The organism is Mycobacterium sp. NGS29 (assembly GCF_059812965.1).
In genome coordinates, this window is the sequence record NZ_JCALDR010000009.1 from 114788 (window position 1) to 170118 (window position 55331).

Below are 55331 nucleotides of genomic sequence, written 5' to 3' on the forward strand. Positions count from 1 at the left end.
CGACCTGCAGCGGTGGCTGAGCACGCTGGCCGCCGAGTTGGGCGTCACCGTCGTTCTGGTCACTCACGACGTCGACGAAGCGTTGTTGCTCGCCAGCCGTGTCGTGCTGCTCGGTCCCGACGGGCGGATCCGGCGCGAATGGCAGCCCGGCAGCCAGCAGTTGCGACAGGAGATCCTCGACCACTACCGCCTGGTGGGGCAGTGACGGGCCTGGTGTCGCGGCGGTCCTTGCTGACCGGCGCGGCGGCCCTCGCCGCGGCGGGCGGAGTGGCCGGCGTAGCTGATCTGGCGCACGCCGCCAGTGTCGACCGGACGAACACCAGCGGACACCTACGGGTGGGCTACCTGCCGATCACCGACGCGGCGCCGCTGTTGATCGCACACGCCGCCGGTCTCTACCAGCCGGGTGTGGTGAGCTCAGCCAAACCGGTCTTGTTCCGCAGTTGGGCCTCCCTGGCCGAGGCGTTCGTCACCCGCCAGGTCGACGCCGTGCACATGCTGATGCCGACGGCGATCCAGTTGCGATTCCTCCTGCGTAGTCCGGTGCGGGTGTTGAGCTGGAACCACACCAACGGATCAGCACTCACCGTAGCGCCGCACATCACCGACTACGGCCAGTTGGCCGGAACCCAAGTGGCGATACCGTTTTGGTGGTCGATCCACAACATCATTCTTCAGCAACTGCTGCGCGCGCATAACCTGGTGCCGGTGGTGCGCCGCAGCGCCTCACGCACCGCCCGCACGGTCGAACTGATCGTGATGAGTCCGTCGGACATGGTGCCGGCGTTGGCCAACCGCTCGATCAGCGGCTACGTGGTGGCAGATCCGTTCAACGCCATGGCCCAGGTCCGCAAGATCGGCCGCATCCATGCGTTCCTCGGCGACGTGTGGCGTGACCATGCCTGCTGTGTGGTGCTCGCGCACGACGACCTGATCGAACACCGGCCGCAGGCGGCCGCCGCCTTGGTGGATTCGATTGTCGCTGCACAGCAACGCATTAACGCGGACCGGGCTGCAGCAGCGGCGGCGTTGTCGAACGGCGCGTACCTGCCGCAACCCCTGCCCGCGATCAAGACCGCGCTCAACTACCGCGCGCAGGATTATCGGATCGTCCACCCCGACTGGCAACCACAGCGGCTGGGATATCAACCCTTTCCATTTCCCAGCTTCACCCGCCGCCTGGTCGAAGCCATGCACGACACCGTCGTGGACGGCGATCGCGGGTTCCTCGACCGGCTGGATCCCGCGACCGTGCATTCGGAGTTGGTCGACGACTCCTTCGTGCGTGGTGCGCTGGGCGCCCGCGGTGGGCTCGAATCCTTCGGCATCCCTTCCGATTTCAGTCGAACTGAACAGGTGCAACCGCGATGACTCTGGATACAGCGACCCTCTCGGCACCCGTAGATTCCCCGTCAGGTGCACTCGTCCGGCGCTGGTGGCCGCCCACGCTGGCGATCGGGACGGCGATCGGGTTGTGGTGGTTGGCGACCGCCGTCCTGGCGCCCGCGCAGTCGCTGCTGCGTGAGACGACACCGTTACGAGTCGCCACATCGCTGGTCGATCTGTACCACCGCGGAGTGTTGCTGCCCGACACCGGTGTCAGCCTGTGGCGGCTGCTGGTCGGGTTACTGGTGGGCGCGGTCATCGGCATGCCCACCGGGCTGCTGATCGGGCTGAACGACACGGTCGATCGCGCGACCCGACCCGTGGTGCAGTTCCTGCGCATGATCTCACCGCTGTCGTGGGCCCCGATCTCGGTGGCACTGTTCGGAATCGGCAACGAGCCGGTGATCTTCCTGATCGCTGCGGCGTCGGTGTGGCCCATCCTGATCAACACCGCCGCCGGCGTGCACGCCATCGATCCCGGGTACCTGCAGGTGGCCAGATCGTTCGGTGCCACCCGGGCCGAACAACTCACCGTGGTGGTGCTGCCCGCCATCCGCGACCATCTGCAGACCGGTCTGCGCGTGGCCCTGGGCATCGCCTGGGTCGTGTTGGTGCCAGCCGAAATGCTGGGCGTGCGTTCGGGTCTGGGCTATCAGATCCTCAACGCGCGCGATCAACTGGCGTACGGACAAGTGGTTGCGGTGATCGTGGTCATCGGGTTGATCGGCTACGGGCTGGATCTCGCTGCGCGACGAGCGCTGTCAGGATCGCGGGCTGCCCGATGATCCTGTCGCGTAGCGACAACCAAAAATTGAGTAGTCGTCTACGCGTTGCATCTCGCCCGATCCACCCCAGGCCTTCACTCCTCGCTCGGTAGCCCGCCTGGACACCGTCATCACCGACATCATCACCGAACTGACCGACCCTCTGATGGCCGCGGGCCGCAGCGAGATCGTCTCGGATGTCGCCCGGCCCTATCCGGTACCGGTCATCAGCGCGTACTGGGCGCCCCCCGCGACGGCTGGCGCCGATTCTCGGCCTGGGCCGACGACTTCTTCACGCTGTTCACCTGGAATGTCAGAGAGTACGAACGCGACATCCTGACCGCCTGGGCCGAACTCGACGCCTACATCGATGCCATGGTGGCTGACCGGCGCCACTCACTGACCGATGACCTGATTTCGGACTCGATCCGCGCCGAGGACGACGGCGACCGGCTGAGCATCGAGGAGCTGCGGATGCTCGCGACCGGCATTCTGATGGCGGGCACCGACACCACCCGCAACCAACTGGCCGCGGCGGTGGAGGTCTTCTGCGACCATCCCGGGCAGTGGCAGCTCCTCGCCGAGCAGCCCAACCTGGCGGTGACTGCTCGAACCTCGCCCGGTGCGAACTCGCCGAGGCGCTGCGGGTGATGGCCGCCCGGATGCGCAATCTTCGTCGCTACGGACTGGTTACGTGGCAGCCGATCGTCGGAATCACCGGTCCGGCAACGCTTCCGGTCGAGTTCGACAGCGCTGAGTAGTCGCTTCAGGCCGCCGTGGCTGCCCGTGTCCACGCCAGCGGGTTCAGCTCCCGGAACGGGTCACCGGTACGGATCTCCAACAGCCGGTCCAGTATCGCTTCCAGGGACTGCTGGGTGTCCGCCCGCACCGACTCAACCCACTTCTCGGTAGACATGCGCGCTGGTTTCGTCGTGCAGATCGGCTCACCGAATTGCAGATACATCCGTTGCGGACGAGGGATGAAGGTGGGCCCAACGCCGCGCAGCAGCGGCATCGCCATATCGGCATCGCCGGACATCCTGGTGCTGACCGCCCGGCTGAGCCGACCCAACAGGCTGTCGCGGGTGACCAGGCTCTTGTAGACGTCGTCACCGCCGACCAACCCGACCGGAACGATCGGATAGTCGTTCTCTACCGCGATGCGGGCGAAGCCGGCCCGGCCACGCCAATTCAGTTGGTATTCCTCGCCTTTGAATTTGGCGATCTCGCGTCCGCCGCCGGGGAACACCAGGATGGTCTCGTTGTGGCGCATCAGTTCCCGTGCGGTCTCCGGGTCGCCGACCACTCCGCCGTAGGCGGTCATCACGTCGTGGCCGAACCCGGGCTGCTGGGCGAAACGGCGGTCGGCCAGCGGCCGGACCCGGGTGCCGATCGCGCGTCGCACGAAGTGCGGAATCAGCAACACCTCGCCACCGATGAACTGAGTATGATTGCCCACCAACAGGAATCGACCGTCGGCCGGCAACGTGTTCAGACCGCTCACGTACGGCCGGGTCGCGTCGATCACCGGTGCGATGCCGTCGTGCACGCGCTCCAATGCACCACGCAGAATCTCTACGCGGCGCGGATGGTTCATCACCGCATCGATGTCGATCGGCCGGCTGTCGACGTCTTTTGTTCGCGGCGGGGGGAAGGGTGCCATGCCGACCACTATACCGAACGAACTAGTTCGTATGGGATATCATCGGATCGTGCGCACCCGGTCCGAGCTTCGCGACACGATTCTCGGTGCCGCGCGCTCCGAGTTCGCCCAGTACGGCCTGGCCGGCGCCCGCATCGACCGGATCGCCCGAGCGGCGACCGCCAGTAAGGAGCGGCTGTACGCGCACTTCCGGGACAAGGAAACGTTGTTTCGCAGCGTGGTCGCCGCCGACAGCGAGGAATTCTTCGCCGCCACCACGCTGAATCCGGAGGCGGTGCCCGAATTCGTGGGCGAAATCTACGATTTGGCTTGTCAGCGGCCCGAGCATCTGCGCATGATCACCTGGGCGAACCTGGAAGGGCTGGCGCTCGACCCGCCCCCCGCCGACGAGTGGGACTCCATGCCGGCCCGTCACATCCGCGCCATCGAAGCAGCCCAAGCCGCCGGCTACGTGGACGCATGCTGGCAGCCGATGGAATTGCTGGTGCTGTTGTTCGGGGTGGGCCTGGCCTGGGCGCAGTCGCCGCACCCCGATGCGCGAACGGTCGATTCCGAAGTGATTGCGGCCCGACGGGCCGCCGTGGTGGAGGCCGCCCGGCGGATTGTGAGTCCCGCCGGCTGAAGCGCGGTCAGTTCGGAGGTGGACCCGCCCCAAACCCGTTCGCGGGGAGTTCGGCACTTTCTCGACTTCCGCCCGCCGTCGGTCGCGGTGTCGCAATCTCGCCAATCAACACAGGGATGGTGTTGAGACGACAGTTCGTATGCTCGTTGCTGCGGTGGCCGCAACTGTTGGTGTCCTGGGTTACGGGACGGCTATCGCACCTGCTGCACAGCCCGATGCGCCGTATGCCAACTGCCAGGCGGCTGTCGCCGATGGCCGCTACAACATCCCGAGGGGCGATCCCGCCTACCGGCCCCCGTTGGACCGCGATAACGACGGCTTCGCCTGCGAGTCGAAGTAACCCCCGCGCACACCGCGAAGGTGGCAGCGGTCAGCCGGTGTTGGCGCCGATGGCCTGCAGAATCGCCTCGCCGGTGCGACGACCGCTGACCAGCGCACCCTGAATCGAAGCGGTATCACGGTGATCGCCGCATAGCCACGTCCCTGCCGGAGTGCGGATCGGCCGTCGCACCCGCAGCGGCGGGTGCTGTGCAGGCAGTGCGCCAGGAATGACGTGCCGGGTCACCGGCACCCAATCGCGATGGTCGGTCTGCAGGATGTCTGCGGCATGTTGACGCATCGTATGTTCGTCGGGGACGGTGCCATCGCGCACCAACGCAGAGGCCGCGATCAGGTGCTGACCCGGTGGCGCGTAAGTCGGTGCGGCGGCACTGATCACCGCCGTGTTCAGCACCGGTCCGCGCCCTCGGCGGGCATCCACCCGCAGCATCGGGGGACCCGGTACCGACTGGTCGCTCGCCCACCAATCGGTCACCACCCCGTGCATCTGGGGTGCCGCTTCGCCGGTCAGGGGCGTTGCCGCGACAGCGTCGGTGGCGACTACCACGTGCTGGGCGCGGACGCTGCCCGCGTCGCCCTGGACGTGAGACCCGTGGGTGTCCGACACCACCCGAATGGCCCGGTGCTGCAGCGCAATTCGTTTGCAAAGTCGATCGGCGAGCTGACTCGGCAAAGCCTGCATACCGTCGGCCGGCAACGCCGGCAAGCCCAGCGCGAACATGCGGGCCAACAACAGTGTGAACGCATTCGAACTGGCCCCGGACTCTTCGAGCAACACCCCGGCCAGAAAACGATCCACCACCCGGCGCACGTCGCCGCTCACACCGGCCCGATCCAGCGCTTCGCTCACATTGACATCCCAATGCTGCGGTGCCGTCAGCTTTTTCGGTCGTAGCGCTGGGGACGCCCACCGCGCCAGCGCGATCACATCGCGTGCCCTTACCCCACCCGAGGACAGCATTGTCAACACCCGCTTCGGGTGACGGATCGGGTGTACCCAGACCGCGGAGCCCTCATCGCGGCGCGCGATCACGCCGGCCCCGAAAGGTTGCAGTCGCAGCTGCGCCAAATCCACGGTGTGACGCAACTCGGGGTAGGCGGGGTTGAGGACCTGAAAGCCTCGGTCACAACGGAACCCGTTGATGACATCGGTCCGGATGCGACCGCCGACGGCGTCCGACGCTTCCCAGACCAGCACCTCGCGACCGGCCGCGGCGAGCACATCGGCACAGCGCAAACCGGCCAAACCAGCGCCGATGACGAGTATTTCGGCTTCTTCCATGTCACCAATCCGATCGCTCGACGGTCAACGGCTCCCGATCGACGACCATGCCACGATGCATCACGCGGCCGCCGATCACTCCGCGGTGGTCGGCACGGTGCAGTACACATCGGTTGTCCCACATCACGACGTCGCCTTGTGACCACTCGTGGCGGTAGACGTTGTCGTCCCGCGTCGAGTGGCAGAACAGGAAGTCGACCGTTTCGGCTCCCTGCCGCGGCGACATCCCACTGACCGCGGCGCAGCGCTGCGGCGCCGAGAGATACAGCGCGGTCCGCCCGGACAGCGGGTGCCGCAGGAATACCGGATGCTCCGCCTGCGTCTCTTGCTCCGGGCCTGGCTCCAGACCCGTCACGACGTGGGTGATGGTGCACCCGGTGAGTCGGTGGCGCACCTCCGGTGGCAGCGTCGCGTACGCCGCGTACTGATCGGTGAACAAGGTGTGCCCACCGTGTTCCGGCACGCGCACCGCCCGTAAGGCGGTGTAGGACGGGGGATTTCGCACGTAGCTGGTGTCGGTGTGAAACGTCGAGCGTGGTGGCCTGCTGCGACCCACATTGCTCACGATATTCAGGTCTGGGAATCCCGGCACCGGAGTCTCGCCGACCGTGAACATGGTCTCACCGAAGCTGCGCAAGAACCGCAGGAAAGCCGCGTCACCGATGACCTGCCCGGGGAGGACGAGCACCCCGTGCCGGGCCAGCAACCGGCGGAGCTGGCGAACGTCGCGGCCACCCAAACCGTCGACCCGCATGTCGGGCACCCGCGCCCCCAGCGGCGTCAGTGCGGTGTGCGCGAGCATGGCCCCCCTTCGAGGCCGAGTTCGCGAAGCTGGTCGGCGAACAGTTCGGTGACGTCCACCCCTGATGCTGCAGCCATCACCGCAAGTACGCTGGACGGGGCGAACGAGCAATACGGACCGGCTTCGAGGAACCAGGGCTTACCGGTGGGGTCGATGCGAAAGTCGAACAGGCTGTAGTGGCGACAGCCCAAAGCCCGGTGGCACTGCCGGGCTGCCTCCCATACGACCTCGGTGATCGGATCATCGCGGGCGACGATCCAGGCCCGGCTGGGTTCCTTCGCGGCGAGGTACAGTTCGCCGGCGTTGGTGCGGCGCAGTTTGTCATCGCGGTGCCGGATCGGTTTGGTCGTGGCGTCCACGGCGTACTCTTCCAGCGGCAGGCACACGAGCTTGCCGCGGCGAACGACGATGCCGCACCGTACTTCTCGTCCCGGCTCGATATAAGACTCGACGAGGGCGGCTGCGCTGTGCCCGAGCGCCGCGTCGATCGCCGCGCCAAGATCCATCGGCCTGCGCACCAGCGATACGCCCACCGAGTTGTCTGCGTTCACCGGCTTGACGACGACCGGCGGCCGCAGCCTCAATCGACGATCACCATCTCGCACCACCTGGCCCGCCGGGACAGCGACGCCTGCCGCGGCCACGATGTCGCGTGCCATGGTTTTGTCGGCAGCAACCGCCATCACTTCCGGTCGGTTGCCGATGTACGGGATGCCCAGCACACCCAGCAGGCGGCGGTAGGAGGTCATCCCGCAGATGCAGAACATCTGCGGCACGGCGACATCCACCTTCAGGCAGCGCAGGTGCTCGACTGCATCCCATACCGTCATCGGCGCAGCTGATTTCAGTGCTTCGATGCTGAGGTCTTTCGGGAATCGCCACGTCCCACCCGGTGACACGTACGCCACATGCATGTCGTAGCGGTCCGGATCGGCGAGCGCACCCAGACAAGCGCGCGCATACAGGCAGGACAACTCGGCATGGAAGTCGTCAAGGGCCGACCCGACGAGGTGCAACACCGACACGCGTGCTGAGACGGCCATTCAGTCGCCGCCGTCCTCGACGAGCTTGCCGATATTGAAATCGATGCGGCTCCAGCCTTTTCGGCTGCGCAGGTTGTCCCACAGCAGTGCCGGAATCTGCAGGTGGTGCACCATGAGGTACGGCAACGGATCCCACCGGGTGAAGATCGCGTCCTTACCGCCCAGCATGGTCCGGAGTCTGCGGCACCGTCCGGGTTGGGTGAGTAGACGCCAGAACTCGTGGTAGATCCAGTAGGTGGGGCGAGCACCGCGGTCCGGCGTGATCAGCGGGTGTTCGTCGTCGAGATAGGCGGCGGCCAATGCCGGGTGATCGTGGAACATGGTGATCGCGGAATGGGTCCGTGGATTGCACTCGATGGCGTAGGTGTGCCCGTCCCGACCTTCGATGAAGTCGAAGGCCACCTGCCCGGTCAGGCCGAGACTCCCCACGAATGTCTCTACCCAGTACTGTATTTCGGGCTTGTCCACATGCCGGTAGTTCAGTTGGGCCGCCGAGGATTCGCAGCACCCGTAGACTTGCAGCCAGCCGTCGTGCACGGTGCCGTGGGTGCAGTATTCGCGCCCGTCGACGAACTCCTGCAAGATCCAGGGGTCGTCCGCCGAGATCGGGAGGGACCGCGCCAAGGCGGCGTTGCGCTCAGGTGTGCGGGCCGACAGGCGGGCGAGGTTGATGCGGCCTACCGGGTCGTAGGCAATTCGCTTCAGGATGTAGTCGCGGTCGGGTGGAAATTCGAAGTCCGCGACCTGCGCAGCGCTGGTGATCCGGTGGGAGTCGGGTACGCGAAGGCCCAGTGATGCTGCAGCAGCCGCGAATTCGGCCTTGTCATCGAGCAGTCGAACCGTTCCGGGATCGACATGAAGAGTGTTGCAGGTGCCGTCGAGCAGTGCTCCCACCCAGGCATCGGGGACGCTGCCCGCCGGGCTGGACACCGGGACGAACACGTCGACGTTCTCATACTGGGCGATACGCAGCAGTGCCGAGGCGTAGTCGGGAGCCGTCGGCTCGGGCACGCAGTAGAACTCGTCGACGGCGCGGGAGAACCGGTGTCCGGTCAGGCGGTACTTGGCAGATTCGACCAGGATCACCCGGTGCCCGGCCAGGTGAAAGGACCTGGCCAACTGCAGGGCCTTGGTCATTTTGCCGCCGTTGAGCAAGATGGTGCGACGGGCTTGGGGGGCGACCGGCGTTTGGGGTGGCCGCCGCCGGCTCAGCAGTGTCAGCGCTACCACGGCGAGGTCGATCGGCAGCGTGACCAACAGGGCGAGCAACGTGGCAACAGTTCGGCCGACGTTGGCGTCCCTGCGTGCCGGCTCGCGAACCGCTGCCGGCCGCTCGATCTCCAACGTTGCCGTCACTGCCCCACCACCTCCGGTGCGGCGAAGACATTTACGCCGTCACCAGCGCGGGGAAATTCCAGGCAGATCTTCTTGTGCAGCAACAACGTATCGGCCAGTTCGGTGGCACTGACATCGTTGAGGAACGTGCATCGACCTAGCGGGTCGGGTACCGCCGCACGAAGCAGGCCGTCGCGGGTTCGAAGGATGGCTGCCGTCGCCTCGGCAAGCAGTTGTTCGGTCAAATGTTCACTGTCCAAAGCCAGTCCCAGTGCGCTCATCACCCCCAGCACGCGATCGCGGTCGGCGACTGAGAGATAACCCCGCTGCTCGGCCAGCGTGGTTGACAACGCCATGTCGATGTTGATCGCGTGACCGTGGAAGAACGGGATGGGCGGGGTGAGCTCCAGTGTCGGACTCCACGTGTGCCCGAACGCAATCACCCGATCCAAGTCGATCTCGTGCAGGTTGGGCGCTTCCAGGTCGAGCATGGTGGCGATCGCGAGGTAGGTGAGATGGTCACCCACGGAACGCAACTCCGAGTTGCCGTGCAGATGGCCGAATCTCGTGCGCAGGAGATCGGCGCCGTGCGCTTCGAGCAGTTCGAAGATCTCGGCGTTGCCGACGACGGCGATCTTGATCAGTTCGGCCATCCCGTTGCGCACCTGATCCTCAGGAAGCGTCTTCAAAAACGAGAAGTCCAACAGGACCTGCTGCGAAGCGTGGTAGGCACCCAAGCGGTTCTTGTGTTTGCCGTGATTCACCGCGACCTTGATGGACACGCTCGCGTCGATCAGGCCGATCAGGGTGGTTGGAATCCGGATGTACGGGGTGTTGCGCCGGTAACTCGCGCAGGCGAACCCCGCCACGTCGGTGGTCAATCCGCCGCCCACGACGAGCACAGGTTCGGTGCGGACCAGCCCGAAAGCATTGAACTCGCTCACAATCCGCTCGTAAGTCTCCAGTGACTTGGCCGTCTCCCGAATCTGGACCGGGACCACGGTCAGCTCGATCTCGTGCTGCTCGAAATAGTCGTGTATCGAGTCGGCGTAGAGCTGATACACGGTCTCGTCGATCACCATCAGCGTCCGGCCGTACGGACGGTAACTGTCCGCCAGCAGTGTGTTGTCGCGGCCGAAGACGCCGTCGACGTATAGCAGGTCGTACTCGATCTTTTCGTACCCTTCGACGTGAAACGCCCTGTCACTCGTGGTCACTCGGGCCTGAAGATTGCTCATTGCGTGTTCCTCGGATAGGTCAGGGCTGGACTCAGCGGGTCACCAGGCCGAGAACGGCTGCGGCGTCCAGAGATTCGACGGTCTCCATGGCGGCGCTGAAGTCGCCACCGCTGGTGTTCCGGTTCGGGAAGGCGACGCAGGTGATGCCGGCGGCAGTCGCGGCGGCGACTCCTCCGACGTTGTCTTCAATCGCCGCCACGCTGGCAGCGTGCTCGCCGAGTCGTTCGAGGGCGAATTCGTACGCCGCGGCATCGGGTTTCGGTGCTGTCACGGACTCCTTGTCCACGATGAGATCGAAAGTGTCCGCACTGATCTGCGGCTGTAGAGCTGTCAACAGCGCGGCGACGTTGTCCGGTGAGGTGGTGGTGATGAAGCCAAGTTTGTGATGGTGTTCCTTGGCCTCGGCAACGACGGCAGCCACACCGGGACGCAGCGGCACAGTCGAGTCGCCGAGAAGCCGTTGGAAAATGCCGGACTTGCGCGCGTGTACCGCCGCGGCGTCGACGTCCTCACCGCGGGACTCTGCGTAATCCTGAATCCGTTGTGCCCCACCGTTGGAAGCCAACATCGAGATGTAGTCCTCGCGTGACCACTCCCAGTCGAGTCCGGAGGCTGCAAACGCCTCGTTGAAGGCTTGCCGCTGTAATTCCGACGTGTCGGCGAGAGTGCTGATGGACCCGAACAAGACAGCTGACATGGGTTTCCCTCCATTGCGTGGATGTCAGTGTGATGGATCACCCGTTCAATACTGATCTAAACGTACAATAGTGAACAGAAAAGTGTCTACTGATAGATAAGTTCACTACTGAGTCGGGACTTACAGAGGGTCGGCGAGCCGCCCAGTAGACTTCTGGGCCGAACGAGTTCTCTCTGGCGGCGCCCGCAAAGGAAGGGCCGATGCAAACTAGGTGGCGCGGCGAATATGACCCCCGTCTCGGCTAACGACGAGTCCGGCGTTGAAGACGCGCGGGTGGCCCGCACCCGCGCGGACGTCGCCCGTGCCACCCTGAAAATTCTCACCGGGGACGGGTCCGAGGCGATCACCCATGCGCGGGTCGCCGAGATCGCCGGCTACTCCAAGACCACCGTGTACACCCACTGGCCCACCCGCATCGACCTGATCATCACGGCGATCGAATCGCTCGGCGAGATGCCCCATCACGAACGCACCGGTGACCTGCGCGCGGATGTCGTCGAGGAACTCAAGGTATTTCGTTCCGGGATTCTCGAACTGCGGCTCGACCGGGTGCTCGCCAGCATGGCGCAATGGGCCTCTGAGGAGCAGATGAGGCGGGTCCGGGACAAGGTCAACACCGACGGCCAGCACCAGATGTACGCCATGCTCGGAGAGGTTTTCTCCGGAGCGGCGCTGGACGCTGCCGTGTCGATGCTCACCGGGGTCGTCGCGTGCCCGTCGCTGATGTACGGCACAGTGCCCAACGACGAGATCATCGAAGCCGCCGTCGACATCATCTTCAAGAGCGCCGCCCAACAGTCAGCTCGTACGGTGAAGAGATGACTCTGTCGTCAGCGGTCAGCGCGGTCAGGCGCGACCTGGAAAGCAGATTGTTCGCCATGGTGGCCGGACCGCAGGGGCCGACCAACCGTGAGCGCATCCACCACACCCCGGGCGAACGGTGGTTCGGCGAGGACCGGCCCATCCGGCGCGTCCACGCGGACGCGTCGATGTTCGTCGGCGGGTTGCGGGCCCTGCTACTGCAGTCGCTGCATCCGCTGGCAATGGCCGGCGTTGCCGACCACTCCGACTATCGAGGTGACCCCTGGGGGCGGTTGCAGCGCACCAGCACCTTCCTGGCGACGACGACGTTCGGTTGCGCTGCCGACGCCCAGCATGCCGTCGACCAGGTCCGGCGCATCCACACTTACGTGCGTGGTGTCACCGTTGATGGACGGCCGTATCACGCGTCGGACCCGCACCTACTGGAGTGGGTGCACATCGCCGAGGTGGATAGCTTCCTGCTCGCCCATCAACTGTATGGCGCAGCGCCGCTCGACCAATCCGGCCGGGACGGGTACGTCGCCGATATGGCCGTGGTGGCAAGGGCACTGGGCGTGCCGACGCCGCCGGAGACCGAACGCGAGTTGCATGAGCGCATTGAGGCTTACCGACCCGAATTGCGCGCCACGCCAGCGGCCCGGGATGCCGCGCGCTTTTTGCTGCTGACTCCACCGCTGGCCCTGCCGGCCCGACCGGTGTACGGCGTGCTGGCCGCGGTGGCGGTCGCGATGCTGCCGACGTGGGCGCGGCGCCCGTTGTGGTTGCCGTACGCCCCGGTGCTGGAATCCACCGTGACGCGCATGTCCGGGCACGTCCTGGTTGGGAGCCTTCGCTGGGTGATGACTGCGGGCAGGGTTCCGGTCGAGCCGGAGTTGGTGCTGCCGGGCGTTGGGTAAGCCGGTAGACAAACACGCTTGTGGTGGTGCGCCGTCAGGGTTTCGAACCCCGGACCCGCTGATTGAGAGCGCCTTCCCCGCTTGCCGTCGTCCGGTGCATGATCGCTTTCGACAAAGCGAGCCGGACCGTATTGCCCAAGATCTGCACTCCGTATTTATCGCTTACATTGCCAAAGAAGATGCGGCAGGAATGCGTTACTGCGTCGGTCGACCGCTGGCGACTCCCGATGGTTCCGATGCGCAAACCGGGTTGGGTGTCGCTGTCGAAGATCGACGACGCCCTGAAAGACGTACTGTGCTCGCGGCGGCAGGCCTCGGCCAAGTGGATACATACCATCCGTCACATCGCCACCACGCTGCTCTAAGAACTCGGTGACCCCAAAGATGAGAGCATGCAAATCACCTGCTCTTATTTGCCGCCGGGCACTGCGGCTACATCCACGTCGACCAACCCAAACCCGCGCCGAGCGCGGAAACTCGAATAAATCCTGCTCAGCTGAGTTTGACCTTTACCCCGCCGCTGAACGCCGAATCGTGAAGTTCGATAACAGTGGCCTTGGTGCCCGGGGGGACGTCGAAGGGCACCTGGGCGGTGATTGTGAATCCGGGATTCATGTTGACCAGCATCGACGTGCTCTCTCCGTTCGCGCCGCTGTTCAACTCGATTGCCGCCATCGAGTCGGCCGCGAACTGCTTGCCGTCGCCATCGAACAGCTTCTGGTTCTCCACGAAGAAAAACTGTGGTTCGTTCCCGGTGCTTTTTAACGTCATGGTGTCGCTGCGCCGTGGCGGATTGCCTGAGAGGGAAGGTCAATGGGCAAAGCGCGACTGGCTCGATTCGGTGCCCGATGTCCCCGCAGTGCCGCCGTGGGTTCCCGAACTACATGGTACGGATGCGGATTCGGTTCGCTACACCAAGTCCTGGTACAACGCTGACGAACAACGGCTTTTCCTTCTCAATACTGGTGGGTCGGCGGTACCTGAGTCGGCTGCTCGTCCGGGGGACGTCGCTTACTTTAACTACGCTGACTGCGCTTTTCACCAAGGTGAGCTAAGTCATCACGCGGCGATAGTGTCCGCTGTACTGCCTAATGGTGACGTGCTTTACACCCAGCACACGCCCGGCGCTGTTGACTACAGTCTTCAGGACCGGATGCCGATGCGGCTACAGGAGCAAGGAAACCAGAGTGTGACGATAGTTCGGCCGCAGGGGACCCGGTGATGACCCTCATCGGCACGCTATGGGTCCGGAAGTCTCGGTGGTTGTTCGTCGTATCTGCAATCTTGTTCTGCGTTGCCGCAGTGCCGTTGGGTATTGGTTCGTGGCGCAATCACGTGTGGGAACGCGAGGTCTTGCGACGAAACTGCATGCCACCACTGCCGTCGCACCCCGACACGGACATGCTCGGGCAGGCAGGCTTCAGCCTCGTCGTCATCGCGATGGTTTTCTTACTCATCGGCCTAATACTTGTACTGATCGGTCGTCATCGATGGTGGACCAAAGTCATTGCCGCAGTTGTCATCGCAGTCGTCTTGATATTGGGACTTTGGCTTGTCGTGCTGCTCATCTTCGTGAACGACTCGACCGGAGACACGTTGCCGTGCCAATATCTGGTTGGTTGATGCCGAGAGGATTTACAAGTGAGCGGTGACTTCGTTCAAATTGCACCCACCGAGGTCAAGAACGCTGGAAGCACCATCGAGACCGAGGCAGCCACGGCACGCGCCGCGCTGGTTCCGCTGTTCGACTCGGCGCAACCTGCGGCCAGCGGGAATCCGGGCTTCGTCACTGGGCCTAAATTGGTCGCTTTGGCGGACTCGCTGAAGCGCGAGATGGAGTCCACGATCACCAGGTTGGCCGGAACTGGCAACGCCATAGTTTCCTCGGCGCAAGCCATGTACAACGCCGACAACACTTTCGGGATGAACATCGACGCCGACAACGCGACCGGCCTCAGCCGTGTCGCCACCGCATTGAACGGACTCGGAAAGCCACCGCCGCAATGATATTCGAGCTTTGATTGCGCCACGGATAGTGCGGCGTTCTCCTAGGTCAAGTAAGCCCTCGGCACTCGCCGATGACTACGGGGTTCGAGCAGACGCTTACGTCAGTCTGAGTGAGACAACAGGCCGCGCAGTTGCGGAAACGGTGAGACGGTCAACATCTCCGGCAATGTATCCATCGTAAAGACGCGTCCGTCCGTGTCACGCAGCACGGGGCCGAGCGTGTCGTTGACGCGATTCCAACCGATGCCGCTTAACACTGACCTGTGTGGTCTCAGGACATGGGTGACGCATCGTTGTCGGGACATGGTTACCGTTTCCGGGGGCGGTGAGCGTTGAAGTTGCGGATGGGTGTGGTGGATGTCCGCGCGTGTAGTGAGAGCTCTTTGATGCCGTCGAGCACGCGGAAGTGATGGTCTTCGGCCACGATGGTGACAATGGTTCCGGCGTGTGTTCGTCCGACTCCAGTCGCTGGCCGGCAACCATCACGACGCCGTCTTTGGGAACTCGCCGCTGCACGCTCTGGGGTCCTGCTGGTGGCGGTGGCGGCAGTGCCGACGTCGCGGGTCGGGCATCCTTCATCAGCTCAATCTCGTTGAACGGTAACGGGTTCGGCAGAGTGTTCAGCAGCATGTTGCCGGCCGTGGCGTGGATGAGGCCGACGTCGAGTCGCAATGTGACCCTGGTTCCGGCGATGCCCGCGCCGAGTGCGAGTTGGTGGCCTCCGACAACGACGATGCCGTCGCGGCTGGCGGTGCGCTCTATCTCGATCGGTCTCGGTCCTGCAGCGGTCCCGACGGTGGTCGGTGCTTGGCCTGCGGGGTCAGGGCGCCCGGTCCGGACTCCACGCTGCGAGAGGCGTTCGAGATCGGCGTTCGTCACTCGCGACGGCACGGTCTTGATGACGTCTCCGGCGAGCAGGATGTGGATGCTGGACAGGTGGATCCACAGTGTCACCGTTAATCCGGCGTAGTTCTTGCCCACCCAGAGCTGTTGTAAGCCCGCGAGCACGATCACCCCCGACGGTGGTACGCGAGCTTCCATTTCGATGGGCTGGGTCCCACTGCCGTTGTTCGATGCTGACCTCAGCGGAAGGGAAGCGGTGGGCTCGTCGGGGCGGGCGGTGTCGGCACCAGGGTGCGCAACGGGTTCGGTGGCTCGGCTGCGGAACAGGCTCGCCGGGGTGGCCATGTCCAGCGATTGGTGAGGGCGCACCGTGTTGTAGGCGTGTACCCATTCGTCGATCGCTGCCTGGGCGGCCTGCATAGACTCGAATGCCCCTGTCTCGTCGAGCAGTTCGCGTCGCAAGGTTCGATGGAACCGCTCCACCTTGCCGGTCGTGGTCGGGGAGCGGCGTTTGGTCAGTCGGGCGGTGATGCCGTTCTCGCGGCAGATCCGCTCGAAGAGGACCTCCACGGGTAGTGGCCGGGTGAACTTGCCAGTGAACTGTTTGCCGTTGTCGGTGAGCACCTCAAACGGCACACCCCAGCGGGCCATCGCGGCCAGGAACGCATCGCACACCGCAGGACCTGACGGGACCGGCAACACCGTGGCGGCGACAACGAAGCGGGAATGATCGTCGATGGCGGTGAGCATCTTGTGTTCGCGCCCGTTGGCCAGGAACACCCCGCCAACGATATCGAGTTGCCACAGGTGCATTGGCGCTTCCCGTGCCCATCGTTTGTAGACTCGTTTATGTTGTTGCTCTTGGCTATTCACTAAACCGTTGCGCACCAGTACGCGGTGGGTCGTGGAGCGAGACGGAGCCTGGCCACCAATTTCGAGTGTCAGTTCGTAGGCGATTCGACGGGCGCCCCAGCGTCGGTGGTGGCGGCGCATCTCGCAGATCAACGCTTCGACATCAGCAGCGATACGGCCGGGGCTGGAATGCGGGCGACGCGACTGATCGGCCAGGGCGTCTAGACCTCCGGTCACGTAGCGCTTGCGCCACGCTGTGACCGTCTGCCGGGTGACGCCGTAGCGTTCGGCGACCTCGCTGACAGGTGCGCCGTCGTTGACCTCGCTGACAGCGCGTAGACGGATCTCGACCGTGACACGTGCCGCAACGTCGGAATCCGATTCAGGAACCTCTGGATCGACCACCGCGAGACCGTCGCAGGCCTAGGTTGCACGTCAACCATGTCCCGATGACGAACAGTCAAAAATGTCCTGACCCATACAGTTGCTGTGAGCAGTGTTCTTCTGGTACTCGGCGGTGTCTCCGAGGGCGAGGCGCAGGCAGCACCCATGGGATATGAAGTGCCCGCCAGTCCGGTAGGTCAGCTACCTCAGAGTCCGATGGGTCAGCAAAACGCTCTACGCGCAGCGCAGCAGTATCTCAATGTCGCCCCATTCTCGCGAACCGGACTCATCGACCAGCTCGTAAGCATTGACGGCTATTCAACGGAAGATGCCTCATACGCGGTAAACAGCCTCTCTGTCGACTGGAATCAACAAGCCGCGAAAGCGGCGAAGCAGTACCTCAGCGTCACCTCCTTTTCCCGCAGCGGACTTATCGATCAGTTGGTGAGCATCGACGGGTATACCAGTGCGCAGGCGCAGTACGGAGTTGCTGCTGTCGGATACTGACACCACTTGGCAGTCTGCGCGCATCACCGAATTTCGCAGTACGTCAGGACCGCCACGTGTTCCGGTTTTCGCCCGCATGAAGCTTGTCTACTCTTCGACAGGCTTCCGTACTCTACAAATGTCAGTGACACCGGGGGAGCCAAAATGGTAGGGGTTAGCGACGACTCTGCCGACCTCGACGACTTGGCCAATTTGCTGGACGGCGTGGTTGGTGAGGCCAAGTCAGAGGGCGGTCTGGTGGAGGTCAGGGTCGATACCCGGGGCCGCGTCGCCGAGGTGTGGCTAGACGACCGATTGTCTCGTGTCCCGGCGGACGAACTCGCAGATGCGATCTCTGAAGTGTGCGGTGCGGCGTTCAACGACCGGCTCGACCGCCTGGCCGACGCGATCTCCGACTACGACCGTGCACACGGCCTCAACGATGGCGTGCTGGACCATCTGCACGCCACCATCGACCGACTGAGGTAGATCGCAACTTGGTCAGTCAAGTGCGCATCCCCTTCGCGCAACTCTTCACGGCTCAGCCCGGCACCCACATATCCTGTTACCGTTCCGGCCGGACCAATCGACGTGGGGGAGGGTCGTGGTCACCTTCGCGCAGGTGCGCGACGCGCAGCCCGGGCTGTGGCAAACAGCCGCCGATGACCTCCTGGCAGTGGCCAAGCAGTCCGAGCGTACCGCGAGCAACATCCACGCCAACGGTGCCAAGCCGCTTGAAGAACACTGGCCCGACCACACCGGCACCCTGGCACGCAACGTGCTGGTCCAGCTCGCCGGACGAACAGCCAACATGGGCATCCTGGCGCGCGGAGCGACCACCCCGCTCGACACCTTGCAGGACGCGGTGGAAATCGCCCAGCGCGAGCTGAATGCTGCAGTCGCCGAAGCCACAGGCAAGGGTTTCTCGGTGAGTGACGACGGTAGAGTCGGTACACCTAAAGCCAGTGTCGACCCGGTCAGCGATCTCATGACGCGCTGAGATATCAGCAACGGATTGCCGACGCAGTGGAAGCCGCCACACAGGCGGACCAGCTGTGCCGATGCCTTGAGCGCGGTGAGCCTCAACCCCGACGACATCACCGTGGAGCAAGCGCAGAACGCGCAGAGCACGGCTGTGCGCAACGCTGTTGAAGAGATGCGCGATCAGCTCCCAGATGGCCTCCCCCCGGAGGAGGTCGGGAAGTGGTGGGCGGCTCTAACCCCGCAACAGCAGCAACAACTTCGTCTTGCCGCTCCCGTGGAGTTGTTCGATCTGCCCGGCATACCGGCCGACGTCAAAGCTCAGCTGACCAACCACGGCACGGGATACAACCCTATTGAGGCCTTAAGGTGGGCGTACGCCAACGCCCCGAACGAGGGTCTCGACCGTTTTCCTAACAACTGCGCATTCTTCGTGTCGGAATCGCTGCGGGTAGGTGGTCTACGACAAGTGGAAGGCGTTTGGAGTAAAGAGGATTGGGCCAACCCGATACCCAATGTGCCCAGTGTCCATATCCCCTTCACCGATCGGAATTTCGATGCTGATCAGTACCGGTATACGAAGTCCTGGTACAACGCCGACGAACAACGGAGCTTTCTGGTGAATAGCGGTGGGGCTCCGGTTCCTGTCTCGCAGGCGCGTCCCGGCGATGTCATCTATTTCAACTGGAGTGACCCCGCCGCGCACAACGGTGAAGTCAGCCACCATGCAGCAATAGTGTCGAGCGTCCTTGCGAACGGCGACGTCCTCTACACCCAGCACACTCCGGGCGCGGTCAACTACAGCCTGGAAGACCGGTTGCCAATCAGGCTCCAGGAACAGGACCCTCAAACCGTGGTCGTCGTTCGCCCGCCGGGAGCGCGATGAGAATTTCGCTGTTGTGAAACGGGCTAGGTGGTGGTTCGTTGCTGCCGCGACACTGCTTGCCGGTTCATTGGTGGCTCTGTATGTGGGTGCATGGCGAGTTGACGCCTGGGTGCATCAGCTGGAGAGCAATCACTGCGCCATGCCCTGGCCACCTGCGCCAAACCTCACCGCGACGGGTTGGGCAACGATCGGATTTGTTATCCCCACCATGGTCTGCCTGGTTGCCGCGTCAGTGCTAGTCCTAATCGGAGCGCACCGCTGGTGGCTGAAAGTTCTTGCGACGCTTGGTGTATTAGGTGTTCTGCTGGTGACGTTATTCATCCTGCTCGTCGGGTACAGCGACGCAACCTCCGAACTTGATCGTTATACGGTGAGTGGCAGCGACGGAGGACCGTTGTGTCCGGCTTCGGGGTAGGCGCAGAGGGGATGTCGAATGAGCGGTGACTTAATTCAAATCGCACCCGCCGAAGTCAAGAACGCTGGAAGCACCATCGAGACCGAGGCAGCCACCGCACGCGCCGCACTCGTCCCGCTGTTCGACTCGGCGCAGCCTGCGGCCAGCGGGAATCCTGGCTTCGTGACGGGGCCGAAGTTGGTGGCTTTGGCAGATTCGCTGAAGCGCGAGATGGAGTCCACGATCACCAGGTTGGCCGGAACGGGCAACGCCATAGTCTCTTCGGCTCAAGCCATGTACAACGCCGACAACACCCACGGCATGGACATCGACGCCGACAACGCGACAGGCCTCGGCCGTATTGCCACCGCACTCAACGGACTCGGACAGCCGCCGCCGCAATGATGAATTGGAACGCGCTTCCTGACACCACCGACCTGGCGCAAATGCTGACGCCGAGCAGATCGACAGCCGGAGCCGTCGCCCGGGAGAGTTAGGTGTCGTGCAGTGGCGGCCACCGAGTGAGCATTGACTATGTCAGAACCGGCGGTGCCGAAGGCGCTCGCGGCCCCGGCGCATTCCCGTGCTGGGTTGGGCGGCGGCCGGTGCTCCGCCCAGAGATGCGTTCGCATTGGTGCCGGTGAGTTGTGGGACTCCTGGGCCGCCGAGCTAGTGGGCGGGGGGCGCGCTCGAAAGCTCGGAAGGAGCGCGGATGTGTACACCGATGGGTACAGTCGCGGTATGGAAAACCCGTTGACCAGTGCGCCGTCAGGGTTTCGAACCCCGGACCCGCTGATTAAGAGTCAGCTGCTCTACCAACTGAGCTAACGGCGCTTGCTCGGTCTGAGACCGGCTCTCGACAATAACAGGCATTGCGTCGCAGAGCGAAATCCCTCACAGTGAGCTACAGCACCAGCAAAGGTAATCCTCCGGACGGCCTCGGTGGGTGGCGGGGAGGCACTACAATACTGGAAACAATCCAAGAAGATGCTGGGGACCGAACCCAGGCAAATGCGGCGGGAATCCGAGGTCAGCGGCGACCATCGTGAGCGAGCAGAAGTTGAAAGGTCACTTGATGGCGCCTTTGCGCAGACGTCGACCGTGGCTGGTTCTGGCCATGGTCTTGGTTGCTGTGTGTGGTGTCGCCTGCGGCAGCGGCGGCAACGGGCCGGTCGCCGCCAAGGTGATCGAGAACAAGGGCACACCGTTTGCCGATCTGCTGGTCCCCAAGCTCACCGCGTCGGTCACCGACGGGGCCGTAGGGGTGACCGTGGACGCGCCGGTGACTGTCGCCGTCGCCGACGGGGTGCTGGCTTCGGTCACGCTGATCAATGAAAACGGCCGGCAGATCGCCGGACAGCTCAGCCCGGATGGGCTGCACTGGCAAACCAGCGAACACCTCGGCTACAACCGGCGCTACACGCTCAATGCCAAAGCGACCGGACTTGGTGGCGTCGCCGACCGGAAAATGACTTTCCAGACCAGTTCCCCGGCGCACCTGACCATGCCCTACGTGGTCCCCAGTGACGGTGAGACAGTGGGCGTCGGCCAGCCGGTGGCGATCCGGTTCGACGAGAACATCGCTGACCGGGCCGCCGCCGAGAAAGCCATCAAAATCACCACCAACCCGCCCGTCGAGGGTGCCTTCTACTGGCTGAACAGACGCGAGGTGCGTTGGCGCCCAGAGCATTTCTGGAAGCCAGGCACCAACGTCGACGTCGCTGTCAACACCTACGGGGTCGACCTCGGCGAGGGAATGTTCGGTGAGGACAACGTCAAGATGCACTTCACCATCGGCGACGAGATGATCGCGACCGCCGATGACAGCACCAAGACCATCACGGTGAAGATCAACGGTGAAGTGGTCAAGACGATGCCGACCTCGATGGGCAAGGACAGCACGCCGACGAACAACGGCATCTACACCGTCGGCGCCCGGTTCAAGCACATCATCATGGACTCGTCGACCTACGGCGTTCCGGTGAACTCGCCCAACGGATATCGCACCGACGTGGACTGGGCCACCCAGATTTCGTACAGCGGAATCTTCGTGCACTCCGCGCCGTGGTCGGTGGGCGCCCAGGGCCACTCCAACACCAGTCACGGCTGCCTGAATGTGAGCCCCAGCAACGCGGTGTGGTTCTACGACCACAGCAAGCGTGGGGACATCGTCGAGGTCATCAACACCGTGGGCGGCATCTTGCCGGGTACCGAGGGCCTGGGCGACTGGAACATCCCGTGGGACCAGTGGCGCGCCGGCAACGCCAACGCCTAGCGACCGATTGCCACCCTCAGGCCCGCAATACGCCGCCCAGCGCGGCCAGCGGAATGTGCGCCTCGACCGTGCCGCCATCCATGTACCACTGCGGCAGTCCGGGTAAGTAGTTGATGGGCTCGTCATGGCCGACGGGATAGTCGGGCATGTAGAGAATCAATTCATCAGGGGTCAACGCCCAGGCGCGGTAGCTACCGGAGTACACCTTGTCCGGGGTCCACCGGTCGACGGTGAACGGGTAGGTTCCCGGATCATGCGGCGGCGCAGCCTGATTGAGCGCGGTCTCAATGAACGGCTGGGCCGGCCCCGCAATTGCGCCGAGTGAACCGTTGGTCAGGTCCGCCAGCTGCACGCGCCGACCGCCGGCCATGTCGAAGGTGAAAGTGCGATAGGCGTTGTTCGGCTGGGGCCCGTCGGCGTGATAGTCCTCGTGGAACACCGTGCTGAGCAGATTGCCGTGTTGGAAGACCTGAAAGTTCTCCTCGCCATAACTGTCGGCGGCCATGGCTGTGTTGGCGCGTCGCCAATTCCCGACCAGGGTGCGCAGGTAGTCGCGGATCACCGGACCGGTCGTCTGATTGTCGACGAGGTCGACGGGCACCGCGACCTTGATGTCGCGTACGGCGTTGCGCTCCGAGGTGACCGCGGTGTGACAGTACTGCCCGTCCCAACCGCCGCCGAGCTCGCCGCAGAACGACTCCGCCGATGCATTCGCGGATGCCACGTGCAGGGCGGAACAGCTGCCGGCGGTCGCGAGCAGCATCGCTGCGGCGACGATTCTTCTGATCACAGCTTGTCACTCCGATTCGGCTACAGCAGTTGAACTTTGGCGGCGCGCCAGCGACCGTCGACTTTTTCCATCGTCATCTTGATGCGGCTGCGGTCGATGCGCGGGTCGGGCACCGCCATGTTCGCCACGGTCTGGTCGATGAAGACCAACACCACGACTTTATCCGCGGATCGGGACGCGATCGCCGAGTCCACCACCACCCCGTGCGCGGTGGCTTTGTTGTCGATCAGCAGTTGCCGCAGCTGCACGCTGGACTGGGTGTACATGTCCTTGAATTCCCCGGTCGAGCCGTCGAGCACCTGCCGGAAGTTCTCGTCGACGTTGTTGGAGTCGATGCTGGTGAGCACTCCGGCATACTTGATCGCCGCCTGCTGGGCCTGCTCACCGGCCACCTGCGCCTGATGCTGTTGCCACTGCTGCCACCCCAGGAAGCCCGAAACTGCAAGGGAGGCAACAAGCAACACCGGCATGATGCCGCGGCGCAGATAGCTGCCCCACGGCCGGCGGGTCTTATCCCTCTTCTTCTTGGACTTCTTGCTCAGCAGCGCACTGTCGTCATCTTCGTCCTCGGCTACCTCGTCTGCCTGGTCTGCGTCTTCCGCCTCCGCGGCGATGTCTTCGAACTCGGTGTCTTCGGTCCCGGAATCGTCGATGTCGGTATCCTCGCCTGTTTCCGTTGCAGCAGCGATCTTTTCGAGAGTGATGGTCTTCTCAGTAATTGCGGTCATCGGTGTCTCCTCGTGCTGTCGGGATTAGTGCGGGGGTTCGATCGGTAGGGCCGGGCCGCCGTAGGGGGTGGGAATCGTGTAGCGGCCCCGCGGCGTCGGGTCGGTTCGCCGGCCCAGGTCTGCACCGGGCGGGGGGCCGGCGGTGTCGTCGCCGGCCGGCCGCGGCGCATTCTTGGCTCCCCGGATACCGACCCCGGGGTCGTCGTCGCGGCAGTAGGTGTACATGAATGGTTCGAAATAGTCTGCGGCCGAAGGTGAATGCGTCGGGTTGCCGTAGTTGCACGCGTACCGCGGATACAGCTCGGCCGTCGCGAACACGCCATGGTCGTGGAAGGCACTGGCCACCGCGTCGAGCACGGATCCGCGGTAATCGGGAAACAGCGCGTTCAGCGCAGGCACCCGCAGGTAGAGCAACTGCGCGGCGGTGGCCAGGCTGCCCAGCAACTGCACCATGGTCTCGGAGTTGTCGGTGAACAGGCTGTCGATGGCCGACAGCGTCCGCGGTGTCTGCTCGGTCAGCCGCCGGTACCCGCCCTGCATTCTGGCGACCCCCGCCAGGGTCCGGTTGAGACCCACAGTGGCGGCAGCCAGTCCGGCGTTCTTGTCGGCGGCCAGGGTCAACACCACCCGGCTCGTCTTGAGCAGACTGGTGGTTTGCGGCAGCACCGAATCGAGGGTGGAAAGCAGGAAGGTGCCACCGTCCACGATGGCCGCGAGCTTGCCCGGTCCCTCCTTACTCATGCTGAGTTCCCGCTTGATCAGCTCGATCTTGCGTGGATCGGCTTGGGCCAGCAGGCCGTCGGCATCACCGAGCAGCTTCGCCAGACTGACCGGGACGGTGGCGTGGCCGAGACCGATCAAGCTGCCGTCGTGCAGGTATGGTCCGGCATCGGACTCCGCCTGGAAGTCGATGTACTGCTCACCGGCGGGGGACAGGGCCGACACGTGCGCCACCGCCGACGCCGGGACCCGCACCGTGCTGTCGATGCTGGCGATCGCATTCACACCCTGGTCGGTGAGCTGCAACGACTCGACGCGACCGATCCGCACCCCGCGCAGCGAGACATCCTGATTCGGCAGCAGCCCACCGGATTCCGGCAACTGCACGGTGACCCGGTAAGACGACGCGAACGGCTTCACCCGCAGCGCACCGATCAGCAGATACGCGGTCGCAACTACCAGGGTCAGCACCAGCCCGGCCACCGACAACCAGACCTGTCTGCGGTGGCCGGCACGCACCAGCCGCACCAAAGTCTCTGCCGCGGAGCCGATCACGGTTGTGGTCCTGGCGATAGCAGACCGGGCAGCTCCGGTGCGGGCGGGGCGTGCGACGTGCCCGGCGTGGGGCCGACCAGCAATCCGCCCGGGACGTTCGGATCGGGGACCACCGGTACCTGCACGGCCTCCGGCCCGCGCCCGACTACTCGTTCCTGCAACCGGAACAGGGTGTACTTCAGCGTGCCGACGAACTCATTCCAGGTGAACCGGGTCGGGCCGTGCAGACCGCGGTCGCCTGGGAAGCCGATGTCGGGTATCGCTCCCAGCACCAACTGGTCGACACCCACATGCACTGAAATCGCGCTTCCGGCAGTCGATTTGATCAACACCGGCAACAGCCGGTTCAACGCCAGCCAGCTGGTGTCGGGGCTGACTGCGACGTCGTTGGCAGCCGCGGCGATGGTGTTCAGGTCGCGGATCACGCTGCGGCCACTGGTGTCGGTTCCGCCCAGCGACGGGAACCTGGACAACAGCCGGCTGGTGTCGCCGAGTCGCACGACCAGGTTGGTCAGGTCGGTCGTGTTCGCGGACAGGGCGCTCATGGCCGGGTTGGCCGCCGCCATCAGTTCGCTCAGCTCCCGATTCTTGGCGTCGAGTTGCGCACTGAGATTCGACATTTCGGTCAGTGCACTGGAGATCTGGCCGGACCGGGCGTCCATCGTGCTCAGAAGTTGGTTGGACTTGCGGATCAACTCACCGAACGCGTGGCCCTGATCACCGGTGGCTTTGCCGAACCCGTTGATGATGTTGGTGAAGTTGCGTACCGCGCCACCGTTCACCAGGATGGCGGCCGAGCTCAGCACCGACTCGACGGTCGCTGCCGCCGCGGTCGACTCCAGACCGATGGTGTCGCCGTTGGTCAGCAGGGCCGAGTCGGGTTCAGCCGGCGGCCGCACGGACACGAACACATCGCCCAGCGGCGTGGCGGTGCGTAATTCGGCGGTGCTGCCTTTCGGCAGCAGCACCCCATCGCGGATGCGCAGCGTGGTGACCGCGGTGTAGTTGCGCGCGACCATCGACTCGACCTGGCCCACATCGGCCCCGGCGAGTTTCACCTTCGCATTCATCGGCAGGTTCAGCGCGTTGGAGAACACCGCGGTCAGCAGATAACCGCCGGAACCCATTCCCGGGGCCGGAAGTGGCAGGCTGGCAAGGCCGTTGGTGGCGCACCCGGAACTGACGATGCCCACCGCGGTGAGGGCAGCGGCTGCTTTGGCGCGGCCGCTGCTCATCGCTGGCCCATCGCTGCCAGACCGTCCAGCACGTAGGTCAACCCGAAGTCGGGCCCGAAGTCCTGCGCGGTGCCGGTGCTGCAGCCGAGTTGCCGGAGGCCCATCAGATTGCAGATCTCTTTGGTCAGCTGACTGTCGAAAATCATGCGGTCGGTGAGGAAGTGCGCTCGCACGGCACCGTTCTGGCGGTCCACCATGTTGTAGGCGTTGTCCGCCAGCAGCGGAGCGACGTCCAGTGTCTCGGCCAGACCGCGCCGCTCGTCGACCAACGTCTTGGCCAGGGTGTTGCCGTTGCGCAGGGCCTGGCTGATGTTGTCGCGGTTGGCATCGAGCAGCTCATTGGCCCGCTGCATCAGTTGGTCGAGCTTTCTTCCGGTGCTGCCGCCGCCGATGTCCTCGTCGGCCAGGATCTGGGTGAGCTGGTGGATGGTCGCGGCGAATTCGCGCAGCTTGCCGTCATTGGCGGCGGCGGCCTCGAACAGTGAACTGAGGTTCTTGATGATGGTGGTGATCTGCGCGCGGGTCTGGGCGCCGCCGTCGCTACTGAGCCGCAGCGCCTTGGACAGTTCGTCAAGCGCCCCTTTGATTTTGCCGCCGTTGCCGTTGACGACTTCGGCGCCGCCGTTGATCACGTCGGCGATCGGGCCGCCGCCGTGACCGTCACCCTGCAGCGACCTGGTCACCTTGTTGAGGACGGCGAGCACCCGGCTGAATTCGACCGGTGTCCTGGTGCGGGTCAGGCCGATGGTGTCATGGTTGGCCAACACCGAACCGCCGCGATAGGGCGGGGTCAGCTCGATCTGGCGGTCGGTGAGAATCGATGTCGACACCGTCACGGCTTGAACATCGGCAGGGACTTTGACGTCCCGGTCGACGGTGAACTGGACTTCGACGTAGCCACCCTTGGGGATGATTTTGGTGACCTTGCCGACCGGCATGCCGAGCACCGCCACCACGTTGCCCTCGTACAGACCTGAAGCACTGTCGAATTGGGCTGTCACCGTGATCGGTCCGGGTTTGCCGGTGAAGTACCACCCGAGGCCGATCACGGTGATCACCGTCGCCACGATGGCAACGAATGTGACGACCCGGCGCCTCACTTGCAGTCCTTGAAGTAGGGGATCAGCCCGAACTGCTGGGCGCGCCCACTGAGTGCGCACATCCACGAATCGATCAGCAGTGCGTTCGGAGCGTTGAAGCTGACGGCGTTGGCATCCCCGGTCAGATTGGCGGCCTCACGGACGAACACCGGCGTGACCTGCAGCATGCTGCGCAGCAGATCGTCGTGCTGGGCCATCATCCCGGTGAAATCGTGCATATCCTTCAGCAACGTCTCCAACCCCGAACGATCATTGACCACAAGCTGATTCAGCGTGTCGACGATATTGGTGAGCGACTGCATCAGGGCGTGAAAGACGGCGCGTCGCGCCACGAACTGGCTCAGCAGCTCTTGCGCCTGGGTGACCACGTTGCCGAGGTTCGCCTGCTGACCGCGCAGCGTGTTGGTGACCTGTTCGGTGCTCTTGAGCAGTTGACCGAGTTGGTCGCGACGCTGGGCGATGATCGACGACAACGAATCGATGTTGGCCATCGCCTGCGGTACGACCGCGGGCAGCCCCTCGAGTTGCTTGCCGAGCACCGCCAACGACTGTGCGAACCTGTCCGAGTCCACCTGTTCGAAAGTTGTTGTGGCATCTTGTAATGCGGCCTGCAGGTCATAGGGAACTGCGGTGTGCGCCAGATCGAACGTCCCGTTGGGAAGCGACCCCTGGCCGTCGGGTTCCAACGCCAGGTACCGCGAACCCAGGATGGTCGTCACTCTGATCGAGGCCTTGGAGTCCTTACCGAGCGCCACATCATCTTTGATCTTCAGACCGGCCTCGACGTGATCACCGACCAGCTTCATACTGGTCACCTCGCCGACCGGAATGCCGGCCACAGTGATGGGGTTGCCGGGCCGCAACGACGCCGCCTGCAAGAGTTCGGCCGTGAAATGGCGGTAACCGGCGCCGAGCGCATGAACTGTGAGCAGGGTGCCGATCAGCACCGCCACCACTGCGACGGCGATGGAGCCCAACCAGGACTTGCTGAAGCTCTCCAGCGGACGCTTGCGCAGCTCCGCAATTCGTTGCCGTCCTGACGAATCACCCATTGCCGACATTCCTGCATCGGGGTGTGTGCATCGCTCTATTACCCGGTGTGGCGGCATTGACGATGATCGGCACCACGTCGTTGAGTCCGGGGAAGAACCCGAACACGTTCACGTCGCACAGGTAGGCGTTGCCGTAGGCGCCCTGATTTCCGATGCGGGTCAAGCCCTTCAGCAACAGCGGGATATTGTCGCCGAAGAAGGCCACCTGTGGTTCGACGTCGAGCAGGTGTCGGGTGACTCCTGGTCTGCGGTCGATGAATTCGCGTAGCGCCGGGTAGTCTTCGCGCGCGATTCGCGCCAGGTTCTGCGTCATTCGCGACGACGAACCCATCGCGGCCACCAGCTCGGAACGCCGCTGGTTGAGAGCGCCGATGACGTCGCGGGTCTGGGTGATGACGCCGTCGAGATTGACGTCCTGCGCGGCGAGGTTGGCCACCACCTTGTTCAGGTTGGTGATGACATCCCCGAGGGCCTGGTCCCTACCGGCGAAAGTCTCAGTCAGCGTCGATGTTTGACTGATCAGGGTGGCAAGTGAGGAGGTGTCGCCCTGCAACGATTCCAGGACGCCTTTGGTGAGGTTGTCGGCGTCGCGCGGGTTCAGCAGGCTGAACAACGGCTCGTAGCCGTTGAGCAGGGCGGTGACATCAAACGACGGTTCGGTGCGATCGAGGGGGATGGTGCTGCCCGGTGCCAATAGTGGTGACTGACTGCCCGCTCGACCTTCTGCGGGCCCGAGGGACAGTCCGAGGTATCGCTGCCCGACGATGTTCTGGTAGATCACCGAGGCGACGGTGTTGCCGAACAGGTGCTGGTCGGTCTGCACCACGAACGAGACCTTCGCGAGTTTGCCTTGCAGCTCGACCGTTTCGACCCGGCCCACCCTGACCCCGGCCATCCGGACGTCGTCGCCGTCCCGAAGCCCGTACACGTCGGTGAACATCGCCGAATACGACGCGGTGTTGCCGGCGACGTCGCGCCGCAGGCTGACATACACGAGCCAGGTCAGGGTCAGCGCGATCACCATGAAGAGGGTGACGCCGATCAGCGGGCCGCGAAATTTCATTTCGCCGCCCCGCTCGGCGGGACCAACGACACCGTTGTTCCGCGCGCGACGGGGCCCAGCAGCAGCTGGGTGGCGGCGGTGGCCGGCCGACCGGTGATCACGCCGAGGATGGCTCGTTCGTACTCGCTGCCGACCGGGCCGACGTTGCCGCCGAACGAGGACGGGGTGACCGATCCTGGTGCCGGCGGACCCAGCAGCGGCGGCGGTGGGACCGGTCCGTGCGCGGGCGGAGACGGGTCCGGCATGTCGGGATCGGCGCCGGTCCGTATCGGCGGCGACGGCGAGATAAACGGTGGCAGAGGCGGATTGGGGTCAGCCAGGCTGGGGTTCGGGTTGATCAGCGGCGGGCCGACCGCCACCAGGTTGCCGTCCGGCCCCACTACGGTTCCCGGCGGCGGGGCCAGGTCCAGGGGCGGGTGATAGTTCTGCGGCAACAGCACATCGGGCACCGCAGGTTTGTTCGGAACCAGCGGCGCGGTGAAGCAGCTGGGACCCTTGAGCTCACCGTAGTGCGGGCAGTCGGCCCGGCTGTAGGCGAAGGTCTGGGTGAACGAAATGCGGGCTCGCATGTTGCCGACACCCAACACCGGGTCCCAGACCTCCTGGAGGAATTTGGTGGCCAGGTTGTCCAGCTTGATCACTGCCGGCACGAAGTTGTTGGAACGCAACGCCAGCACCCCCAGCACAGGGGTGAGGTCGGTGGAGATCCTGATCAGCTGGTCCATGTGGTTGTCGAAGGATTGATACACAGTGCCCACCGTGGATTCGGCACCGGCGAGCAGGCCGGCCAGTTGTGCGCGGGTTTCGGCAAACGTCTGCATCGGCCCGACAGCCTCGTGCAGCGCGTCGACCAGATCCGGTGCGGTGGCCTGCAGTCCGCGTGCCGCGTCCAAGAGCGCCGACACCGTCGAGGGGCCGGTATCGGTGCTGACGATCGAATTGAGTTGATCCAGAGCACGATTCAACTGCGCCCCGCTGTTCAACAACGCGCTGCGACGGTGGTCGGTCGCTGCACCCAGGACCGCCAGGATGCCCACCGACCTGTCCTCGCGACCGCGCCCGGCGGCGGCCAGCAAGTCACGCAGCTTGCTGACGGTGGTCTGAAACAACACCGTCGGCAGGTCTTTGTCTTCCTGAATGTGGGCGCCCGGCCGAATCGTCGAACCCGGGCCGTTACCGACGAGCTGGACCGACGACACCGCGAACACGTTGCTCGGAACGACGCGTGCGGTGACCGCCGCCGGAATCGACTTGGCGTACTGCGGTTTGAGGTTGATCTGAACGAAGTTCGGCTTCCCGTGGGCCGCGGGCACCACGTCGTCGACCATCCCGACGAGCACGCCGTGATACTTGACGTCCGATTTTTGCGGCAGCCCGTCACCCACGTTGACCAGGTCGGCAACCACCCGCACGTAGTCGTCGAGGCGGCCGGTGGACTTGAACAACAGCCCGGTGGTGAGCAGCGTTGCGACCAAGACAACCGCCACCCCGGCGCCGAGCAGCTGCCGGTCGGACGGGCCGCGTCCGTCGACGTCGAAAGAATTGTGCATCGGTCAACCACCGAACCTGGCGCCGGAGTCCACTCCCCACAACGCCATGGTGAGCAGCATGTTGACGATAATCATGACGGTGATGCTGGCCCGCATGCCGTGCCCTGCGGCCACCCCCACGCCTTCGGGGCCGCCGCTGGCGTAAAAGCCGTAGTAGCACTGGATGGTGGCGGAAATCCAGACGAAGACGATCGCCTTGAACAGCGAGTAGACAATGTCTTGGCCGGCCAGCATCAGCGAGAAGTAGTGCAGATAGGAGCCGGTCGAGCCGCCGCTGCTGATCTGCACGACCACCTGGGTGGTGAGATAGCCGATCGCCAGGCAGGCGGCGTACAAGGGAATCATCGCGATCACCGAGGCGATCAGCCGGGTGGTCACCAGATACGGAATCGGCCGGATCGCAATCGATTCCATCGCGTCGATCTCCTCGGCGATGCGCATCGACCCCAGTTGCGCGGTGAACCGGCAGCCGCCCTGCATTGCGAAAGCCATCGCCGCCATCAGCGGCGCCAGCTCTCGGGTGTTGACCAACGACGACACGAACCCGGTCGCCGGCCCGAGGCCGAGCAGGTCCAGGAAGTTGTAGCCTTCGATGCCTACGAGTGCCCCCACCGTGACGCCGAGAACGACTGCCACACCGGCGGTTCCACCGCCCACCACGATCGAGCCGTTGCCCCAGGTGATGTTCGACAACAGTCGCAGAAACTCGCCGTTGTACTGACGCAGGGTGAGCGGGACGGCGACGAGGGCGCGAACGAAGAAAACCAGCATGTGCCCCAGCCGGGTGACCGGTTTGGTCGATCTGCGGTAGACGCCGAGCAGTCGGGTGCTCAGCGGTGCCAGCGGTAGGTAGGGGGACGTCGTCACTTCACAGCCCCGTCCGGGGCGACAGCATGATGTACAGCTGGCTGATTGCGACGTTGACGATCATCAGCAACAGGATCGATTCGACCACCGCCGCGTTCACCGAGTTGGCCACTCCGGTGGGACCGCCCTTGGTGGACAGGCCTTTCTGGCTCGAGACGATGGCGACGATGGCACCGAAGATGACAGCTTTCAGCAGTGCCAGGATCATATCGCCGGGGGTGGCGAAGGACGCAAACGTCGACACGAAACTGCCTGGGGCGCCGTCCTGGAAATACACGTTGAACAGGTAGCTGGCGAAGAACCCGACGAAGCACACGACGCCGGTCAGTGCGACGCCGATCATGATGGCGGCGGCAAAGCGCGGCACCACCAGTCTCCGGATCACAGACACGCCCATCACTTCCATGGCATCGGTTTCTTCGCGCATGGTGCGTGAACCCAGGTCGGCGGTGATCGCAGACCCGACCGCGGCCGCCATCAGCACCGCGGCCACCAGCGAGGCGCCCTGCCGAATTACCGCAAGCCCGCTGGCAGCGCCGGCCAGTGAGGTGGCACCCACCTGGCCCGCGAGCAGGGCGAATTGGATGGACAAGGTGACGCTGATCGGGAGGGAAACCAGGATCGTGGGCAGCACCGCGGTGCCGGCCATGAATGCGCCCTGCCGAACGAATTCCTGCCATTGGAACCGGCCGGTGCACAGATCGATGAAGAAGTATTCGATGGTGCGCACACCCAGCACGAATTGATCGCCGACCGTCCGCAGCGACGCGACCGGGTGGCGATCGACGTAGCCGGCTCCCCAGTCCCGGATAGCTCCGACACCGTCGTCATCGTGGCGGTCCAGGTGGCTCTCTTCGCGCAGGGCGGATTCTTGGTGTGTGGTCATTTCACCAATGACCAACAAACTCAGCAAACCCGGATCGCGGCGTAAACCTCCCCGAGACCGACATCATCGGCGCTCTCCCCAGCATCAACTGATCGGTGCTGAGCCGCAGGCGTCAAGCGCTGCGAAGTAGGAGCCCGCTCGAAATGAGTGCCTCGGTCCGGTAACTCTGCAGTTCAGCACGGTTAGCGGTATCACCGTAACCTACTTGATAGGCACTTTCAATAGTGTAGTGTCACTCATCTGCGGCCCCCCGCGGATCGCAAACCTGGTGTTGGAATGTCAGACTCACGAAGGCGACGGCATGTCCCTGGCAAACTCCGAGTCGCTCCGGGACAGGCGGCGGGCCGAGTTGCTCGCACAGATCCAGCACACTGCACACGCCCTGTTTGCCGACCGTGGATTCAATGCCGTGACGACCGAGGAGATCGCCGCCGCCGCCGGAATCTCGATCAGCACCTACTTTCGGCATGCACCGACCAAAGAAGGCCTGCTCATCGACCCAGTTCGGCAGGCGATCAGCGAGATCGCAGCTTCATACGCCACCCGGCCCGCCGACGAATCCGCGGTGGAGGCGTTGATCGCGCTGTTCGTCACCCATGCCCGAAACGCCAGCGAGTTCAACCTGGACACCTGGCAGCGGGCCGTAGCTACCGCGCCGCATCTGCTGCGGAAGACGTCGCTGGTCAGCGAAGACGATCAGCGCAAGTTCGTGGAGTACGTGGCGGCCCGGATGGGCGTCGATGCGTCAGTCGACATCCGGCCTTCGCTGCTGGTCCACACCAGTCTGGCCACGGTCAGATTCGTCATCGACCGCTGGCTGATCGGCGATAACGCACCGAGTTCACCGATGCATGTCGAGATGGAAAGCGCGCTGCGGATCACCCTCGCCGGGTTCGAATAACGCTGCGCTGCAACATTTTCGGTCCGAGCCGACACGAAGGCCAAGCCCGGGACGAAACCGGGACTCGTGTCTGCTCGCCACCGGGGGGGCGGCGGACCCTCAGGCGGTCTGGTCGACCAGCGACGCCGCGGGCGCGTTGTTGCGCACCGATTCGACGCCGTTCTGTGCCGCAGCTTTCGTCTTGTATCCCTCGCTGCTGGCGATCACTTCTCCGTTGCCGGCTTTGAGCCGGAAGCGGAACTCGCCGCGCGCGTCCTTGAAGATCTCGAACTTGCCAGCCATCGCAATCCTTATCGGTTGATGGGCCGACCCCGGATTCCACGCTAGCCCGATCGATATGAAATGGATAGGGCACATCCGCGCGCTGCGCCGGTCAGAGGGCGGAATGCCTCTGCCGCATGGGGTGAGTGACGGGACTCGAACCCGCGACATTCAGGATCACAACCTGACGCTCTACCAACTGAACTACACCCACCATGGCCACCCCCGTCCCTGCAGCGGGGCACGGGCAGCGACGTCGATATTAACCGCTCGGACGCTCCTCGGCCGAATCGTTTGTTTCCGATCCATCCGTGTTGCCCTGGATATCAGCGACCACGGCCGCGATTTCGCTGGTAGACGGGCCGGGCAGCGGCACGAAGGCGGTCCGCCGGTAGTACTGCAGTTCCCGGATCGACTCGTGGATGTCGGCCAGCGCACGGTGCGCCAAACCCTTGGGCGGCTGCCCGAAGTAGATGCGCGGATACCAGCGCCGGCAGAGCTCCTTGATCGAGCTGACGTCGATCATCCGGTAGTGCAGAAACGAGTCCAGGGCAGGCATGTCGCGGGCGAGGAACGACCGGTCGGTGGCGATCGAGTTGCCGGCCAACGGTGCGGTCTTGGGCTGTTTGACGTGCTCATGGATGTAGTCGAGCACCATCGCCTCGGCGGTGGCGATGTCGACGGTGGAGGCTTTGACCTCGTTGGTGAGCCCGGATCGCGCATGCATATCGGCGACGATCTCGATCATCGAGGACAACGCCGCGTCCTCGGCGTGGATCACCACGTCGATCCCGTCACCGAGGATGTTGAGTTCAGAATCGGTGACCAGGGCGGCAATCTCGATCAACTTGTCCGAGCCCAGATCGAGCCCGGTCATCTCGCAGTCGATCCAGACCAATTCGTCGCGCACAGCGCTCACATTAAGCCCAGCTGGCGACGTAGTTCGCCCTGACCCTGGCCGGACCCGGCCCAGTAGGCTGATCCCTGCCGAATTGGACGAGCAAACTCTGGGGAAAACCATGAGCACCGAATCTCCTGCGGATGGAGCCGACGGACCCGCCAAGCGAATCTCAGCGGGCTACGCCGTCGAGGGTCAGGCACTGGAACTGGGCACCGTCGTCATCGACGGGCAGGCGGATCCGACTGCTCAGATTCGCATCCCCCTGGCCACCATCAACCGGCACGGCTTGGTGGCCGGGGCAACCGGCACCGGCAAGACCAAGACCCTGCAGCTGATCGCCGAACAGCTCAGCGGCGCCGGGGTGCCGGTGTTCATGGCGGATGTGAAAGGCGACCTGTCCGGGCTGTCCCGGCCCGGAGCGGGCAACGACAAGACCGCCGCGCGCGCCAAGGACACCGGTGACAATTGGGAGCCGACGGGGTTCCCGGTGGAGTTTCTCTCGCTCGGCACCGGGGGAATCGGGGTACCGGTACGCGCGACCGTCGCCAGCTTCGGTCCCGTTCTCTTATCAAAAGTGCTGGGGCTCAACGCTACTCAGGAGTCGACGCTCGGACTGATCTTCCACTGGGCCAAAGAGAACAACCGTCCGCTGATCACGTTGAACAGTCTGCGCAACGTCATCAGCCATTTGACCAGTGAGGAGGGCAAGGCCGACCTGAAATCGCTGGGCGGGGTGTCGTCGACGACGGCGGGCGTGATCCTGCGGGCGCTGGTTAACCTGGCCGGCGAGGGTGGCGACACGTTCTTCGGCGAACCGAAGCTGGACCCCAAAGATCTGTTGCGGGTCAACGACGGTCACGGTGTGATCAGCCTGCTCGAATTCAGCGGCCAGTCGTTGCGCCCGGTCATCTTCTCCACTTTCCTGATGTGGCTGCTGGCCGATCTTTTCACGCAGCTCGACGAAGTCGGAGACGTCGACAAGCCCAAGCTGGTCTTCTTCTTCGACGAAGCCCACCTGTTGTTCGCCGACGCGTCCAAAGCGTTTCTCGAACAGGTCGAGCAGACCGTCAAGCTGATCCGGTCCAAGGGCGTGGGCGTGTTCTTCTGCACACAGTTGCCGACGGACCTGCCCAACGATGTGCTCTCGCAACTGGGCGCGCGCATCCAGCACGCGCTGCGGGCATTCACCCCCGATGATCAGAAGGCGCTCAGCAAGACCGTGCGCACCTACCCGAAAACCGATGTCTACGACTTGGAATCGGCGCTGACGTCGTTGGGTATCGGCGAGGCCGTGGTCACCGTGCTGTCCGAAAAAGGCGCCCCCACACCCGTGGCCTGGACCCGCATGCGGGTGCCGAGGTCGCTGATGGGAGCGATCGGCACCGAAGCGGTCACTGAAGCGGCAGAGAAAAGCTCGTTACAGGCCAAGTACGGCCAGACCGAGCCGGAGTCGGAGCCTGCGGCAGGCCCGCCGGCCACACCAACTCCCGCACCGGACTATCCGCCGTTGTCCCCCAACGATTCCGAGATTCCGCCCATGCCCGCACCGGCCGAGCCGAAGGGTCCGGCGATGTGGGAGGAAGTGCTGAAGAACCCGACGGTGAAAAGCGGCATCAACACCGCGATCCGCGAAGCGGTCAAGGGGATTTTCGGGACCGGACGGCGACGTAAGTGACGGGTTAGCCGCCGCCGAGCTTCTTGTAGAACGCCCCGACGATCGGCGCGACAATGGCGCGGGGGGCATAGCCGCTGGCCACCGACATCGCCTTCGAGGTCAACCCCGGGACCACTCGCATCTTGTTGCGCTCCAACGCATCCAGGGATAGCTGCGCGGTGTGTTCGGTCGAGATCCACAGGAAGTCCGGCACCAGCTTCTCGACCAGCGAGGCCTCCTCTTCAGCGGGCAGGTCGGTGCGTACCGGGCCCGGGGCCAGCAGCGTGACGTGCACACCGGAGTTGCGCAGTTCACCGCGCAGCGATTCGCTGAAGGTGTTGGCGAACGCCTTGGTTGCCGCGTAGGTGGCGTTGTAGGGGATCGGCGAATTCCCCGCCGCCGAACCGGAAATCAAGATTCCGCCCGCCTTGCGCTCGATCATGCCCGGCAGCACAGCCAGCGTAAGATCGTGCACCGCAACGGCATTCAGCTGCACCTGCGCCTTCTCGCCAGCCGGATCCAACGACGCGACCGGACCGAACGTCGCGGTGCCCGCGTTGGCGCACAGGATGGAGATCGGCCGCGCGGCCAGCTCGTCGCACAGTTTCGCGCGCTCGGTGGGGTCGGCGAGGTCGGCCGGGCGCACGTCGACGGCAACGCGGTACTTGTCCACCAGTCGGGCGGCGAGGGCGGTCAGCAACTCCTCCCGTCGTGCGGTGATGATCAGACTGTGCCCGCGCGCGGCCAGTTCGGTGGCCAGCGCCTCGCCGATGTTCTGCGACGCTCCGGTGACTACGGCGCGCGCGTCTGGACTTGGGGCAGGTATCGGCATGAAGGCAATCGTAGTCAGGAGCTGTCCGGCGTAGCCGGGCGCAGCGGGTTGGCTCTAGAGTGCGCTGCATGGATGACCCGGAGGACACGCGCGCCGGGGATCGGAAGAAAGCCCCGCGATCGGGGGTGGCGGCGTGGGCGTTGTGGGACTGCGGTCAGACCGGCTTGAGCGCCATCACGCCGACGTTCGTGTTCTCCGTCTACCTGACCAACAGCGTCGGAGTGGGCACGCCACTGGGCGCCACGCCGGTGAGCTGGCTGGGGCGTGCCGGAGCCGCGGCCGGGGTGACGATTGCGGTACTGGCGCCGCTGATCGGGGGGTGGGTGGAGTCGCCGCACCGACGGCGGGTGGCCCTGGCTCTGCTGACCGGCCTGGCGGTGGTGCTGACCTGTTCGATGGCGTTGATCCGCGATCAGCCGGGCTTCTTTTTCGCCGGCCTGGCATTGCTGGCGGCGACCGCGGCATGTGGTGACCTGGCCAGCATCCCGTACAACGCGATGCTGCGGCAGCTGTCGACGCCGTTGACGGCCGGCCGGATATCGGGTTTCGGCTATGCGGCGGGATACGTCGGCACCGTGGTGCTCCTGGGTTTGGTCTACGTGGGCTTCGTGTCCGGCGACGGTGACCATCGTGGTTTGCTGCACCTGCCCACCGCCGACGGCGTGTACGTCCGCGTGGCAATGCTGATGGCCGCGGCCTGGTTTGCGATCTTTGCGCTGCCGCTGCTGCTCGTCGCACACCGCCTCCCGGACGCCGGGGCGAACACGAACCCGTCGACCCCCCTGCTGGGTACCTACCGCAAGCTGTGGGCCGACATCACCTCCGAGTGGCGCCGCGACCGCAATGTCGTGTACTTCCTGGTGGCCAGCGCGCTCTTCCGAGATGGCCTGGCTGCGATATTCACGTTCGGTCCCGTGCTGGGCGTCGGGGTGTACGGCGTCCCGCGCGAAGACGTGCTGATCTTCGGTATGGCCGCGTGCGTGGTGGCTGCAGTCGGCGCCGTGGTCGGCGGATTCGTCGATCATCGGGTCGGATCGAAGCCGGTCATCATCGCTTCTCTGACCGCGATCCTCGCCGCCGGCCTGGCCATGATGGTCCTGTCCGGCCCGCTGACATTCTGGGTGTGTGGTTTGTCACTGTGTCTGTTCATCGGGCCGTCGCAGTCCTCAGCGCGCGCACTGCTGCTGCGCCTGGCGAAACAGGGCAAAGAGGGTGTGGCCTTCGGTCTCTACACGATGAGCGGTCGAGCGATGTCGTTCGTGGCGCCGTGGCTGTTCTCGGTTTTCGTCGACGCGTTCGACGCCCCACGCGCCGGATTGGGCGGCATCTTCGTGGTGCTGCTGACCGGACTGCTGGCGATGCTGTTCGTACGGGTACCGCGAACGAACTGACGGCGATCGCGAGCGCGGCGCAGCAGCGCCACCCGTGGAGTCAGAGCGGGGCGTCGCAGATGGTCAAGCCCTGGCCGGTGCGCTGCCGCACCTGAACCCCGGCCACCGTCAGCGAGCAGGTGACGTTGTGACCGATGTTGACGACGGTGACGCTGGCCGGACGGGTGGACGACGTCGAGAGGCTGACCTGTTTGGTCCACGGCAAGGTGACGTTGAACTCGGTCTGGATCAGATCACCGGTGTCCATGTAGACGACGCTGATCGCCCGGCCTTCGCCGGTGACGCTGTAAACCACCGACTGCATGGTGCCCGGCACGGTGGCGGTGGGCGGCGGCGGGGTGCTGGGCTCAGTGGTGGTGGTGCGCGGCCTGCGGGTGGTGGGCGGCGGCGTTGACCTGGTCGTCGGGGGTGCGACGGTAGTGGTGGGACCGGTCATCGGCGGCAGCGGCTCGATGGCCGTCTGCTGGGTGTCCGAACCGTTCGTCACGACCAGCGCAATGGCCAACCCGACGACGAGCAGCACTGCGGTGCCGGCCACGATCCACAGCCAGCGCGGGGTGCCCGGCGGCGGGGGTCCCTCCGCCTCCGCATCGGCCCGCGGCTGGTCTTGTTGCCAATACTGTGGTGGCAACTGTTGGGTCGGGTTCGGTGGGTACGCGCCCGGCGCCCAGGGCGAATTGCCGCCGCCGTAGGCGTAGGGCATGTCGTCGGCGTAGGCCGGGTAGTCGACGACCTCCTGCGACCACGTCGAAGCAGACCCCCGGGATGGGGGACCTGGATGCTGGGGGTCGCGTGGCGAGTTCATGTCCACTTCGCAGGGTACCCGGGCACGCCGTGAAGGCGCGGAACCGTGGTCGTGCCTGCGTGGACGTCGGGGCGCTACAAGTCTGCAGCACTCAGCGCGGCCATCGTCATCGCCCTCATCACGGCTCGGGACCGCACCGCGCGCGACGGTTTGGTGTCGGCCGATTTCATGCTGTGCGGCGTGGAGTTCAGCAGGCCGAAAGTGGCGTGCGCCATCAGCCTGGCGTCGGCCTCGGCGAGATCGGGGTTCAGCTCGCGCAGTACGCCCACCCAGATCTCGACGTACTGCCGTTGCGCTTTGCGCACCTGCCGTTGGGCCGGGGCCGGCAGATGGGCGAGATCGCGATCTTGGATGCGGATGAGGTCCGGCTCGCCGAGAGCGAAGTCGAGGTGGAAATCGATCAGGCCGTCCAGGGTTGCCGCCGCGTCGGCGTCGCGGTCGGTCACCGCGCGGGCACCGTCCAGCAGCCGGGCGCTGATCCCGACCAACAACTCGACCAGCAGCGACTCCTTGTTGGGGAAGTGCCGATAGATGGCCGGGCCGCTGACCCCGGCCGCGGCGCCGATGTCCTCGAGACGCACCGCGAGGAAGCCACGTTCGGCGATCAGCCGTTCGGCGGCCGCAAGTAGTTGCAGCCGCCGGTCGGACTTCAACTGGCTGCGACGATTTGGCGCTTCAGGCCGACCGGCCTCGCCGTCCGGGGCGGACGCTGCCATGACGGCCTCCTGGACATGTCGGTTAATCGTCACTAACGTAACACTGACTTACCGCGGGAGGAATGGTGGCAACTCCACTTTCCTACGAACGCGGCCCGAACTCGCCTGCGCTGCTCGAGGTGACCATCGGCGCCAACTTCGCTGCAACCGCAACAACTTTCGCGTCCCGCGACGCGTTGGTCGATGTCGCGGCGGGACGGCGCTGGACGTATGCCGAACTGCTGCATGACGTTCGCGCTTTAGCGACCGGATTGCTTCAGGCCGGCATCGGAGTCGGTGACCGGATCGGCATCTGGGCTCCCAATCGTTGGGAATGGGTGCTGACGCAGTATGCGACGGCCGAGATCGGCGCCATCCTGGTGACCGTCAATCCGGCGTACCGGTCGCGCGAATTAGGTTATGCGCTGGAGCAATCCGGGGTGAAGATGCTGATTGCCGCACCCGGGTTCAAGGACGCCGACTACGCACAGATGCTGGCTGAGGTGGCGCCGGACTGCGCCGAGCTGCGCGACGTCACGATCATGGACAGCGACCGCTGGGACGAGCTTGCCGGTGTGGATATCGATCCGGCTGCGTTGCGGGCGAGGTCCGCGCGCCTGACGCCGACCGATCCGATCAATATCCAGTACACCTCGGGCACAACGGGATATCCCAAGGGTGTGACCCTCAGTCACCGCAACATCCTGAATAACGGCTACCTGGTGGGTGAGCTGCTCGACTACACCGAACGTGACCGGATCTGTATTCCGGTGCCGTTCTATCACTGCTTCGGCATGGTGATGGGCAATCTGGCGGCCACCAGCCACGGTGCCTGCATGGTGATCCCCGCGCCCGGTTTCGATCCCGCTGCCACCCTGCGCGCGGTGCACGACGAATGCTGCACCAGTCTCTACGGGGTGCCGACGATGTTCATCGCCGAACTGGGCCTGCCGGACTTCGCCGAGTATCGGTTGGACAGTCTGCGCACCGGAATCATGGCGGGCTCGCCGTGCCCGGTCGAGGTCATGCGCAGGGTGATCGAACGCATGCACATGCCGGAGGTCGCCATCTGTTACGGGATGACCGAGACCGCCCCGGTGTCGACCCAGACGCGTTCTGGCGACTCGTTGGAACGGCGCGTCGCCACCGTCGGTCAGGTGGGGCCACACCTGGAGATCAAGGTGGTGGACCCGGTCACGGGTGCGACGCTGCCGCGCGACGTCGCCGGCGAATTCTGCACCCGCGGTTATTCGGTGATGTCGGGGTACTGGAACGAACCGGAGAAGACCGCGGAGGTCATCGACGGGGACGGCTGGATGCACACCGGCGACCTGGCGTCGATGGACGCCTCCGGATATGTCCGTATCACCGGCCGGATCAAAGACATCGTGGTGCGCGGCGGCGAGAACATCTCCCCGCGCGAGATCGAGGAGTTCCTGTACACCCACCCCGACATCGTCGACGGCCACGTCATCGGAGTGCCCGACGAACGCTACGGCGAGGAACTCATGGCGGTTGTCAAGCTCCGTGACGGAGCCTCGACGCTGACGGTGGAGTCGTTGCGGGAGTTCTGCGCCGGCCGTATCGCCCGGTTCAAGATCCCGCGGTATCTCTGGATCGTCGAGGACTTCCCGATGACGGTCACCGGCAAAGTCCGTAGAGCGGAGATGCGGGCGCGTGCCGTGGAGTATCTCGCCGACGGTGAATAGGCCGCACCCGCCCTGGACGGCGCGAGGGCGGAAATGGTATTCTCACTGTCCAGTTAATGATTATTAACTGAAATCGGAGGCTCTGCGGGGATGGACAAGGTGGTGGCTACCGTCGCGGAGGCGGTGGCGGACATAACCGACGGAGCATCGCTGGCCGTCGGGGGCTTCGGGCTGTGTGGTATCCCGGAGGCGCTGATCGCCGCGCTGGCCGATCGCGGAGTGACCGATTTGGAAACCGTCTCGAACAACTGCGGTGTGGACGGCGTCGGGTTGGGGGTTCTGCTGGCGCACAAGCGGATTCGCCGGACCGTATCGTCGTACGTGGGCGAGAACAAGGAATTCGCCCGCCAGTTCCTCTCCGGAGAACTCGAGGTCGAGCTGACCCCGCAGGGCACGCTGGCCGAGCGGTTGCGCGCCGGCGGCATGGGCATCCCGGCGTTCTACACCCCGGCCGGGGTCGGCACGCAGATCGCCGACGGCGGCCTGCCCTGGCGCTACGACCCCTCGGGCGAGGTGGCGATCACCTCGCCGCCCAAGGAGACCCGCGAATTCGATGGCGTCACCTATGTGCTGGAGCGCGGAATCCGCACCGACTTCGCGTTGGTGCACGCCTGGAAGGGCGATCGGCACGGCAATCTCGTTTACCGTTACGCCGCAGGCAATTTCAACCCGGAATGCGCGCCGGCCGGTCGGATCACCATCGCCCAGGTCGAACATCTCGTCGAACCGGGAGAGATCGACCCCGCCACGGTGCATACCCCGGGCGTGTTCGTGCAGCGCGTCGTGCACGTGCCTGATCCCCAGAAACGGATCGAGAAGGAGACGGTGCGATGAGCGCCCCACACCTCGACGCCGTTTGTCACGCTAGCGTGACGTTCGGCGTCGACCGCCACGCTGGCGTGACGCTCGGCGTCGACTGCCACGCTGGCTCGCCACCTCTCGGCGTCGACCGCCACGCTGGCGTGACGCTCGGCGTCGACCGCGACGCTGGCTCGCCACCTCTCGATGCCGACTGTCACGCTGGCTCGCCACCGCTCGGCGGCGACTGCCACGCTGGCGTGACGCTCGGCGTCGACTGCCACGCTGGCGTGACGCTCGGCGGGGATGCGGGTGTGCCGATGAAAAGGAGCGCCGCCCAATGACGTGGAGCAGAGACGGCATGGCGGCCCGGGTCGCCACCGAATTCGAGGACGGACAGTACGTCAACCTCGGCATCGGCATACCGACCTTGATTCCCAACCACATCCCCGACGGTGTGCACGTGGTCCTGCACTCCGAGAACGGCATCCTCGGCGTGGGGCCCTACCCCCGTCGTGAGGACGTCGACGCCGATCTGATCAACGCGGGCAAAGAGACGGTGACCACTCAGCCAGGGGCGTCGTTCTTCGGTTCGTCGACGTCGTTCGGCATCATCCGCGGCGGACACCTCGACGTGGCTGTCCTTGGGGCCATGCAGGTTTCGGTCACCGGTGATCTCGCGAACTGGGTGATCCCCGGCAAGATGGTCAAAGGCATGGGCGGGGCGATGGATCTGGTGCACGGCGCCCGCAAGGTGATCGTGGTGATGGACCACGCCGCCAAGGACGGCAGCCCGAAGATTCTCGAGCGCTGCACCCTGCCGCTGACCGGGGTCGGGTGCGTCAATCGGATCGTGACCGAACTCGCGGTCATCGACGTCCGCGACGACGGCCTGCACCTGATCGAGACCGCCCCCGACGTGTCGGTCGAAGAGGTAGTAGCGAAAACTCAACCGCCCCTGGTGCTCTCGGATCTGGTGTCCAGGTGACCACGGTCGCGCCGACGTTCGCCGACGAGCATCGCCGCCTGGTCGCCGAACTCAACAACAAGTTGGCCGCCGCCGCCCTCGGCGGCAACGAACGCGCCCGCGAACGCCACGTCAGCCGCGGCAAGCTGCTGCCCCGCGACCGCGTCGACCGTCTGCTCGACCCGGGCAGCCCGTTTCTGGAGTTGGCCGCGTTGGCTGCCCACGGCATGTACGACGACGAATCCCCGGGCGCGGGCATCATCACCGGAATCGGCCGAGTCTCCGGGCGCGAATGCGTGATCGTTGCCAACGACGCCACCGTCAAGGGCGGCACCTACTACCCGATGACGGTGAAGAAGCATCTGCGCGCGCAGGAGGTCGCGTTGCAGAATCTGCTGCCATGCATCTACCTGGTGGACTCCGGCGGCGCGTTCCTGCCCCGCCAGGACGAAGTGTTCCCGGATCGCGAACACTTCGGCCGGATCTTCTACAACCAGGCGACCATGAGCGCCAAGGGAATTCCGCAGATCGCCGCGGTGCTCGGCTCGTGCACGGCCGGCGGTGCGTACGTGCCGGCGATGAGCGACGAAGCCGTGATCGTCCGCGAACAGGGCACGATCTTCCTGGGCGGCCCGCCCCTGGTCAAGGCCGCCACCGGTGAGATCGTCACCGCCGAAGAACTCGGCGGCGGCGACCTGCACTCGCGGGTCTCCGGCGTCACCGACCACCTGGCCGAGGACGACGAGGACGCGCTGCGGATTGTCCGCAAGATCGCCGCCACGTTCGGACCGCGCGAACCTGCGCAGTGGGACATCCGGCCGATGCGCGAACCGATATACGCCCAGGACGGCCTTTACGACGTGGTGCCTCCCGATCCGCGGGTGCCCTACGACGTGCACGAGGTCATCGTTCGGCTGGTCGACGGCGGCGAATTCAGTGAGTTCAAGGCGAATTACGGCAAGTCGCTGGTGACGGCGTTCGCGCATATCCACGGTCATCCGGTGGGAATCATCGCCAACAACGGTGTGCTGTTCAGCGAATCCGCCGTCAAGGGTGCACATTTCATCGAACTGTGCGACAAACGCCGAATCCCGTTGCTGTTCCTGCAGAACATCGCCGGATTCATGGTCGGTCGCGACTACGAGGCCGGTGGCATCGCCAAACACGGCGCGAAGATGGTCACCGCGGTGGCCTGCGCCCGGGTGCCGAAGCTGACCGTGGTGATCGGCGGATCCTATGGGGCGGGCAACTATTCGATGTGCGGGCGCGCGTACTCACCGCGCTTCCTGTGGATGTGGCCGAACGCACGGATCTCGGTGATGGGCGGCGAGCAGGCCGCATCAGTGCTGGCCACCGTGCGTGGTGAGCAGCTCTCGGCGGCCGGCAAACCCTGGTCGTCGGAGCAGGAAGAGGCATTCAAGGCGCCCATCCGCGAACAGTACGAAGACCAGGGCAACCCGTACTACTCGACCGCGCGCCTGTGGGACGACGGCATCATCGATCCTGCTGATACCAGAACAGTTGTGGGGCTGGCACTTTCGGTGTGCGCCCGGGCGCCGCTGGAATCGGTCTCCTACGGCGTATTTCGGATGTGACTCATGTTTGACATCGTTCTAGTGGCAAACCGCGGCGAGATCGCGGTGCGCGTGATCCGCACCCTGCGTCGACTGGGTATCCGGTCGGTTGCGGTGTACAGCGATGCCGACGCGGGTGCCCGCCACGTGATCGAGGCCGACACCGCAGTTCGGCTGGGACCGGCGCCGGCGCGGGAGAGCTACCTCGACATCGGCAAAGTGATCGACGCGGCGCAGCGTACCGGGGCGCAGGCGATCCATCCGGGCTACGGGTTCCTCTCGGAGAACGCCGATTTCGCCGCGGCCTGCGACCGCGCCGGCGTGGCATTCCTGGGACCGCCCGCACGCGCGATCGAGGTGATGGGGGACAAGATCGCCGCCAAGAACGCGGTCGCCGCGTTCGACGTGCCGGTGGTGCCGGGCGTCGCGCGGCCCGGGCTATCCGATGATGACCTCATCACCGCTGCCGACGACGTCGGTTACCCGGTCCTCGTGAAGCCGTCGGCCGGCGGTGGGGGCAAGGGCATGCACATGGTCGACGACCCTGAGCGGCTGCGTAATGCCCTGGTCACCGCCCGCCGCGAAGCTGCGTCCGCGTTCGGCGACGACACACTGTTCCTGGAGCGTTTTGTGTTGCGTCCCAGGCACATCGAGGTCCAGATACTTGCCGACACCCATGGCAACGTGGTCCATCTGGGCGAACGGGAGTGCAGCCTGCAACGTCGCCATCAAAAGGTCATCGAGGAGGCGCCGTCGCCGCTGCTCGACGCCCCGACCCGGGTGCGCATCGGGGCTGCGGCCTGTGACACCGCCCGCAGTGTCGACTATGTCGGCGCCGGCACGGTCGAGTTCATCGTCTCCGGTGACCGGCCCGACGAATTTTTCTTCATGGAGATGAACACCCGTCTGCAGGTGGAACACCCGGTTACCGAGGCGGTCACCGGGCTCGACCTCGTCGAGTGGCAGCTGCGTGTGGCAGCGGGGGAGAAGCTGGGGTTCGCCCAGGACGACATCACGCTCACTGGTCACGCGATCGAGGCCCGGGTGTACGCCGAGGATCCCGCCCGGGGCTTCCTGCCCACCGGCGGCCGGGTGCTGGGAGTGGTCGAACCGTCCGGACCCGGTGTGCGGGTGGACTCCTCGTTGCTGGCCGGCACGGTGGTCGGCAGCGATTACGACCCGATGCTGAGCAAGGTGATCGCCCACGGGGCCGACCGCGCGCAGGCGCTGGCCCGGCTCGATGAGGCGTTGTCGCGTACCGCTGTCCTGGGTGTGCAGAGCAACGTGGAGTTCCTGAGGTTCCTGCTCGCTGACGATCGCGTGCAGGCCGGCAACCTCGACACCGCGCTGCTGGACGAACGATTGACCAGTTTCGCGCCGCAACCGGCGCCTGACGATGTGTTCGCCGCCGCAGGGCTCTATAGCCAGGCGGTGCTTGCTCGGCGCGCCGGGAATGATCTGTGGGCCGCACCCAGCGGATGGCGGATCGGTGGTGCTAGCGCCCCGGTGCGCACTGCGATGCGGACCGCGTTGCGTACCGAGACTGTGTCGGTCCGGGGCCTGCCGGGCGCCGCGTCCGTACAAGTGGGCGACAGCGAAATAATCTCTGCCACCGTGCAACTCGGTCCGAGTGAGTTGAGCGTCACGCTGGACGGGGTGCGTCGCAGCTACCGGTGGGCCGAGGCCGAGCGGCACTTGTGGATAGCCGACGAACGAGGCACCTGGCACATCCGTGAGGCCGAGGTGAACAAGATTCAACGCGCAGCGGGGGAGCGTCCGGCCGAAGTGGTCAGCCCCATGCCCGGCAGCGTGATCGCCGTCCAGGTGGAGTCCGGCACCGAGGTGTCCGAGGGCGACGTGGTGGTGATCGTCGAAGCGATGAAGATGGAACATTCACTGACCGCACCGATCTCGGGACGCGTGGAGGTCATGGTGGGCGTCGGTGAACAGGTGAAGGTGGAGCAGGTGCTGGCCCGGTTGGTGCCGGCCGCCGTGGCAGACGCAGCAGCGACGACAAGCAAGGACTGACAATCATGACGACAACGATTTCGGCGGGCACGCTACCGAAAGAATATGAAGACCTGCGCGATACCGTGGCCGACTTCGCGCGCTCGGTCGTGGCTCCGGTGTCCGCCAAACACGATGAGGAGCACAGTTTCCCGTATGAAGTCGTCGCAAAGATGGGCGACATGGGGCTGTTCGGTCTGCCGTTCCCGGAGGAATACGGCGGTATGGGCGGGGACTATTTCGCGCTGGCGTTGGCACTCGAGGAACTCGGCAAGGTCGACCAATCGGTCGCGATCACGCTGGAAGCAGGGGTGGGACTGGGGGCCATGCCCATCTACCGGTTCGGTACCGAGGAGCAGAAGCAGCAGTGGCTGCCCGACCTGGTGGCCGGCCGCAAGCTCGCCGGTTTCGGGCTCACCGAGCCGGGCGCGGGATCGGATGCCGGCGGCACCCGCACCACCGCCCGACTCGAAGGGGGTGAGTGGATCGTCAACGGCAGCAAGCAATTCATCACCAACTCCGGCACCGACATCACCTCGCTGGTCACTGTCACCGCCGTCACCGGCAACATCGCCGACGGCAAGAAAGAGATCTCGGCGATCATCGTGCCGAACGGCACCCCGGGTTTCATCGTCGAGCCGGTCTACAACAAGGTCGGCTGGAACGCCTCGGACACCCACCCGCTGACCTTCGACGACGCGCGGGTGCCCGAGGAGAACCTACTCGGTGTCCGCGGCAAGGGTTACGCGAACTTTCTGTCCATCCTCGACGAGGGCCGCATCGCGATCGCCGCGCTCGCGACGGGGGTGGCGCAGGGCTGCGTCGACGAAAGCGTCAAGTACGCCAACGAGCGTCAGTCCTTCGGCCAGCCGATCGGCTCCTACCAGGCCATCAGCTTCAAGATCGCGCGTATGGAAGCCCGGGCACACGTCGCCCGCACCGCCTATTACGACGCCGCGGCAAAGATGTTGGCCGGCAAGTCCTTCAAAAAAGAAGCGGCTATCGCAAAGATGGTCTCCTCGGAGGCGGCGATGGACAACGCCCGCGACGCTACGCAGATCCACGGCGGGTACGGCTTCATGAACGAGTACCCGGTGGCCCGCCACTACCGGGACAGCAAGATCCTGGAAATCGGGGAGGGCACAACGGAGGTGCAGCTGATGTTGATCGCGCGATCGCTGGGCCTGTCATGACCGGCGCCGGTCCTGCCGAACGTGCCTCCGGCGACGCGACGCCGGTGAGTCGTGACGCGAACGGCACAGTCGGCCACACCAAGTCGATTATCCAGCGGGGCTTGTGGTTCGAGGAGTTCGAGGTCGGCACGACCTACCTGCACCGGCCGGGTCGCACCGTCACCGAGGCGGACAACGTGCTGTTCACGACGTTGACGATGAACACGCAGTCGCTGCACCTGGATGCGGCGTGGGCCGCCGAGCAACCCGGTTTTCGTGGTGAGCGGCTGGTCAATTCGATGTTCACGCTGTCCACCCTGGTCGGTCTGTCGGTGGCCCAACTGACCCTGGGCACCATCGTCGCCAACCTGGGTTTCTCCGAGGTGTCGTTCCCCAAGCCGGTCTTCCACGGCGACACCCTCTACGCTGAGACCATCTGCACCGGTAAGCGGGAGTCGAAAAGCCGCGCGGGCGAAGGCATCGTGACGCTGGAGCACACCGGACGCAACCAGCACGGCGACATCGTGGCCAGGGCGGTCCGGACCACCCTGGTGCAGAAGCGGCCCAGTGCGGAGTCCCGATGAGCTTGCGCGACGCCGGCCCTGGTTGGCTGTTCTGCCCGGCTGATCGTCCGGAACGCTTCGCGAAAGCCGCCGCTGCCGCCGACGTGGTGATTCTCGACCTCGAAGACGGGGTTGCGGCGACCGACCGGCCCGCTGCTCGAATCGCGCTGCGGGACAACCCACTTGATCCCCAGCGAACCGTCGTACGGATCAACGCCGCCAGCACCGACGACCATGCCAGGGATCTACAGGCCTTGGCCGACACCGCCTACACCACGGTGATGCTGTCGAAGACGGAATCGGCGGCGCAGGTGGACGCACTCGCGCCGCGTGACGTCGTCGCACTTGTCGAGACTCCGCGCGGCGCATTGTTCGTCAGCGAGATCGCCGCTGCCGAGCGTGCAGTGGCGTTGATGTGGGGTGCGGAGGATCTGGTGGCGGCCATGGGTGGCAGTTCCAGCAGACGTGCGGACGGCACCTATCGGGATTTCGCCCGCCATGTGCGGTCCACAGCGCTGTTGGCGGCCAACACCTTCGGCCTGCTGGCGCTGGATGCGGTGCATCTGGACATCCGCGATATCGAAGGGTTGGAAGCAGAGGCGCTCGACGCCGTAGCGATCGGCTTCGATGCGACGGTCTGCATCCACCCGAGCCAGGTTGCCGTGGTACGCAAGGCTTATCGGCCCGGCGATGAGCAACTGGACTGGGCGCGTCGGGTGCTGGCCGCTGCCAAAACCGAGCGCGGGGTGTTCGCCTTCGACGGGCAGATGGTCGACTCCCCGGTGTTGCGGCACGCCGAAAGCATGTTGCGGCGAGCAGGAGAGTCCGCGACCGGACCGTGAGCACCGAATGGCTGTGGGTGATCGTCGCCCTCCTCGAATTCGGCGTCCTGATCGCGGTGGCGGTCCTGCTGATCGTGTCGCGGCGCCAATTGACCGGCGTGCGACGCGCCCTCACGCGGTTGCGGCAAGACAAGCCGCGGCGAAGACGGCCACCCGGCGTCGGACCCCTTGCGGTCCGAACCGTCTGGCGCACCGCGGATTCGCTGATCAACAAAGGGATCGGCGCCACCGTGCGCAATTCAGTCGAGGACCTCGCCGGCTGGGCCCGGGTGGAACGTCCTGATCTGGCCAGGATGACAGCCGACGGCAACGTCGTGATCGCGTTCTCCGACATCGAAGGATCCACCGAGCTCAACGAAGAACTCGGCGACCGCGGTTGGGTGAAACTGCTTGAGCGGCATAACACATTGATCTACAAACACGTCAACGACACCAGCGGTCACGTGGTCAAGACGCAGGGCGACGGGTTCATGATCGCCTTCTCGGATCCTGCCCAGGCCGTGCGTTGCTGTACCGAGGTGCAGCGCGCGCTGCAGTCCGACCCCGAGCGCTGGGACCACATCCGAGTCCGGATGGGATTGCACATGGGCAGTTCGGTACGGCGCGGTGACGACCTGTTCGGCCGCAACGTGGCGATGGCCGCACGGGTCGCCGGACAGGCGAGCGGCGGTGAGACCTTGGTCAGTGACGCAATCCGGCAGGCAATCTCGGGAGCAACCGACATTGTGCTGGGCGCACCGCGTGAGGTCGAACTGAAAGGACTGCGGGGTAGTCACCAGCTGTATCCGGTCGTGGTGCCGAATTCAACTGCGCCGGATGGTCAGTGACGCTGCCGGACCCGGCAGGCCCGGCGCTACGGGCACACGCCCCCGTCCGGGCCGTTGACACATTTCTGGACGGTCAGTGAATACGTCGCGGTCGTCCTGGCCGGGTCGCCGCAGCCGAACGCCGCTTTCGTGGACGTGATCGATCCGGTCAGGGTGCCCGGCGCAAACGAATAGACCAGGTCTGCTGCGACCATGGTGCCGTCCGCGCATGTCCAGCCGTGAGCGTCGGTGCGGTTGATCGTCCACGGGCCCCCCGGGGCTTTATTGACGGTGGCCTCCCACGTTTTGGGCGTGGTCACCGATCCGTTGCAGTTGCCGGCCGAGTCGCAGGTGGTGTTGAACATCAGGATCGTGCTCAGCAGATGCGAACGCGCGCCATCAACGACGGCGAAGTAATGACCATTGAGGCTGTCGTCGGCGGCAGCGACACCGGACATCGCGACCGAGCCGCAGCCGAACGCGGTGAGGATCGTTGGTAGCCAAAGGGTGCGCATCGGGCTGTTCCCTCTTCGTTCCGGGAGTCTGGCAACAGCCTTCATCGCAGCAGATCGTCGGAGCTACATCAATAGTTCATGCCGGAGAACATCATCCGGTTCGGATCGTACTTCTGTCGGGCCGCGCTGAGCCGAGCCAAGTTCGCGCCGAAGTACCGCGACGGCGGCTGGCCCGGCTCGATGTAATTGACGTAGCCGCCGGCTGAATACGGTTGCACCGCTTGGTGTGCGGCGTTGATCCAGCCGGCGCCGGCCGACGGCGCGCCCGCCGTCTCGACGTACCACTGCACGATCGCGGAGTGTCGCCGGTACGGAAAGGCGGTCGCATCTGCGGCCACACTGGCCAGTGCACCGTCGAGGGTATGCATGATGACGAATCCCCTTCCCGCCCCACGGGGGAAAGAGTCGAGCGCCGAGGCGATTCCCTTGGCGGCGCCCGCGTTGATGATCGGCAGCACATCGGAGCCGCCGACATAACCCAGCGGGGACGGGGTCAGATTCTCCACGGCCAGATACTTCACCAGGTCCAGGTAGTTGAACGTGAAATTCTCGGTTCTGGTGGGCTGCACCCCAACATTGGCGACGATCGCATTGGCAACGCTGCCGCCCGATCCGACCGGGGAAGTCGCCATGATGCGGCATTGCGTGCCCATCGGCTCGATGGTCGCGTCGGCCAGCGCCCAGAATTTCCGGTCGACCGTCCGTAGCCAGCTCTGCCAACCCAACAGGACCTGCGCGAACGACTGCGCCGGAAAGTTGATGTTGACGACGTCGACGTCCTCGGTGGGGAAGGTGGCGTAGGTCAGTGAGGTCGCCACGCCGAAGTTGCCGCCGCCACCGCCGCGCAACGCCCAGAAGAGGTCCGGGTTGCTGGTGGCCGAAGCGGTGACCGCCTGCCCACCCGGCAACACCACATTGGCCGAGGTCAACTGGTCACAGAGCAGACCGGCATGCCGGGAGTGGGCCCCGATTCCGCCGCCGAGGGTGTGCCCGGCAGCTCCCACGGTGGGGCACGTGCCCGTCGGGAGTCCCCGCCCGGCCGCGGCCAGCGCCTGGTGCATCGCGAACAAGTGGGTGGCGGGCGTCACGGTGATCTGACCGCTGGCGGCGTCGAAGTTGATGTCGCCGGGCAGGCCCCGCAGATCGAGCACCAGCGTTCCGTCCGCTGTGGAGGCGCCTGTGTAGGAATGACCGCCGCTGCGGGCGGCGACCTTCAGATTACGAGCAGCCGCGAACGCCATCGCCTTCTGCACGTCCGCCACCGACGTCACGGTGACGACGGCGGCGGGTGCCGAACCGTTGTAGTTGGTGTTGAAAACCTGCTTGGCTGAGGCGAACTGCCCATTGTCCGGGCCGATCACCTGCCCGCCGATGGCACCGGACAGGCTGCCCCAATCAGCGACGCCCGGAGCGGCGCCGACCCGGCCCGACCCGAAAACCGCTCCCGCCGCAACAGCTCCAACTGCCGCGCGCAGAAACGTCTGCCGCGATATCTGCGCCGCTGGCTTCTCCGGAACCGTCATGCCCGCATTCTGGGCTACCTCGTGTCGATAATGTTCCGACGGCGTGCTGTGTTGCGGGATTGATCAGCGATCGTGACTGTTCGAACCCCGCGACGATCTATGAAGTTTGGGTCCCCCGACCCCGAATCGGACATTATTCGCACGTATGCCAGCGCGAAGCGGAATCGCCAAATTCATAGGAACGAGATCGCGCTAGTTGCCCCGCCAGCGCAACACGTCCAACGCGACCGCCACGTTGACGCTGCATTCGGCCAGGGGGCGGGGCAGCAGCTCGTCGGCGCGCGCCAGTCGTCGGAGCAGCGTGTTGCGATGGGTGTAGAGACGTGCCGCCGCGCGCGAAGCGTTGCACTGCTCGCCCACGAAAACCCTGACGCTGCGCTGTAATTCACTGCTCGCGGATTCCAGATCGCCCAGGGTGCGACGCACGAATTCGGTGGCGCGGTCGGTGTCCGCAGTGAGCATCGCGACCAATTCGACATCGGCGAACAGCGCCACCCGGTGCGGAGATCGCAACCGGACCATCATCTGTTGGGTGGTGATGGCGTCGAAATGACTGCGCCGAAAGCCATCGATACCGTCGCTGCACGGCCCGATGGCGACGCGGATGTCGGGCATGGTGTCGATCGAATCGCGAAGCGCGACAGTGTCTATCGATCGACTTGCCGTCCAGACCCAGCGGGTGGCCGTGCTGGCCAGCACGGTCAGTGGCCGCGTGCCCGCGGCATGTCCGAGCGCCTCGGCCGCCGCGTCGAGCCGGGCCATGTCACCGGACGGATCGACGCTCCAGATGACCGCTGCGATGTGTGGTCCGGTCAGTGGGTGGCCGAGCCGATCCTCGGCCCGCTGGCGCGCGATGGGGGCGCCGTCCAGGATCAGTGCGACGGTCTCGCGGCGGTCGGCGTGCGTCCCGCGGGTCAGTTCGTCGCGTTCCAGTTCGATCTGGGCGGCGATCCCGGCCAAAGTGGCGTCGATGAATGCACTGATCGAGCGGGAGCACACATCAAGCAGCTCCCGTAGTTCGGCCGGGTCCGACGTCAGCTCGAACGCGATCTCCATGAACCGGCGCCACGCCACGCCTTCGCCGATCCGGTAACCGTCCAGAATGTAGGGCGTCAGGCCGCGGCGGGCCACCTCACGCGCGATGATCATCGGTTCGGGTCCGGTGTTCGGCGGCACCGGAGCCCCCGGGTCGCGCACGTTCGCCGTTCCCCAGAAGTACATATTGGCCCGGTTGCTTCGGCTGACCGCAGCGGCGAGCTCGGGATCCCCGGCGAGGGCGGGGCTCGTGGCAAGCACCTCCGCGTCCAGCTCCTCGAGCCATTCGGCGCGCGGGTTCACGGTGATCTGGGCGCACTGCCGTATCAACTCTCTGACCGGCTCCGACGGGCGCTTCCACGACACTTCAGCAGCATATTGCGATGGTGCAAATTGCACCATGATGAGCGGGTAAATGAGCGGATCTCATCTTGGTTCCGGCAGCTGCGATCGCGACGATGGAAACACCTCAGCGTTCTGTCCCCGTCAGGAGCCAATGTCATGCCTCACACGTCCACCCACGCAGGCCGCACCGTCGAGCACGTTGACGTACTCATCGTCGGCGCTGGTATCTCGGGCATCGGTGCCGCGTACTACCTGCAGCGCGAGCACCCGGGCCGCAGCTACGCCATCCTGGAGGCGCGCGGGGCGACCGGGGGGACCTGGGACCTGTTCCGTTATCCCGGCATTCGTTCAGATTCCGACCTGCACACGTTCGGTTACGAATTCAAGCCGTGGCGCGACGACCACGCCATCGCGACCGCTGACAAGATCCTGGCCTATCTGCGCGAGGCGGCTGCCGAGAATGGCATTGACCGCATGGTCCGCTTCCATCACAAAGTGCGGGGCGCGGCCTGGGCGAGTGCCGACGCACGCTGGGTCGTCGACATCGAACGGACTGATAGCGGACAGCGGGTCCAGATCAGCGCCAACTGGTTGTTCTGCGCCGGTGGCTACTACCGCTACGACGAAGGCTTCACCCCGCGCTTCGAGGGCCGCGAACGGTTCACCGGACCGATCGTGCACCCGCAGCACTGGCCCGAAGATCTGGACTACACCGGCAAGAAAGTGGTCGTCATCGGCAGCGGCGCTACCGCGGTCACCCTGGTACCTGCTATGGCGGAGCGGGCCGGGCACGTCACCATGCTGCAACGCTCGCCGACCTACATCATGCCGGTGCCGTCGAAAGACGCCTTTGCCAACTCGGCAAAGAAGGTGCTCGGTGACCGCCTCGGCTATGCCCTGGCGCGGCGCAAGAACATCGGTCAACAGCGCGCGGTGTATCAGTTCTGCCAGAAGTATCCGGCGCTGGCCAGGCGGATCATCCGTTACGTCAATGCCCGGCGGCTGCCCGCCGGATATCCGGTCGACCAGCATTTCAGCCCGGCTTACAATCCGTGGGACCAGCGGCTGTGCGCGGTGCCCGACTCCGATCTGTTCCGCGCGATCAGCAGCGGAAGTGCGTCGGTGGTGACCGACCGCATCGCGACCTTCACCGAACGCGGCATCCTGCTGGAATCCGGTCGGGAAGTCGAGGCCGACGTCATCGTCACTGCGACAGGCCTGAACCTGCAGGCGTTCGGTGGCATGTCGCTGACCGTCGATGGTGCGGTGGTCAATCTGCCAGAGCACGTCGCATACAAGGGGATGATGCTGACCGACGTGCCGAACTTCGCGTATGCGATCGGTTACACCAATTCCTCGTGGACGCTCAAGGTCGGCTTGCTGTGCGAACACTTCTGCCGGCTGCTGTCCTACATGGACGCCAACGACTACGACACCGCCCGCCCGGTGCTCGACGATCCGGACATGCAGACCCGGCCTCTGCTGGACTTTG

Annotated in this window: 58 protein-coding genes, 2 tRNA genes and 1 pseudogene (2 of these 61 running past the window's edge); 32 read left to right on the forward strand and 29 right to left on the reverse strand. The window is 64.9% G+C overall.

Annotated features, from left to right (window positions below; translation table 11 throughout):
- The 4 genes and pseudogenes from AC5Y5Z_RS14510 to AC5Y5Z_RS14525 all read left to right on the forward strand — a co-directional run.
- Positions 1 to 205 carry the 3' portion of an ABC transporter ATP-binding protein gene (locus tag AC5Y5Z_RS14510; RefSeq protein ID WP_499925781.1) on the forward strand. Its footprint begins 500 nt before the window's first position, so 205 of the gene's 705 nt are visible here — the last part of the coding sequence; its start codon lies off the left edge, out of view; the stop codon is at positions 203 to 205.
- Complete coding sequence (locus AC5Y5Z_RS14515) at positions 202 to 1371, forward strand: ABC transporter substrate-binding protein (protein ID WP_499925783.1); 1170 nt, start codon at positions 202 to 204, stop codon at positions 1369 to 1371. The genes AC5Y5Z_RS14510 and AC5Y5Z_RS14515 overlap by 4 nt, the downstream gene beginning before the upstream one ends.
- Positions 1368 to 2171 (forward strand): ABC transporter permease, encoded by an 804-nt coding sequence (locus AC5Y5Z_RS14520; RefSeq protein WP_499925785.1) that lies wholly within the window; start codon positions 1368 to 1370, stop codon positions 2169 to 2171. The genes AC5Y5Z_RS14515 and AC5Y5Z_RS14520 overlap by 4 nt, the downstream gene beginning before the upstream one ends.
- A gap of 67 nt (positions 2172 to 2238) precedes the next feature.
- Positions 2239 to 2911 (forward strand): annotated as a pseudogene (locus AC5Y5Z_RS14525) (cytochrome P450); the annotation flags it as partial.
- Positions 2912 to 2916: 5 nt separating this feature from the next.
- Here AC5Y5Z_RS14525 and AC5Y5Z_RS14530 read toward each other — a convergent pair.
- Positions 2917 to 3813 (reverse strand): lysophospholipid acyltransferase family protein, encoded by an 897-nt coding sequence (locus tag AC5Y5Z_RS14530; RefSeq protein ID WP_499925787.1) that lies wholly within the window; start codon positions 3811 to 3813, stop codon positions 2917 to 2919.
- A 49-nt stretch (positions 3814 to 3862) separates the two neighbouring features.
- Here AC5Y5Z_RS14530 and AC5Y5Z_RS14535 point away from each other — a divergent pair, with 49 nt between their 5' ends.
- The gene (locus tag AC5Y5Z_RS14535; protein WP_499925789.1) at positions 3863 to 4435 is read left to right on the forward strand and encodes a TetR/AcrR family transcriptional regulator; all 573 of its coding nucleotides are present in this window, start codon (positions 3863 to 3865) and stop codon (positions 4433 to 4435) included.
- A 154-nt stretch (positions 4436 to 4589) separates the two neighbouring features.
- On the forward strand, positions 4590 to 4775 hold the full coding sequence (locus AC5Y5Z_RS14540; protein ID WP_499925791.1) for an excalibur calcium-binding domain-containing protein: 186 nt from the start codon (positions 4590 to 4592) through the stop codon (positions 4773 to 4775).
- 30 nt (positions 4776 to 4805) lie between these two features.
- Here the strand turns inward: AC5Y5Z_RS14540 and AC5Y5Z_RS14545 are convergent, their stop codons facing one another.
- Genes AC5Y5Z_RS14545 through AC5Y5Z_RS14570 form a run of 6 tightly spaced genes read right to left on the reverse strand, consistent with a single transcriptional unit; the run spans position 4806 to position 11171 of the window.
- The gene (locus AC5Y5Z_RS14545; RefSeq protein WP_499925793.1) at positions 4806 to 6056 is read right to left on the reverse strand and encodes a flavin monoamine oxidase family protein; all 1251 of its coding nucleotides are present in this window, start codon (positions 6054 to 6056) and stop codon (positions 4806 to 4808) included.
- 1 nt (position 6057) lies between these two features.
- Positions 6058 to 6858, reverse strand: a complete 801-nt coding sequence (locus tag AC5Y5Z_RS14550) for a TauD/TfdA dioxygenase family protein (RefSeq protein ID WP_499925795.1) — start codon at positions 6856 to 6858, stop codon at positions 6058 to 6060.
- Positions 6837 to 7901 (reverse strand): D-alanine--D-alanine ligase family protein, encoded by a 1065-nt coding sequence (locus AC5Y5Z_RS14555; RefSeq protein WP_499925797.1) that lies wholly within the window; start codon positions 7899 to 7901, stop codon positions 6837 to 6839. The genes AC5Y5Z_RS14550 and AC5Y5Z_RS14555 overlap by 22 nt, the downstream gene beginning before the upstream one ends.
- The gene (locus AC5Y5Z_RS14560) at positions 7902 to 9257 is read right to left on the reverse strand and encodes an ATP-grasp domain-containing protein (RefSeq protein ID WP_499925799.1); all 1356 of its coding nucleotides are present in this window, start codon (positions 9255 to 9257) and stop codon (positions 7902 to 7904) included.
- Entirely contained in the window at positions 9254 to 10474 is a 1221-nt protein-coding gene (locus AC5Y5Z_RS14565; protein ID WP_499925801.1) for a sedoheptulose 7-phosphate cyclase, read from the reverse strand. Before AC5Y5Z_RS14565 ends, AC5Y5Z_RS14560 begins: the two co-directional genes overlap by 4 nt.
- A gap of 31 nt (positions 10475 to 10505) precedes the next feature.
- A complete protein-coding gene (locus AC5Y5Z_RS14570; RefSeq protein WP_499925803.1) occupies positions 10506 to 11171 on the reverse strand; it encodes an HAD-IA family hydrolase in 666 nt (221 codons plus the stop codon).
- A 225-nt stretch (positions 11172 to 11396) separates the two neighbouring features.
- Between AC5Y5Z_RS14570 and AC5Y5Z_RS14575 the strand changes: the two genes are divergently transcribed.
- The 3 genes from AC5Y5Z_RS14575 to AC5Y5Z_RS14585 all read left to right on the forward strand — a co-directional run bounded on the left by AC5Y5Z_RS14575 (position 11397) and on the right by AC5Y5Z_RS14585 (position 13254).
- Entirely contained in the window at positions 11397 to 11993 is a 597-nt protein-coding gene (locus tag AC5Y5Z_RS14575) for a TetR/AcrR family transcriptional regulator (RefSeq protein ID WP_499925805.1), read from the forward strand.
- The gene (locus AC5Y5Z_RS14580) at positions 11990 to 12889 is read left to right on the forward strand and encodes an oxygenase MpaB family protein (RefSeq protein WP_499925807.1); all 900 of its coding nucleotides are present in this window, start codon (positions 11990 to 11992) and stop codon (positions 12887 to 12889) included. The genes AC5Y5Z_RS14575 and AC5Y5Z_RS14580 overlap by 4 nt, the downstream gene beginning before the upstream one ends.
- A gap of 98 nt (positions 12890 to 12987) precedes the next feature.
- Positions 12988 to 13254, forward strand: coding sequence for a hypothetical protein (locus AC5Y5Z_RS14585; RefSeq protein WP_499925809.1), 267 nt, complete (start codon positions 12988 to 12990; stop codon positions 13252 to 13254).
- Positions 13255 to 13381: 127 nt separating this feature from the next.
- On the opposite strand, the gene AC5Y5Z_RS14590 is transcribed toward AC5Y5Z_RS14585, so the two are convergent.
- Positions 13382 to 13618, reverse strand: a complete 237-nt coding sequence (locus AC5Y5Z_RS14590; protein ID WP_499925811.1) for a DUF4352 domain-containing protein — start codon at positions 13616 to 13618, stop codon at positions 13382 to 13384.
- Between AC5Y5Z_RS14590 and AC5Y5Z_RS14595 the strand changes: the two genes are divergently transcribed.
- Genes AC5Y5Z_RS14595 through AC5Y5Z_RS14605 form a run of 3 tightly spaced genes read left to right on the forward strand, consistent with a single transcriptional unit; the run spans position 13503 to position 14896 of the window.
- On the forward strand, positions 13503 to 14111 hold the full coding sequence (locus AC5Y5Z_RS14595) for a hypothetical protein (protein WP_499925929.1): 609 nt from the start codon (positions 13503 to 13505) through the stop codon (positions 14109 to 14111). The genes AC5Y5Z_RS14590 and AC5Y5Z_RS14595 overlap by 116 nt on opposite strands.
- On the forward strand, positions 14111 to 14512 hold the full coding sequence (locus AC5Y5Z_RS14600; RefSeq protein ID WP_499925813.1) for a hypothetical protein: 402 nt from the start codon (positions 14111 to 14113) through the stop codon (positions 14510 to 14512). The genes AC5Y5Z_RS14595 and AC5Y5Z_RS14600 overlap by 1 nt, the downstream gene beginning before the upstream one ends.
- Before the next feature lie 18 nt (positions 14513 to 14530).
- On the forward strand, positions 14531 to 14896 hold the full coding sequence (locus tag AC5Y5Z_RS14605) for a hypothetical protein (protein ID WP_499925815.1): 366 nt from the start codon (positions 14531 to 14533) through the stop codon (positions 14894 to 14896).
- Positions 14897 to 15094: 198 nt separating this feature from the next.
- On the opposite strand, the gene AC5Y5Z_RS14610 is transcribed toward AC5Y5Z_RS14605, so the two are convergent.
- Complete coding sequence (locus tag AC5Y5Z_RS14610) at positions 15095 to 16996, reverse strand: IS481 family transposase (protein ID WP_499925817.1); 1902 nt, start codon at positions 16994 to 16996, stop codon at positions 15095 to 15097.
- A gap of 84 nt (positions 16997 to 17080) precedes the next feature.
- Between AC5Y5Z_RS14610 and AC5Y5Z_RS14615 the strand changes: the two genes are divergently transcribed.
- The 5 genes from AC5Y5Z_RS14615 (at position 17081) to AC5Y5Z_RS14635 (ending at position 20127) form a co-directional block, all read left to right on the forward strand.
- Positions 17081 to 17482 (forward strand): Ltp family lipoprotein, encoded by a 402-nt coding sequence (locus tag AC5Y5Z_RS14615; protein ID WP_463829084.1) that lies wholly within the window; start codon positions 17081 to 17083, stop codon positions 17480 to 17482.
- 144 nt (positions 17483 to 17626) lie between these two features.
- On the forward strand, positions 17627 to 17950 hold the full coding sequence (locus tag AC5Y5Z_RS14620; protein ID WP_499925819.1) for a YbaB/EbfC family nucleoid-associated protein: 324 nt from the start codon (positions 17627 to 17629) through the stop codon (positions 17948 to 17950).
- 115 nt (positions 17951 to 18065) lie between these two features.
- Entirely contained in the window at positions 18066 to 18461 is a 396-nt protein-coding gene (locus AC5Y5Z_RS14625) for a hypothetical protein (RefSeq protein ID WP_499925821.1), read from the forward strand.
- A gap of 75 nt (positions 18462 to 18536) precedes the next feature.
- On the forward strand, positions 18537 to 19328 hold the full coding sequence (locus AC5Y5Z_RS14630) for an amidase domain-containing protein (RefSeq protein ID WP_499925823.1): 792 nt from the start codon (positions 18537 to 18539) through the stop codon (positions 19326 to 19328).
- A gap of 433 nt (positions 19329 to 19761) precedes the next feature.
- Positions 19762 to 20127 carry a hypothetical protein gene (locus AC5Y5Z_RS14635; RefSeq protein ID WP_499925825.1) on the forward strand — a complete coding sequence of 122 codons (366 nt, stop codon included), beginning with the start codon at positions 19762 to 19764 and terminating at the stop codon, positions 20125 to 20127.
- A gap of 356 nt (positions 20128 to 20483) precedes the next feature.
- Here the strand turns inward: AC5Y5Z_RS14635 and AC5Y5Z_RS14640 are convergent.
- A tRNA-Lys gene (locus AC5Y5Z_RS14640) sits at positions 20484 to 20556 on the reverse strand.
- 241 nt (positions 20557 to 20797) lie between these two features.
- Between AC5Y5Z_RS14640 and AC5Y5Z_RS14645 the strand changes: the two genes are divergently transcribed.
- A complete protein-coding gene (locus AC5Y5Z_RS14645; protein ID WP_463829090.1) occupies positions 20798 to 21997 on the forward strand; it encodes a L,D-transpeptidase in 1200 nt (399 codons plus the stop codon).
- A gap of 16 nt (positions 21998 to 22013) precedes the next feature.
- Here AC5Y5Z_RS14645 and AC5Y5Z_RS14650 read toward each other — a convergent pair whose 3' ends face one another.
- From AC5Y5Z_RS14650 to AC5Y5Z_RS14695, 10 genes are read right to left on the reverse strand one after another with little or no spacing between them, the layout of a single operon-like run.
- Positions 22014 to 22787, reverse strand: a complete 774-nt coding sequence (locus AC5Y5Z_RS14650; RefSeq protein ID WP_499925827.1) for a mannan-binding family protein — start codon at positions 22785 to 22787, stop codon at positions 22014 to 22016.
- Between the two features lie 20 nt (positions 22788 to 22807).
- Complete coding sequence (locus AC5Y5Z_RS14655; RefSeq protein WP_499925829.1) at positions 22808 to 23515, reverse strand: Rv1363c family protein; 708 nt, start codon at positions 23513 to 23515, stop codon at positions 22808 to 22810.
- 24 nt (positions 23516 to 23539) lie between these two features.
- Positions 23540 to 24790, reverse strand: coding sequence for an MlaD family protein (locus AC5Y5Z_RS14660; protein WP_499925831.1), 1251 nt, complete (start codon positions 24788 to 24790; stop codon positions 23540 to 23542).
- On the reverse strand, positions 24787 to 26025 hold the full coding sequence (locus AC5Y5Z_RS14665; RefSeq protein WP_499925833.1) for an MlaD family protein: 1239 nt from the start codon (positions 26023 to 26025) through the stop codon (positions 24787 to 24789). Before AC5Y5Z_RS14665 ends, AC5Y5Z_RS14660 begins: the two co-directional genes overlap by 4 nt.
- Complete coding sequence (locus AC5Y5Z_RS14670) at positions 26022 to 27092, reverse strand: MCE family protein (RefSeq protein ID WP_499925920.1); 1071 nt, start codon at positions 27090 to 27092, stop codon at positions 26022 to 26024. The genes AC5Y5Z_RS14665 and AC5Y5Z_RS14670 overlap by 4 nt, the downstream gene beginning before the upstream one ends.
- Before the next feature lie 29 nt (positions 27093 to 27121).
- Positions 27122 to 28177, reverse strand: coding sequence for an MCE family protein (locus tag AC5Y5Z_RS14675; RefSeq protein WP_499925835.1), 1056 nt, complete (start codon positions 28175 to 28177; stop codon positions 27122 to 27124).
- The gene (locus AC5Y5Z_RS14680) at positions 28170 to 29240 is read right to left on the reverse strand and encodes an MlaD family protein (protein ID WP_499925837.1); all 1071 of its coding nucleotides are present in this window, start codon (positions 29238 to 29240) and stop codon (positions 28170 to 28172) included. The genes AC5Y5Z_RS14675 and AC5Y5Z_RS14680 overlap by 8 nt, the downstream gene beginning before the upstream one ends.
- Positions 29237 to 30790 carry an MlaD family protein gene (locus AC5Y5Z_RS14685; RefSeq protein ID WP_499925839.1) on the reverse strand — a complete coding sequence of 518 codons (1554 nt, stop codon included), beginning with the start codon at positions 30788 to 30790 and terminating at the stop codon, positions 29237 to 29239. The genes AC5Y5Z_RS14680 and AC5Y5Z_RS14685 overlap by 4 nt, the downstream gene beginning before the upstream one ends.
- Before the next feature lie 3 nt (positions 30791 to 30793).
- On the reverse strand, positions 30794 to 31657 hold the full coding sequence (locus AC5Y5Z_RS14690) for an MlaE family ABC transporter permease (RefSeq protein ID WP_463829062.1): 864 nt from the start codon (positions 31655 to 31657) through the stop codon (positions 30794 to 30796).
- A gap of 1 nt (position 31658) precedes the next feature.
- Positions 31659 to 32543 carry an MlaE family ABC transporter permease gene (locus tag AC5Y5Z_RS14695; RefSeq protein WP_499925842.1) on the reverse strand — a complete coding sequence of 295 codons (885 nt, stop codon included), beginning with the start codon at positions 32541 to 32543 and terminating at the stop codon, positions 31659 to 31661.
- Between the two features lie 301 nt (positions 32544 to 32844).
- On the opposite strand from AC5Y5Z_RS14695, the gene AC5Y5Z_RS14700 reads away from it, so the two are divergent.
- Positions 32845 to 33444 carry a TetR/AcrR family transcriptional regulator gene (locus AC5Y5Z_RS14700; RefSeq protein ID WP_463829060.1) on the forward strand — a complete coding sequence of 200 codons (600 nt, stop codon included), beginning with the start codon at positions 32845 to 32847 and terminating at the stop codon, positions 33442 to 33444.
- A 99-nt stretch (positions 33445 to 33543) separates the two neighbouring features.
- Here the strand turns inward: AC5Y5Z_RS14700 and AC5Y5Z_RS14705 are convergent, their stop codons facing one another.
- From AC5Y5Z_RS14705 to orn, 3 genes are all read right to left on the reverse strand, one after another.
- Complete coding sequence (locus AC5Y5Z_RS14705; RefSeq protein WP_463829059.1) at positions 33544 to 33726, reverse strand: YegP family protein; 183 nt, start codon at positions 33724 to 33726, stop codon at positions 33544 to 33546.
- Positions 33727 to 33843: 117 nt separating this feature from the next.
- A tRNA-His gene (locus AC5Y5Z_RS14710) sits at positions 33844 to 33919 on the reverse strand.
- Positions 33920 to 33967: 48 nt separating this feature from the next.
- Positions 33968 to 34615, reverse strand: coding sequence for an oligoribonuclease (gene orn / locus AC5Y5Z_RS14715; RefSeq protein WP_463828958.1), 648 nt, complete (start codon positions 34613 to 34615; stop codon positions 33968 to 33970).
- 109 nt (positions 34616 to 34724) lie between these two features.
- Between orn and AC5Y5Z_RS14720 the strand changes: the two genes are divergently transcribed.
- Entirely contained in the window at positions 34725 to 36281 is a 1557-nt protein-coding gene (locus AC5Y5Z_RS14720; RefSeq protein WP_499925845.1) for a helicase HerA-like domain-containing protein, read from the forward strand.
- A 4-nt stretch (positions 36282 to 36285) separates the two neighbouring features.
- On the opposite strand, the gene cmrA is transcribed toward AC5Y5Z_RS14720, so the two are convergent.
- Entirely contained in the window at positions 36286 to 37092 is an 807-nt protein-coding gene (gene cmrA / locus AC5Y5Z_RS14725; protein ID WP_463828956.1) for a mycolate reductase, read from the reverse strand.
- A 68-nt stretch (positions 37093 to 37160) separates the two neighbouring features.
- Between cmrA and AC5Y5Z_RS14730 the strand changes: the two genes are divergently transcribed.
- Complete coding sequence (locus tag AC5Y5Z_RS14730; RefSeq protein ID WP_499925847.1) at positions 37161 to 38483, forward strand: MFS transporter; 1323 nt, start codon at positions 37161 to 37163, stop codon at positions 38481 to 38483.
- Positions 38484 to 38523: 40 nt separating this feature from the next.
- Here the strand turns inward: AC5Y5Z_RS14730 and AC5Y5Z_RS14735 are convergent, their stop codons facing one another.
- Both AC5Y5Z_RS14735 and AC5Y5Z_RS14740 read right to left on the reverse strand, forming a co-directional pair.
- Positions 38524 to 39288, reverse strand: coding sequence for a hypothetical protein (locus AC5Y5Z_RS14735; protein ID WP_499925849.1), 765 nt, complete (start codon positions 39286 to 39288; stop codon positions 38524 to 38526).
- A 74-nt stretch (positions 39289 to 39362) separates the two neighbouring features.
- Positions 39363 to 40004 carry an SACE_7040 family transcriptional regulator gene (locus AC5Y5Z_RS14740; protein WP_463828951.1) on the reverse strand — a complete coding sequence of 214 codons (642 nt, stop codon included), beginning with the start codon at positions 40002 to 40004 and terminating at the stop codon, positions 39363 to 39365.
- Positions 40005 to 40069: 65 nt separating this feature from the next.
- On the opposite strand from AC5Y5Z_RS14740, the gene AC5Y5Z_RS14745 reads away from it, so the two are divergent.
- The 10 genes from AC5Y5Z_RS14745 (at position 40070) to AC5Y5Z_RS14790 (ending at position 50442) form a co-directional block, all read left to right on the forward strand.
- On the forward strand, positions 40070 to 41692 hold the full coding sequence (locus AC5Y5Z_RS14745) for an AMP-binding protein (protein WP_499925851.1): 1623 nt from the start codon (positions 40070 to 40072) through the stop codon (positions 41690 to 41692).
- A 90-nt stretch (positions 41693 to 41782) separates the two neighbouring features.
- Positions 41783 to 42526, forward strand: a complete 744-nt coding sequence (locus AC5Y5Z_RS14750; RefSeq protein WP_463828949.1) for a CoA transferase subunit A — start codon at positions 41783 to 41785, stop codon at positions 42524 to 42526.
- On the forward strand, positions 42523 to 42834 hold the full coding sequence (locus AC5Y5Z_RS14755) for a hypothetical protein (RefSeq protein WP_499925853.1): 312 nt from the start codon (positions 42523 to 42525) through the stop codon (positions 42832 to 42834). The genes AC5Y5Z_RS14750 and AC5Y5Z_RS14755 overlap by 4 nt, the downstream gene beginning before the upstream one ends.
- Complete coding sequence (locus tag AC5Y5Z_RS14760; RefSeq protein ID WP_499925855.1) at positions 42831 to 43478, forward strand: CoA transferase subunit B; 648 nt, start codon at positions 42831 to 42833, stop codon at positions 43476 to 43478. The genes AC5Y5Z_RS14755 and AC5Y5Z_RS14760 overlap by 4 nt, the downstream gene beginning before the upstream one ends.
- On the forward strand, positions 43475 to 45052 hold the full coding sequence (locus AC5Y5Z_RS14765) for a carboxyl transferase domain-containing protein (RefSeq protein WP_499925857.1): 1578 nt from the start codon (positions 43475 to 43477) through the stop codon (positions 45050 to 45052). The genes AC5Y5Z_RS14760 and AC5Y5Z_RS14765 overlap by 4 nt, the downstream gene beginning before the upstream one ends.
- A gap of 3 nt (positions 45053 to 45055) precedes the next feature.
- Entirely contained in the window at positions 45056 to 47059 is a 2004-nt protein-coding gene (locus tag AC5Y5Z_RS14770) for an acetyl/propionyl/methylcrotonyl-CoA carboxylase subunit alpha (RefSeq protein ID WP_499925859.1), read from the forward strand.
- Positions 47056 to 48231 carry an acyl-CoA dehydrogenase family protein gene (locus AC5Y5Z_RS14775; protein ID WP_463828959.1) on the forward strand — a complete coding sequence of 392 codons (1176 nt, stop codon included), beginning with the start codon at positions 47056 to 47058 and terminating at the stop codon, positions 48229 to 48231. The genes AC5Y5Z_RS14770 and AC5Y5Z_RS14775 overlap by 4 nt, the downstream gene beginning before the upstream one ends.
- On the forward strand, positions 48228 to 48794 hold the full coding sequence (locus AC5Y5Z_RS14780; protein WP_463828943.1) for a MaoC family dehydratase: 567 nt from the start codon (positions 48228 to 48230) through the stop codon (positions 48792 to 48794). Before AC5Y5Z_RS14775 ends, AC5Y5Z_RS14780 begins: the two co-directional genes overlap by 4 nt.
- Positions 48791 to 49615: an HpcH/HpaI aldolase/citrate lyase family protein gene (locus tag AC5Y5Z_RS14785; RefSeq protein WP_499925861.1), complete on the forward strand. Its 825-nt coding sequence runs from the start codon at positions 48791 to 48793 to the stop codon at positions 49613 to 49615. Before AC5Y5Z_RS14780 ends, AC5Y5Z_RS14785 begins: the two co-directional genes overlap by 4 nt.
- Positions 49612 to 50442 (forward strand): adenylate/guanylate cyclase domain-containing protein, encoded by an 831-nt coding sequence (locus tag AC5Y5Z_RS14790; RefSeq protein WP_499925863.1) that lies wholly within the window; start codon positions 49612 to 49614, stop codon positions 50440 to 50442. Before AC5Y5Z_RS14785 ends, AC5Y5Z_RS14790 begins: the two co-directional genes overlap by 4 nt.
- Before the next feature lie 26 nt (positions 50443 to 50468).
- Here the strand turns inward: AC5Y5Z_RS14790 and AC5Y5Z_RS14795 are convergent, their stop codons facing one another.
- The 3 genes from AC5Y5Z_RS14795 to AC5Y5Z_RS14805 form a co-directional block, all read right to left on the reverse strand.
- Positions 50469 to 50936, reverse strand: a complete 468-nt coding sequence (locus AC5Y5Z_RS14795) for a hypothetical protein (protein ID WP_499925865.1) — start codon at positions 50934 to 50936, stop codon at positions 50469 to 50471.
- A 68-nt stretch (positions 50937 to 51004) separates the two neighbouring features.
- Positions 51005 to 52459 carry an FAD-dependent oxidoreductase gene (locus AC5Y5Z_RS14800; protein ID WP_499925867.1) on the reverse strand — a complete coding sequence of 485 codons (1455 nt, stop codon included), beginning with the start codon at positions 52457 to 52459 and terminating at the stop codon, positions 51005 to 51007.
- Positions 52460 to 52651: 192 nt separating this feature from the next.
- The gene (locus tag AC5Y5Z_RS14805; RefSeq protein ID WP_499925869.1) at positions 52652 to 53860 is read right to left on the reverse strand and encodes a PucR family transcriptional regulator; all 1209 of its coding nucleotides are present in this window, start codon (positions 53858 to 53860) and stop codon (positions 52652 to 52654) included.
- A gap of 135 nt (positions 53861 to 53995) precedes the next feature.
- On the opposite strand from AC5Y5Z_RS14805, the gene AC5Y5Z_RS14810 reads away from it, so the two are divergent.
- Positions 53996 to 55331 carry the 5' portion of a flavin-containing monooxygenase gene (locus AC5Y5Z_RS14810; protein ID WP_499925871.1) on the forward strand. Its footprint extends 182 nt past the window's final position, so the window shows 1336 of its 1518 coding nt (coding positions 1-1336); the start codon lies at positions 53996 to 53998; its stop codon lies beyond the right edge, outside the window.

Excerpts from the sequence above, each read along its gene's own strand:
- AC5Y5Z_RS14645 (WP_463829090.1), top strand. The coding sequence starts at position 20,798 with ATGGCGCCTTTGCGCAGACGTCGACCGTGGCTGGTTCTGGCCATGGTC.
- AC5Y5Z_RS14655 (WP_499925829.1), bottom strand. The coding sequence starts at position 23,515 with ATGACCGCAATTACTGAGAAGACCATCACTCTCGAAAAGATCGCTGCT.
- AC5Y5Z_RS14675 (WP_499925835.1), bottom strand. The coding sequence starts at position 28,177 with ATGGGTGATTCGTCAGGACGGCAACGAATTGCGGAGCTGCGCAAGCGT.
- AC5Y5Z_RS14785 (WP_499925861.1), top strand. The coding sequence starts at position 48,791 with ATGAGCTTGCGCGACGCCGGCCCTGGTTGGCTGTTCTGCCCGGCTGAT.
- AC5Y5Z_RS14595 (WP_499925929.1), top strand. The coding sequence starts at position 13,503 with ATGTTGACCAGCATCGACGTGCTCTCTCCGTTCGCGCCGCTGTTCAAC.
- AC5Y5Z_RS14800 (WP_499925867.1), bottom strand. The coding sequence starts at position 52,459 with ATGACGGTTCCGGAGAAGCCAGCGGCGCAGATATCGCGGCAGACGTTT.
- AC5Y5Z_RS14575 (WP_499925805.1), top strand. The coding sequence starts at position 11,397 with ATGACCCCCGTCTCGGCTAACGACGAGTCCGGCGTTGAAGACGCGCGG.
- AC5Y5Z_RS14680 (WP_499925837.1), bottom strand. The coding sequence starts at position 29,240 with ATGAAATTTCGCGGCCCGCTGATCGGCGTCACCCTCTTCATGGTGATC.
- AC5Y5Z_RS14685 (WP_499925839.1), bottom strand. The coding sequence starts at position 30,790 with ATGCACAATTCTTTCGACGTCGACGGACGCGGCCCGTCCGACCGGCAG.
- AC5Y5Z_RS14795 (WP_499925865.1), bottom strand. The coding sequence starts at position 50,936 with ATGCGCACCCTTTGGCTACCAACGATCCTCACCGCGTTCGGCTGCGGC.
- AC5Y5Z_RS14705 (WP_463829059.1), bottom strand. The coding sequence starts at position 33,726 with ATGGCTGGCAAGTTCGAGATCTTCAAGGACGCGCGCGGCGAGTTCCGC.
- AC5Y5Z_RS14545 (WP_499925793.1), bottom strand. The coding sequence starts at position 6,056 with ATGGAAGAAGCCGAAATACTCGTCATCGGCGCTGGTTTGGCCGGTTTG.
- AC5Y5Z_RS14770 (WP_499925859.1), top strand. The coding sequence starts at position 45,056 with ATGTTTGACATCGTTCTAGTGGCAAACCGCGGCGAGATCGCGGTGCGC.
- AC5Y5Z_RS14700 (WP_463829060.1), top strand. The coding sequence starts at position 32,845 with ATGTCCCTGGCAAACTCCGAGTCGCTCCGGGACAGGCGGCGGGCCGAG.
- AC5Y5Z_RS14755 (WP_499925853.1), top strand. The coding sequence starts at position 42,523 with ATGAGCGCCCCACACCTCGACGCCGTTTGTCACGCTAGCGTGACGTTC.
- AC5Y5Z_RS14760 (WP_499925855.1), top strand. The coding sequence starts at position 42,831 with ATGACGTGGAGCAGAGACGGCATGGCGGCCCGGGTCGCCACCGAATTC.
- AC5Y5Z_RS14570 (WP_499925803.1), bottom strand. The coding sequence starts at position 11,171 with ATGTCAGCTGTCTTGTTCGGGTCCATCAGCACTCTCGCCGACACGTCG.
- AC5Y5Z_RS14780 (WP_463828943.1), top strand. The coding sequence starts at position 48,228 with ATGACCGGCGCCGGTCCTGCCGAACGTGCCTCCGGCGACGCGACGCCG.
- AC5Y5Z_RS14750 (WP_463828949.1), top strand. The coding sequence starts at position 41,783 with ATGGACAAGGTGGTGGCTACCGTCGCGGAGGCGGTGGCGGACATAACC.
- AC5Y5Z_RS14730 (WP_499925847.1), top strand. The coding sequence starts at position 37,161 with ATGGATGACCCGGAGGACACGCGCGCCGGGGATCGGAAGAAAGCCCCG.
- AC5Y5Z_RS14665 (WP_499925833.1), bottom strand. The coding sequence starts at position 26,025 with ATGAGCAGCGGCCGCGCCAAAGCAGCCGCTGCCCTCACCGCGGTGGGC.
- AC5Y5Z_RS14520 (WP_499925785.1), top strand. The coding sequence starts at position 1,368 with ATGACTCTGGATACAGCGACCCTCTCGGCACCCGTAGATTCCCCGTCA.
- AC5Y5Z_RS14740 (WP_463828951.1), bottom strand. The coding sequence starts at position 40,004 with ATGGCAGCGTCCGCCCCGGACGGCGAGGCCGGTCGGCCTGAAGCGCCA.
- AC5Y5Z_RS14600 (WP_499925813.1), top strand. The coding sequence starts at position 14,111 with ATGACCCTCATCGGCACGCTATGGGTCCGGAAGTCTCGGTGGTTGTTC.
- AC5Y5Z_RS14635 (WP_499925825.1), top strand. The coding sequence starts at position 19,762 with ATGAGCGGTGACTTAATTCAAATCGCACCCGCCGAAGTCAAGAACGCT.
- AC5Y5Z_RS14735 (WP_499925849.1), bottom strand. The coding sequence starts at position 39,288 with ATGAACTCGCCACGCGACCCCCAGCATCCAGGTCCCCCATCCCGGGGG.
- AC5Y5Z_RS14550 (WP_499925795.1), bottom strand. The coding sequence starts at position 6,858 with ATGCTCGCGCACACCGCACTGACGCCGCTGGGGGCGCGGGTGCCCGAC.
- AC5Y5Z_RS14720 (WP_499925845.1), top strand. The coding sequence starts at position 34,725 with ATGAGCACCGAATCTCCTGCGGATGGAGCCGACGGACCCGCCAAGCGA.
- AC5Y5Z_RS14555 (WP_499925797.1), bottom strand. The coding sequence starts at position 7,901 with ATGGCCGTCTCAGCACGCGTGTCGGTGTTGCACCTCGTCGGGTCGGCC.
- cmrA (WP_463828956.1), bottom strand. The coding sequence starts at position 37,092 with ATGCCGATACCTGCCCCAAGTCCAGACGCGCGCGCCGTAGTCACCGGA.
- AC5Y5Z_RS14695 (WP_499925842.1), bottom strand. The coding sequence starts at position 32,543 with ATGACCACACACCAAGAATCCGCCCTGCGCGAAGAGAGCCACCTGGAC.
- AC5Y5Z_RS14620 (WP_499925819.1), top strand. The coding sequence starts at position 17,627 with ATGGTAGGGGTTAGCGACGACTCTGCCGACCTCGACGACTTGGCCAAT.
- AC5Y5Z_RS14580 (WP_499925807.1), top strand. The coding sequence starts at position 11,990 with ATGACTCTGTCGTCAGCGGTCAGCGCGGTCAGGCGCGACCTGGAAAGC.
- AC5Y5Z_RS14565 (WP_499925801.1), bottom strand. The coding sequence starts at position 10,474 with ATGAGCAATCTTCAGGCCCGAGTGACCACGAGTGACAGGGCGTTTCAC.
- AC5Y5Z_RS14530 (WP_499925787.1), bottom strand. The coding sequence starts at position 3,813 with ATGGCACCCTTCCCCCCGCCGCGAACAAAAGACGTCGACAGCCGGCCG.
- AC5Y5Z_RS14585 (WP_499925809.1), top strand. The coding sequence starts at position 12,988 with ATGATCGCTTTCGACAAAGCGAGCCGGACCGTATTGCCCAAGATCTGC.